This window comes from Pseudomonas sp. LAIL14HWK12:I10, assembly GCF_900184205.1.
GTDB lineage: Bacteria > Pseudomonadota > Gammaproteobacteria > Pseudomonadales > Pseudomonadaceae > Aquipseudomonas > Aquipseudomonas kermanshahensis.
Map to the genome: position 1 here is coordinate 113,226 of NZ_FXWU01000005.1, position 57,491 is coordinate 170,716.

The following is a 57,491-nucleotide window of genomic DNA, read 5'->3' on the forward strand; positions in this document are numbered from 1 at the left end:
ATCACGGCCGTGGGCATGGTCGAGCAGTTGTCGATCATGATGATCGCGGTGATCTTCTCGATCGGCATCATGATTGTCGCCAGCAAGCCGCTGACCCGCTTCGTCAACGCCCACCCGACGGTGATCATGCTGTGCCTGGGCTTCCTGATGATGATCGGTTTCAGCCTGACCGCCGAAGGCCTGGGCTTCCATATCCCGAAAGGCTACCTGTATGCGGCCATCGGCTTCTCTATCCTTATCGAGGTGTTTAATCAGCTGGCCCGTGCGCGCCGCAAGCGCAGCCTGCAGCAGCACAAGCCACTGCGTGAGCGCACGGCCCATGCGGTATTGCGCCTGTTGGGCGGCCGTCGGGTCGAGGCTGACGAGGTCGGGGAAGAAATCGCCGACCTGGTCGAGGGCGGTGGCGAAGAGGTGCTGTTCGACCGCCGTGAGCGGGTGATGATCAGCGGTGTGCTGAACCTTGCTGAGCGGCCGATCCGCACGGTGATGACCGCGCGCACCGAGGTCGATGTGATTGACCTGGCGCTGCCGGCCGCAGCCATTACCGAAGCCTTGGCCAATTCGCCGTACTCGCGCCTGCCGCTGATCCGCGACGGCCGCATCGATGAACCACTGGGCTTCGTGCACAAGAAGGAGCTGCTCAAGGAACTGCTGTCAGGCAGCCAGCCAGACCTGGAGCGCATGGCCCGGGCGCCGTTGAACCTGCTGGAAAGCTTCAGCATCCTCAACGCCCTTGAGCAGATGCGCGGTCAATCGACCCATATTGCCTTCGTGGTCAACGAATTCGGTGACTTCACCGGCCTGCTGACCATGACCGATATTCTCGAGTCGATCGCCGGTGAGCTGCCGGATGCGAGTGAGGTAGAAGGGCCGGGTATCGTCGAAGAAGGGGATGGCTTTGTCGTCAGCGGCGCCCTCAACCTCAGCCAGGTGCAGGCGCGTACCGGTTTCAGCGCGCGTGCCACCGAGGACTACCAGACCCTCGCGGGCCTGGTGATGAGCTTGCTGGACCGCCTGCCGATGGTCGGGGATCGCCTGGCCTGGAATGGCTGGACGCTGACCGTGGAGGCGGTCGAGGAGCGACGCGTGCGCCAGGTGCGGCTTATACCGAGCGGCGACGCTGACGCAGCAGGTGCTTGAAGCCTTCGAGCACCAGCACCAGCACTGCGGCCCAGATCGGCAGGTAGGTTAGCCACTGATCTGGGCCGATGCTCTCACCCAGCAGCAGGGCCACGCCCACCAGCAATACCGGCTCGACGTAGCTGAGCAAGCCGAACAGGCTGAACGGCAACAGACGGCTGGCCAACACGTAGGCGATCAGGGCCGAGGCGCTGATCGCCCCCAGCACCGGGATCAAGGCGTAAAGGCCGGGGTGCGCCTGCAGGTCCGCAGGTGACAACGGCCCCTGGATCACGAAGTACAGGGCCCACGGCAACAGCAGGCACATGTCGCACCACAAACCGCCCAGGTGGTCGGTGCGGCAGCGTCGGCGCAGCACGAAGTAGATCGGGTAACCGATCATCACCACCAAGGTTTCCCAGGCGAAGCTGCCATGTTGGTACAGCTCGTGCCCGACACCCAGCGCAGCGCAGCACACGGCGATTTTCTGCAAGTGCGACAGGCGCTCGCCGTAGACCAGGCGCCCGGTCAAGACCATGGTCAGTGGCAGCAGGAAGTAGCCCATCGACACCTCCAGGCTACGCCCGTGCAACGGCGCCCAGAGGAACAGCCACAGTTGCACCCCCATCAGCCAGGACGTACCGACCATCCCCAGCAGCAGCACCGGGGTACGCCTTACCCGCCCCAGCAGCTCACCAACACGCTGCCAGTCCTTGGAAACCAGCATGAAGAGCGTCAGGCAAGGCAGCGTCAGCAGCGTACGCCAGCCAAAGATTTCCTCACCATCGAGCGGCGTGAGCAGGGAGGTATAGAAGTACATCACGGCGAACAAGCACGACGCCATGACTGATGAAAGGATGCCTTTTGACACGAATGCCTCGAATGGGAGAGTTGGGCGGCTGGATCAGCCGCGCATGATCTCAGGGGGCGCGTCCTGCGGCAACCGCGAGACGCCTTGGCGAGCGGCCAGCGCTTCGAGGAACGCCTCGGCCGGCATGGGCTTGGCGAACAGGTAGCCTTGCTGGAAGTCGACGTTATGCCGGGCCAGGTAGTCGCGCTGGGTCTCGGTTTCGACGCCTTCGGCGACGATCCCCAGGCCCAGCTTGCCCGACAGCTCGATAATGGTGTCGAGGATATGCAACGACAATGCGTCACCCCCGACCATGGCTACGAAGCTTTGGTCGATTTTCAGGTAATCGACCTTGAACTGGCGCAGGTAGTTGAGGCTCGACTGGCCCGTGCCGAAATCGTCCAACGCAATCATCACGCCCATTTCATGCAGCTTCTCGAACAGGTTCAGGGTCACCGGCGTGGCTTCGATCAGCTTGCGCTCGGTCAGTTCCAGGGTCAGCGCCACACGGCCTGGCGGGAAGTGCTGAAGAAAGGTCCGGCAATCGTCGAGCAGGCTCAGGTCGCGGCAATGGTCAGCGGTGATGTTGATGCCAATGTGGAAGCCATCCTCCAGCAGCGCGGCATACGGTGCCAGGCTCTGCGCAGTGTGCAGCATCAATGCGCGGGTCATGGCGACGATCTGGCCGGTGTGCTCGGCGTAGGGGATGAACAGGTCGGGGCGCACCAGGCCTTCGCGGGGGTGGTTCCAGCGCATCAGCACTTCGGCACCGGCCCACTGGTAATCACCCTTGCGTACCACCGGCTGGAAGTACGGCAGAAACTCGTCGGCCTCCAGGGCGCGCTGCAGTTCGGCACGCGGCGAAGTGGCGCGGCGGACCTGCCAGTGGCACACCGCCCCGGCCACCGCACCGAGTATCAGCAGCAGGCTGAGCAAGGCGGGGTAGTGGCTGAGCAGCAGTTGGCCTTGCTTGTCGGCGCCATAGCCGCCGTACACGCTGAACGGGTAGCGGGTCGAGCTCAACGTCACCGCGGCAGTCGCTGCCGTGGGCGGCGAGCCTTCGTGAACAGCACCGTCCTTGCCCATCCAATCGTTACCGACGCGGATCTGCAGCGCTTCGTCCGGGCCGATCAGGCGCAGTGCCGTGAGCAAGTGGTCGCCATCGACGGTAGTGATCGCGCCGCGGTCGCCGTCGCTGGCCCGATACACCAGCAGCGCGTGGCCCGGCGTTACCGAGTTGCCATTCATCAACCACAGCGTGCCGTTGGCGTAGTCGCCAGCGTCGACGGCCTCATCGAACTCACCGAACAGCGAGGAACAATACAGCGTGTTGTGCTGGAACAGGTTGGTGGAGCGCACAAAGGCGTTACGCGTGACCTGCCCGCGCAGGGCCAGTTGCACCTGCGCGCACGGGTCGCCTGCCAACGGCAGCAGCGCTTGTGCCGTACTGGACGCCGTGTCGAGAATACGCTCGACATGGTCAATCACCTGAGCGGCAGTAGCATGGCTGTTGGCATGCAGTTCACGGTCGATCTGCCAGTTCATCACCCCCAGGCCGCAGGCCACCGGGAGCACGCCGATCGCCCAAGGCAGCAGGGTGCGCCAACTCCAGCCGGCGCGGCGTTTACGGGTGAGGGGCATACTGGCCTAATCTGTTGAAGAGAACGTGCAGAGGATAGCCGTTTGTCGGGGGCGCGGGCGAACTAAAGCGCGACAAACCGATTTACGCACTGTAGAATCCAGTTACGAATACAACAATAAGGTTCTCCACATTCGGGAGAATCAAGCCCGCCGAGAATGGGTCCATATGACAAACCATGGGTTCAAACTGATCATTGGTGGCTTCCTCGCTCGCAGCGTGCGTGGCATCCCGTGCTCACCGCCTGTTCTGTTCTACATCCCCGGAAATCACTAATTTTTCGCTGTAGATGAGGACAAGAACATGGCTGATATTTTCGAAAATCCAATGGGCTTGATGGGCTTCGAGTTCATCGAGCTGGCATCGCCGACCCCAGGTGTGCTCGAGCCGGTTTTCCAGATACTCGGTTTCACCAAGGTCGCCACCCACCGCTCCAAAGACGTGCACCTGTACCGTCAGGGCGGCATCAACCTTATTCTGAACAACGAACCCAAGAGCATCGCTTCGTACTTCGCCGCCGAACACGGCCCGTCGGTCTGTGGCATGGCGTTCCGCGTTCGCAATGCTCACGAAGCCTATGCCCGCGCGCTTGAACTTGGCGCTCAGCCAGTCGAAATCGAAACCGGCCCGATGGAGCTGCGCCTGCCCGCAATCAAGGGCATCGGTGGCGCGCCGCTGTACCTGATCGACCGCTTTGAAGAAGGCAGCTCGATCTACGACATCGACTTCAACTTCATCGAAGGCGTAGACCGCAACCCGGTGGGCGCAGGCTTGAAGATCATCGATCACCTGACCCATAACGTTTACCGTGGGCGCATGGCCTACTGGGCCGGGTTCTACGAGAAGCTGTTCAACTTCCGCGAGATCCGCTACTTCGATATCAAGGGCGAGTACACCGGCCTGACCTCGCGTGCCATGACCGCACCCGATGGCATGATCCGCATTCCGCTCAACGAAGAATCGTCCAAGGGCGCCGGGCAGATCGAAGAGTTCCTGATGCAGTTCAACGGCGAAGGCATTCAGCACGTGGCCTTCCTGACCGACGACCTGCTCAAGACCTGGGATGCCCTGAAGGGCATCGGCATGCGCTTCATGACCCCGCCGCCGCAGACCTACTACGAGATGCTCGAAGAGCGCCTGCCAGGTCACGGTGAACCTGTCGACCAACTGCAAGCGCGCGGCATCCTGCTCGACGGCGCTGCAGAGCAGGGCGACAAGCGTTTGCTGCTGCAAATCTTCTCGGAGACCTTGCTAGGGCCGGTATTCTTCGAGTTCATCCAGCGCAAGGGTGATGATGGCTTTGGCGAAGGTAACTTCAAGGCCCTGTTCGAATCCATCGAACGGGACCAGGTTCGCCGCGGTGTATTGAGCACCGATTGATAGGTGCTGGTACCGCCGTCATGCCGCTTCGGCGGCGGTACCACGCTTGTTGCGACGCGCCCTGAACAAGCCCCAGTAGACGATCGAGCCGGTCACGATGCCTACCAGTACCAGGGAAGGCAGGACCTGCAACATCGATTGGCGGATTTCTTGCGCCGTATAGCCTCTGGCATAACCGCCCCTCACCGCATACCCATACTTCTCGGAGATTGCCCTTTGGGCATACTCGGGCTGCGAAGGCCGATGCGGGTCGCGGCTGTCTCCATGGCTCCAGATGTATTGGTCGCCGAACTCCAGAAGCAGTGTCAGGCCATCCTGAAAGGCCCGCAGCTCGTTGCGCAGTTCAGTGGCATAGCCTGTCACGATCACGCTCGGGTTGTTGCCCGGCTCCTGAAAGTGGGTCACCAGCGTAGTGGGTAATGCTGGCGAGTCGAGCGCGAGTTCAACCTGTTGCCCGGACTGGGCGAAGGCCGAAAGATGGTCGAGGGAGTCCGAGTGGGTGCTGCAATACGCTTCCTGGTCACGCACCAAGGTCAACGCGCGTAGCAAGGGGTCACGGGCTACCTGATCCTGCAGGGTGCTGTGGACTTCGGCGCACGCCTTGCCTGCAACAGGCTGGGCGAGGATAACGGTGCTTTGCATGCGGTCCAGCACTTTATCGATGGTGAATACCGCTTCCTGGACGGAGATCTGTGCGTTTTCCTCCAGCTTTTTCTCCAGCTGAAACACCATGACCAACAACCCGGACACCACCGGCACCAGCCCGATGGCCATGATAAGCAGCAATTCCAGCAAACTGCGCCCGGCATGCATGATTTTCGACATAGCCTATTGTTCTCCAGTCTGATACTGCCCGTGGTGGGCAGGTAGTCTGGGAGCCTATGTAATCAATTGCGTGTCGGATGTAGTCCGCGTGCGGCCCGCGCTTCGAGAAACGATGTAATCAGGCGTAAGCCGTCACTATGCCTCGAGTTTTGCGAGTACCTTTTCAGCCAACAATGTAGTGGATTTTGGGTTTTGCCCAGTAATCAGCCGATCGTCGTCAACCACGAAAGGTGCCCACGGGTCATCGTGCTTGCTGTACATACCGCCCCGAGCAACCAGTTCGTTTTCGGTGAGAAAAGGCACAACCTTGTCCAGTTCCACCAGTTGTTCCTCGATGTTGGAAAAACCGGTGACCTTACGGTCTTTCAGCAGCAGGCTGTTGTCACTGAGCTTGATGTTCAAAAGGCCGACAACGCCGTGGCAAACGGCCGCCACAATGCCTTTATTCTCATAGATTTTGCGCGCGATCTCTTGCAGCGGCTGGTTATTGGCAAAGTCGTACATCACCCCGTGCCCACCGGTGTAATAGATGACGCTGTAGTCGTCAGCCTTGACCAGCCCCGGGCTGAGTGTGGCACCCAGACGTGTCATGAAGTCCTTGTCGTCGTACCACGCCCAGTCCAGATCGGGTGCCATTTGCAGGCTGTGCGGGTCGATCGGCACGTAGCCGCCGCTGGGGCTGACATAGTCGACGCTGTAGCCTGCGTTCTGGACCTCTTCGACAAAATGCACAGCCTCGCCCAACCACAGCCCGGTTGCCCGTTTGAGGGTCGGGTACTTGGCCGTATTGGTCAGCACTACCAGCATCTTCTTCTTGCTCATGACCACACTCCCATCGGCAACCTAAAGGGACCGCTATTCCATGGCTCAGTGGAAAACCTAATCAGCATAGCTGCCACCTGCCGGTACGCCATAAATGCAGCGCATGCTGTGCTAACGTGAACAACGTCGCCACCCATCAGCCATTGGAGTCATGAGATTGGTCGCAAACGGTACCCCGCGCGAAGTTGAGCCGCAGGTCACCCTGCTGGCGTCCAACCCGGCATCAGCTGATCCCATGGGTGAACGCATTGCCCAATTTGATTGGGGCCGTACGTCGCTAGGGCCGCTGCCACGCTGGCCGGCCTCGCTGCGCATTGCCGTCGACATGATGCAAGGCTCGCCATTCCCGTGTGCGGTGGTGTGGGGGGCGGACCTGAGCGTGGTTCATAATGACGCCTATCGGATGATCCGGGGCGGTGGCCAGGATGCATTGGGGCAGGCGTTCGACGTGCTCTGGAACGATGCCTGGCAGGGCATGGGGCCTTGGGTGTTCAAGGCCCTCGAAGGCCGTTCAAGTTTCGTCGAAGACCCGCCGCTACGTATCGAGCGTGGCAACGTCAACGACCCCTTGTGGTGTGCCTTCGGCTACTCGCCAATTCGGGACGAGCAGGGTGGCATTGCGGGTTTTCTGCATACGGTCATCGAAACCAAGGCCAGTGCCGAGGCGCACCATCATTGGCGCGAGCAGGCGACGGCCTTTGAACAACAGCTCGAACGCTACATGGCCGATCGGGAGCAGATCTGGCAATTGTCCCGCGATGCCACGATGATTGTTACCCGTGAGCTGAAGCTGCACTCCGCCAACCCCGCCTGGCATCGCATCCTGGGCTGGCGTGAGGCGTTGGTACAGAACATGTCGATACTGGAGCTGATCCACCCAGCGGACCGCGCTGAAGTGCAGGTGGCGGTCTCCAGCTTTGTGCAGGGTCAGGAGGCTGAACAGATCGATATCCGCCTGCGCCACCAGGACGGCCACTACCGCTGGTTTAGCTGGTCCGCTAAATTCGATGGCAACTTACTGACCGCCGTCGGCCGCGACATCACCGCAGACCGCGAAGAAGCCACACGCCAGTCCGAGGCCTTGTTGCGCAACAGCGAGCGCCTGGAGGTGGTTGGCCAGCTGGCAGGGGGCATGGCCCATGAAATGAACAACTTGCTGTCCGGCATCGGTGGCAGCCTCGAGCTGTTGCAACGCCGCTTGCTGCAAGGGCGCCTGGAGCGTATCGAGACCTATGTGGAACTGGCGCGAGACTCGGTGCAACGGGCCATGAACCTCACCCACCGGCTGTTGGCGTTTTCCAGTAACCAGCCGCTGGAGGCCAGGCCACTGAATGTCAACCGACAGCTGTCTCTGATCGAGCCCTTGTTGCAGCAGGCGCTGGGCGCGGAAATGAGCCTGCAGTGGCAGTTGGACGTCACCCCCTGGGCTGTCAGCGTCGATGTCACCCAGTTTGAAAATGCCTTGATCAACCTGTGCGCGAACGCCCGTGAAGCGTGCCTTGAGCGCGGCACCGTCACGATCAGGACGGTCAACGAACGCTTGGCGACGCATTTCCCGGATGAGAACGGGCTGCCGCCAGGCGACTATGTGGCCTTGCATGTTGAGGATGACGGCCACGGGATGTCGGCCGCAGAGGTCGCCAAGGCCTTTGAACCGTTCTTCACGACCAAGCCCCTGGGACGGGGATCGGGGCTTGGCCTGCCGATGGTCTATGGCTTTGTCGGGCAGTCGGGGGGCTATGTGTGGATAGAGTCGACCCAAGGCCAAGGGACGAAAGTCTCCATGCTGTTTCCGCGTAGCCTGGCGCCGGTTCCGGAGGAGCAACCGGTATGCCTGCCAAGCGTTAAACGTGCACAAGGCCAGCGTGTATTGTTGGTTGATGACGAACTCAACCTGCGTGCACTGATGCGCGAATTTCTCACCGAGCGCGGGTTTGCCATCTGTGACGTTCAAGATGCCAATTCAGCGCTGGACCGCTTCCGCCATGACGGGCCTTTTGACCTGGTAATCACGGATATCGGCTTGCCGGGTGGGTTCAGTGGGCGGCAAGTGGCCAAGGCAATCCGCATGATCGTGCCGTCGCAGAAGATTCTGTTCATCACCGGCTACACCGACCAGCCGATCGAAGCCCAGTTGCTCGATCAGCCGGGCACCGCATTGATGCTCAAGCCGTTTGCGCTGGAGCACTTGGCGAACCAGGCCTTGCACATGCTAGGCGGTTGAACCGGTGCAGGGCTTGCCGAGAATCTGCGTCACCTGCGCCTGCAACTGCTTGAGCTCGAATGGTTTGCATATGAGGTGCATGCCAGCGCCGAGGAAGCCTTCGCGAGCCATGGCCGTTTCCGCGTATCCGGTAATGAACAGCACCGGCAGGCGTGGCCGCAGGGTACGTGCGATCTCCGCCAGTTGCCGTCCATTCATGCCCGGCAGGCCAACATCGCTGACCAACAGGTCGATCCGTTGTGACGACCGCAGGATCTGCAGGGCTTCATTGGCGTTGGCGGCGGTTTGGCAGGGGAAGCCGTCTTCGCTCAGTGCCTGACACAGTAATTGGCGCACATGCGGGTCGTCTTCGACCACCAGCACATGGTGGCCCGTGCTGTCAGGCGCAGGTGCGAGGGCTGGGCGTTTGGGCATTGCCTCGCCGACGTGCCGCGGCAAGTACAGGTCGACCTGGGTGCCATGGCCGATCTTGCTCTGCAGGGTGACATGCCCATGCGACTGCTTGCTGAAGCCATACACCATAGAAAGGCCAAGGCCGATGCCCTGGCCGACGGGTTTGGTGCTGAAAAACGGCTCGAAAGCGTGTTCCAACGTGCTCTGCGACATACCCTGGCCGTTGTCGATGATGCGCAGGCGCAGGTAATCACCGCTGTTCAGGGCGCCGTCGGCGAACTGCTTGGCCTCAATCTGCTGGTTGCTGGCCTCGATACGCAGCAGGCCGCCGGTGGGCATGGCTTCGCAGGCATTGAACAGCAGGTTGTCGAGGGCTTCGCGCAGTTGCCCATCATCGGCCTCCACGGCCCACAGGTCGTTGGGCACGTGCAGTTGCAGGGTCACCGAGTGGGTCAGGCCAGCGTTCAGGCGCTTCGCCTCCAGCAATGCATGCAGGTCGACCCGCTGGCTGTGCAACGATTGCCGGCTGGAAAAGGCCAGCAGCCGATGGGTCAATTTTCCTGCGCGTGACACGGCCTCCTGGCCCATGCGCAAAATGCCTTCCAGGCTGTCGCTTCGGCCTTTGCTCAAGCGTCGCTCGATCAGCTCGAAGCTACCGCCGATACTGGTCAGCAGGTTGTTGAAATCATGAGCAATGCCACCGGCCAACTGGCCGACAGCTTCCATCTTGCGAATTTGTGTGCGGGCAAGCTCGCTGCTGTGCTGTTCCTGGCTGCGGGCGTCCATCCGCTGTTGCAGTGCAGACAGTTGATCCCGCGCCAGGTATTGATGGCGGCGGTTGCGCTGGGCGATACGCGCCAGCTGCAGCACTTGCCCGTCATCAAGCGGGCAGAGCAACTGCATCAGGTTACCGTCCGGCGGGTGAGAAGGCCGGGTGGCAGTGGCGGCCAAGTCCATGATCAACAAGATGGGCAGGTCGGACCAGCTGGGCTGTTGGTCGATAAACCCCTGCAACGGTACGCTGGGGCCATTGCTGAAATGTTGTTCGGCGATGATGACCAAGGCTGCGCCTTCAATCAGGCAGGCGTGCAGGTTGGCGATGTCGAGGGTGCACTGGCTCTCGATGCCAGCGGACGCCAGTAGACGCGCGGTATCCGCGGCAAGTTGCGGGGGTGCCAGGATCAAGGCACGTTCGTCCAGCGCCAACGAACTGGCCAAAGCGACGCTCCTGTGACAGTGGGCAGGGCCGAGGTTGGCCTGCCGCCAGTGGTTCGATACTCACTGGACCACGGGCTGCCGCTTAGGGTTCAACGAATTAGGGGCGGGGCCTACAGGCCTTGTTGCAGCACCGGATCGTCAGGGTTCTGGCGCTCTAGTTCGGCCAGTAGCACCTGGACGTTCTGCAGTTGGCCGGTCTCTTTCCAGTACTGGATCAGCAACAGCCGGGCCCGGCGATTGGCCGGTTGCCGATTGAGCACGGTTTCCAGCTGCTTTTGCGCAGCGTCGACCTGGTCGAGCTCATGCAAGGTCATTGCCAGCGAGTAGCGGTAGTCGGCGTTGTCCGGGTCCAGCTCCACCGCACGCGATAAGGCCAGCAAGGCGTACTCACGCTGTTCGTGGCGATTGAGCCAGAGCCCGAGCTCATATTGCAGAAAGGCTGAGTCGGGGCTCAGCAGCAAAGCCTTGGCCAGCACTTGGCGGGAGGCGTCGTGATGGCCCTGGCGCTCCAGCAGGCGTACCTGGGTTGCCAGCGCGTCCAGATTGCCTGGTGCAACCTGCAGGGCGCGTTGCAAGGCCGTAGCTGCCTGGGTGTAGTCGTTTTCGTGCAGGTACAGGCGCGCCAAGTGCACCTGCGCGTCGGCGTCTTCGGGCTGCAGCTCCAGCGCCTGCTGATACTGCTCAAGGGCGGCCTGCAAGGGGCCGAAGTACAGGCCTATGGCGTCCGGGTCGAGGCCCAGCAGGGCGTCCACGGCAGCGAAACGTACACTTTGATCCGCATCATCCAGCAACGGGCCCAGCACCAGGCTGCGTTGCGCGGCGGGGAGCAGGCGGCGGATACCGGCGATGGCGGCTCGGCGTACCAGCGGGTCGGCATGCTCCAGGTCCAGGCGCGCGAGTTTCAGCGCCTGTGGGGAGGGGTAGTTGGGCAGCTCGGCATACAGGGCCGCACGGCGGATGGGGGCCAGGTCGTTACGTTGCAACTGCTGGTACAGCACCCGCGCTGCCCCCGGCAAGCCTTCATGGGCCTGGCGCAAGGCCTTGGCGTAGCTGTGCGCGGGCAGCGTAGGCGGCGCCGGCTGTTCGTCTCGCGGCAGGTAGCTGATCATGGCCGACACCAGAATCAGCAGCAGCAAGGCGATCAGGTAGCGGTTGCGTCTGGGCATCGGACGGTCCGTGGCGGCAGGAAGGGCAGAGCTTGGGGCAGCTAGGGGGCAAATGCAACCGCTGAAGGCTTGGCGGTGCCACGGCCGTCACAGCCCGTACAAGGCATCAAAAAAAGCCCCGCAGGCCGAGGCCAGCGGGGCAAACGGTTGGGGGAGGAACCAACCAAAGGAGTCGATAAAGCGGGTGAAATCAGCGCGTGCTGGCCACCGTTTCAGGTTGCCAGCCACCGCCCAAGGCTTTGTAGATCGAGACGATACCCCGGTACAGCTCGACCTCACCCTGGGCCTGGGCATCTTCAGCGCTGAGGCGTTCACGTTCAGCGTCGAGCAACACCAGGTAGTCCACCGTACCTTCGCGATAACGGATCGACGCCAGCTCCGCAGCCTTGCGGCTGGCGTCACTCTGGCGCATCAGCGACAGCAGGCGCTGCTGTGTCTTGTCGTAATCGCTGAAGGCATTGGCCGACTCTTCCAGGGCCAGCAGCACCTGCTGCTCATAGTTGGCCAGGGCGCCTTCGGCGTCTGCCTTGGCACCGCGCAGGCGGGCCCGTACGCTGCCCAGGTCGAAGGCCGCCCAGGTGATGCTAGGGCCAAGGCCCCAGGCATTGGCTGCCGAAGACCCAATCTGCGAGCCGCGTGCGGCGGTAAAGCCGAGGAAGCCACTGAGGCTGACCCGCGGGAACAGGTCAGCGGTGGCGACACCGACGTTGGCCGTAGCGGCCGCCAGCTGGCGTTCGGCACTGCGGATATCCGGGCGGCGCCGCAGCAACTCGCCAGGGTCGCCCACCGGCAGCGCTTTGGCGATCGCCGGCAGGGCCTTGGGCGACAGGTCGACGCTCAGTGCATCCGGGCGTTGACCAAGCAGGGTGGCGATGCGATGGCGGGCACGCGCCTGTTCGGCCTGTAGCTGCGGCACGGTGGCCTCGACGCCGGCCAGGCGCGCATCGGCCCGGACCACGTCGAGTTCGTTGCCGACCCCGGCATCGCGCAGGGTTTCGGTGATGCTGCGCGATTCTTGCTGAGTCTTGAGGTTGGCCAGGGCGATGTTCTCGCGCAACTGCGCGCCACGCAGTTGGCCGTAGGCGTCGACCAGTTCGGCGATCAGGCTGACCTGCAACTGCTGCAAGTCGGCTGCGGCAGCGGCTTCCTGGGCTTCGCTGGCTTCGATCTGGCGCTGGATACGGCCGAACAGGTCAAGCTCCCAAGCCATGTCCAGGCCCAGGTCGTAGCGTTCGCTGTTAACCCGCTGCTCAGTCTGGCCGGGGACCTGGCCCTTGCCGATTTCGCTGCTGGCACGGCTGGTGACCACCGGCAACTGGTCGTTCGAGGCGTCCTCACGGATCGCACGGGCCGACTTCAGCCGGGCGAAGGCCACCCGAAGGTCACGGTTGCCGTCGAGCGAGGCCTGCACCAGTTGGTTCAGCACCGGGTCGTCGAACTGCTTCCACCAGATGCTTTCGAAGCGGCTGCGGTCGTAGGCCTTGGCCTGCATTTCAGTGTCGAAATGGGCAGGCTCGGTGGTCGGCGTCTTGTAGTCCGGGCCCACCGCACAGGCCGCCAGGGCCAAGGCCAACAGGCTCGGGGTCAGGGGCTTGAGCATATTCATGCGTGGCTCTCCAGCGATTGAACGCGTTCGGCCTTGCGGGCCTGGCGGCGTTCGACGAAACGGCGGATCAGGAAGAAGAACACAGGCGTCAGGAACAGCCCGAATACAGTGACGCCGATCATCCCCGAGAACACCGCGACACCCATGGCGTGGCGCATTTCCGAGCCGGCACCGGAGGAGAACACCAGCGGTACCACGCCCATGATGAAGGCGATCGAGGTCATCAGGATCGGCCGCAGGCGCAGGCGGCAGGCTTCCAGTACCGCAGCCAGCGGGTCGAGGCCCTTGGCCTGTTCATCCTTGGCGAACTCGACGATCAGGATCGCGTTCTTGCACGCCAGGCCCACCAGTACGATCAAGCCGATCTGGGTGAAGATGTTGTTGTCGCCACCCGAGATGATCACCCCGGTAATGGCCGACAGCAGGGTCATCGGCACGATCAGGATCACCGCCAGCGGCAGGCTCCAGCTTTCGTACTGGGCGGCCAGCACCAGGAAGGCCAGCAGCACGCAGAGCGGGAAGACGAACAGCGCGGTGTTGCCTGAGAGGATCTGCTGGTAGGTCAGGTCGGTCCACTCGAAGGTCATGCCGTTGGGCAGCTCTTCCTTAAGCAGTTTTTCAATGGCTGCCTCGGCCTGGCCAGAGCTGTAGCCCGGTGCCGCCGCGCCGTTGATCTCGGCAGTGATGAAGCCGTTGTAGTGCATGACGCGGTCAGGCCCGGAGGTGTCGCTGACCTTGAGGAAGGTCGCCAGCGGGATCATCTCGCCCAGGTTGTTGCGCACCTTCAACTGGCCGATCTGCTCGGCGTCGAGACGGAACTGCTGTTCTGCCTGAACGTTGACCTGGTAGGTACGGCCAAAGCGGTTGAAGTCGTTGGTGTACAGCGAGCCCAGGTAGACCTGCAGGGTGTCGAAGATGTCATTGATCGCCACGCCGTGGGTCTTGGCCTTTTCGCGGTCGATGGCTGCATCGACCTGTGGCACGTTGACCTGGTAGCTGGTGAACACGCCAGCCAGCTCCGGCACGTTGTGGCTCTTGGCGATGATGTTCTGGGTTTCTTTGTACAGCGCTTCGTAGCCCAGGTTGCCGCGGTCCTCGATCTGCAGGCGGAAGCCGCCGATGGTGCCCAAACCTTGAACCGGCGGAGGCGGGAAGATCGCGATGTAGGCGTCTTGGATGTCGGCGAACTGGGCATTCAGCGCGGCGGCGATGGCGGCTGCCGACTGGCTCGGGTCTTTACGCTCGTCAAATGGCTTGAGCGGGGTGAACACGATGCCGCTGTTCGGGCTGTTGGTGAAACCGTTGATCGACAGGCCTGGGAAGGCCACCGAGTCGGCAACACCCGGTTGCTTCAGGGCGATTTCGCTCATGCGCTTGATCACCGCCTCGGTGCGGTCGAGGCTGGCGGCGTCTGGCAGTTGGGCGAAGGCGACCAGGTACTGCTTGTCCTGGGCCGGTACGAAACCGGTCGGGGTGGACGAGAAGCCCAGGTAGGTCAGGCCCATCAGGCCAGCGTAGACGAACAGGGCGATGCCGCTGGAGCGGATGACCCGGCGCACGCCGCCAACATAGCTGTGGCTGGCACGGTCGAAGAACCGGTTGAACGGCGCGAACAGCCAACTGCCCAGCAGCTTTTCCAGCAACCGCGAGAAACGGTCCTTGGGCGCGTGGTGGTCTTTGAGCAGCACAGCCGCCAAGGCCGGCGACAAGGTCAGCGAGTTGAATGCCGAGATCACGGTCGAGATGGCGATGGTCAGGGCAAATTGCTTGTAGAACTGGCCGGTAAGCCCGGAAATGAACGCCGCAGGTACGAACACGGCGCACAGCACCAAGGCGGTGGCGATGATCGGCCCGGTCACTTCGCTCATGGCCTTTTGCGTGGCTTCCAGCGGTTTCAGGCCAAGCCCGATATTACGCTCGACGTTCTCCACCACGACGATGGCGTCGTCCACCACGATACCGATGGCCAATACCAGCCCGAACAGCGACAAGGCATTGAGTGAGAAGCCGAACAGGTGCATCACGGCAAAGGTACCGATCAGCGACACCGGCACGGCCAGCAGCGGAATGATCGAGGCGCGCCAGGTCTGCAGGAACAGGATCACGACCAGGACGACCAGGATCAGCGCTTCGAACAGCGTGTGCACTACCGCTTCGATCGAACCACGGACGAACACAGTCGGGTCATAGACGATGCTGTAGTCCATCCCCTCAGGGAAGTCCTTCTTCAGCTCGGCCATTTTCGCCCGCACTTCGTCGGAGATGTCGATGGCATTGGAGCCTGGGCGCTGGAAGATCGGGATCGCCACCGCCGGCTGGTTGTTCAGCAGCGAGCGCAGGGCGTACTGGCTGGAGCCCAGCTCGACCCGGGCGATGTCTTTCAGGCGGGTGATTTCGCCATCGGCCCCGGCACGGATGATGATGTTCTCGAACTCTTCCTCATTGACCAACCGGCCTTGGGTGTTGATTGACAGCTGGAAGCTGGTGGAGCCGGGGGCGGGCGGGGCGCCCAATTGGCCGGCCGCAACCTGGCGGTTCTGCTCACGGATGGCCGCAACGACGTCGCTGGCAGTCAGGTTGCGCGAAGCGGTCTTGTTAGGGTCGAGCCACACGCGCAGCGAGTAGTCGCCCATGCCGAACAGCTGCACATCACCCACGCCGCCCAGGCGCGCCAACTCGTCCTTGATGTTGAGGATGGCGTAGTTGGACAGGTAGAGCATGTCGTAGCGGTTGTCCGGCGACGTCAGGTGCACGACCATGGTCAGGTCGGGCGAGGCCTTGTCGACGGTGATACCAATGCGCGTCACTTCTTCCGGCAGCTTGGGCTGGGTACGGGTGACACGGTTCTGGACCTGCACCTGCGCGTTGTCCAGGTCAGTGCCCAGGGCGAAGGTGATGGTCAGTGTCAGCTTGCCATCGGCGGTGGACTGGGAGGACATGTACAGCATGTTCTCCACGCCGGTGATGGCCTGCTCCAGCGGCGCGGCGACCGTTTCACCGATCACCTTGGGGTTGGCGCCCGGGAAGTTGGCACGCACCACCACTGTAGGCGGCACTACCTCGGGGTATTCGCTGATCGGTAACTGGAACAGCGAGATCGACCCTGCGATCAGCAGTACCAGCGACAGTACCGCCGCGAAGATCGGCCGGGTGATGAAGAATTTCGAGAAGTTCATCGATGTGGTCCCTTAACCGCGTGGCGCTTGGGCGCTGGCGACTTTTACAGTGGCGCCCGCTACCTTCGGCGCCGGGTTGCTGGCCTCCAGGGCCTGGCGCTGTTGGGCGAGGGCGGCGAGGGTCTGCTCGCTGGCCATCGGGGTGTCTTCCGGGGTTACCGTGGAGCCTGGGCGCACACGCTGCAGGCCCCTGACCACGATGCGGTCGTCCTTGGCCAGGCCGCTGCGCACGATGCGCAGGCCTTCTAGCTTCGGTCCCAGCTCTACCGCGCGGTAGGCGGCTTTGTTGTCCTTGTCCATCACCAGCACGAACTTCTTGCCAAGGTCGGTGCCGACGGCTTCGTCGTTGATCAGCACGGCGTCGTACTGGGCGCTGCCGACCAGCTTCAGGCGGGCATACAGGCCAGGGGTGAACTGGCCGTCGCGGTTGTCGAACACGGCGCGGCCACGGATGGTGCCAGTGCGCGGGTTGACCTGGTTGTCGACGAAGTTCATCTGGCCCAGGTGCGGGTTGCCGGTTTCGTTGGTCAGGCCGAGGTACACCGGGGTGGCCTGGCCGCGCTGGCCTTCACGCGCCAGCTGGGTGTACTTGAGGTACACGCGCTCGTCGGCGTCGAAATAGGCGTAGACCTTGTCGGTGGAGACCACGCTGGTCAGCGGGGTGACGTCGGCGGTGACGATGTTGCCGGCCGTGAACTGGGCACGGCTGACCCGGCCGCTGATGGGCGCGGTCACGCGGGTGAAGCTCAGGTTCAGGCGGGCCAGGTCGAGTTGGGCCTGGATCGCATCGACCCCGGCGCGGGCTTCGGCGGCGGCGCTGCTGCGCGACTCGGCAAGCTCGGCGGAGATCGCGTTGCTGTCACGCAGGCGCTCGCCGCGGCGGGCTTCGTTGGCGCTGCGAATGGCTGTAGCCTTGGCTTGTTGCAGTTGGGCTTCGAGGCGGCGGACCTCTGCCTGGAACGGGCGTGGGTCGATCTGGAACAGCAGGTCGCCTTTCTTGACCTGCGCGCCCTCGGTGAAACCAACCAGGTCGATCTGGCCCGAGACCCGTGGCCGCACTTCGACGGTTTCCGGGGCTTCGAGGCGGCCGGTGAACTCGTCCCATTCGTTGATCGGCTGCTCGATCACCTTGGCCACGCTGACCTTGGGCGCGGCGGGCGCCTGCACGGCGTCGGGGGTTCGACCGCAAGCGCTGAGCACTACGACTGCCAGGGCAGCGAGTGGAAAGCGCAAGGGTTTGAGTGATTGTTCCATGGAGAACTCCGCCAATGTATTAGTAGTGGGCGGAGTGTGAGTGTCTTGCGCGTGAGGCACGAATCGAACGGGGCGAAGGTTATTATCACGCTGAATGATATGTCGGGATATTTCATCGGTGGTGGGCATGGTAGGGTGCCTGTGCTGGCCCTTTCGCGGGGCAGACACCCTCGTATGTGACTCAAGGCCTCGTAGTGAAAAGCACCCCCCAATTCCCCAGGCCCCTCGGCATCGTCTGCCTGGGCATCCTGCAAATCCTGGTCTGGGGCGGTTCGTTCTTCCTCATGGCCGTGATGGCCGACCCGATCAGCCGTGACACTGGCTGGCCCAGCCAGTGGGTGTACGGCGCGTTGTCGCTGAGCCTGATGGTCTCGGCGCTGTGCGCCCCGTTGTCCAGCCGCCTGGTCGCCCGCTACGGCGGCCGCCCGCAAATGGCGGCCAGTGGTGCGGTGGTTGCAGTGGGCCTGCTGATCATGGCTGCCAGCCACAGCCTGTTGGTGTTCCTGCTGGCTTGGGCGGTGATCGGTGTGGGCATGGCCATGGGGCTGTACGAGGCCTTGTTCTCGACCCTGGGCGGCCTGTATGGCGAGGGCGCTGGCAAGGCTATCACTGGCATCACCCTGATTGCCGGCTTTGCCTCGACCCTGTCGTGGCCGACCGTAGCGTTGGCCATCGAGCACCTGGGCTGGCGCATGACTTGCGTGTGCTATGCGGTCGTGCTGCTACTGGTGGTAGCTCCGTTGTATTGGCGTGTATTGCCGCAAGGCGGGCAGGTCGAGGTGCGCAAGGTACAGCAGAACAGCGCTGCAGTCGGGGTAGATCGCCAGCTCTACCTGCTGTTGACCGGCATGTTCGCCATTGGCGCGATCATCATGACGGCGATTGCCGTGCAGTTGGTCGCCGTGCTCCAGGGCCTTGGGCATTCGCTGCCGGTGGCGATCGGCCTGGCGGCGATGCTCGGCCCCAGCCAGGTGGCCTCGCGGGTGCTGCAGATTCTGGCGGGCAAGCGCCACCCAATCTGGACGGCGCTGGCCTGGGTAAGCCTGGTGCTGGTGGGCTTGCTGCTGGTGACGCTGGTGCCGGCGGCCACGGCCGTGGGCCTCCTGGTATTCGGTTGCGGTAACGGCTTGCGGGCGATCGTGCGCGGGCTATTGCCGCTGGCAATGATGCCGCCCGCGCAGTATGTGCTGCTGATGGGGCGCATGTCGCGGCCTTCGCTGATCGGCCAGGCCTTGACGCCGCTGGTGGGTGGTTATCTGTTTGAGCACTTTGGCTCAATGGGGGTATTGGTGACCTTGTGCCTGCTGGCACTGGTCAATGTGGTGCTGGTGGGCTTGGTGATGCGGCGGGTACGTGCCGGCGCTTGAAAGGGCTGAGTCCCTTTGAGATCAAGCGCCAGCAGCATTTCCCTAATGGCGCTGCCAGACTTCGCCTCGCTCGCTGACGACCCAAGGCGCTTGCTCAGCGTCGATAAGTACACCGCCAACCCAGCGCGGGGGAGGCGCCTGATCCAGCCAATTGGCCTGCCCGTCGAGAACGCTTTCGCCCAGTGCAGTCAGCCTCAAGGGCCGTTGCGCCCAGCCCTCTCCTGAGCCTTCCAGCAACAGCGGGTGCGGTGCATGGATCAGCGGTTGCAGCAGCACGTGGAACATCAGGTCGCCCAGGTAAGGCAGCGGTTCATCGTGCATCATCAGCTGTGCAAACACTCGGCCGGCTGGGAGCTCACCCTTTTGCGCGAGGATGCGTAACAGCAAGCGCTCTGTGAGGCTCAGGCCATCCTTTGCCCCTGGCAACTCCTGCAACTGGCGCGCAAGTGCTGCGCTTAATTGGGGTAAACACGGGTGTTCCTGAGCCGCAAGGGCAGCCCAAGCGCGTGGGGCTGGTGCGGTATAGGCAGCCCAAGCCTGCTTCGCTAACGCTAGGGCGTCTGGGCCCAAAGGCCGCCGTTGTGGCCAAAGCCAGGCAAGCAGGTCGGGGGCGAGTTGGCCGATGCCGATGAAGCGCTCGACGCCGGGCACCTCGGTAATTTCGATCAGCTCGAGCCGCCGCGGCAGGCAGGGCAGGCTTGCCAGAATCCGGATCAGAAATAGCTGATCGTAAGCATCCCCTTCGCACCAGAGCACAACTTCACTATCAGCGTTCAACTGTGCCAGTGCTGCGCGCTGCCTAGCCTGGCGCTGCTCGACGTCCTGCGCGCCAAGGTTGAACGCCTGTTGCGTATACGCGGCACGCACGGGCCAGTACTCATCTTCTGGCAGTGCCGGCACCGGCCCCATGACCATCGGGTCGTCGAACATGTGAAACGCGCCGTTAAAGCCCACTGTGCGCAAGCTATGGGCGATGTCATTGCCGCAGCGCCAGTGCTGCACGGTAGACTCGCCATCGGCGGTGAAGCTTGGGTGGCGCGCTGCAAAGGCGACAGCGTCCGCATGCGCCTTGAGCTTTGGCCAACTGGCAAAACCCGCTTCGCGGGCCAGCAGCCACTGGGTGTCAGCGAGCCTGTAATGCGGGCCAGTCAGGCCGAGTAGGCGCAGTTGGGCGCGCGCGTCCTCGGCCTCGCCGTTGTTTAGCGCTTTCAGCAAGCGTTTGGCGCGTGTGCGCAGGTCGGCCAGATCGAGCAGGCCGTGATGACGGGAAGCATGGATGGCGGGCATGCCAACTCCTTTGGGGCTCGGTCCGCCGACAAGCCGGGAGCTGGAATGAAAATGAGATGAAGCGTGGCTTGGGCACCCCTTCGCGCGGACCGCAGGCGCAGCGAACGCCCTAGGGCGGACTCTAGCGGCTAGTGGGCGGTGAAGCAATGGCCTGGCGGTTGATGGGAACTTCGATGGCATGTTCAGGTCGATAGCGTCTTCTTTCGAACCAGGCCCACCTGGACCCGTCGAGTGCGTTCCTCATGTCAAGCAAGCGTATGCTGTCGGCCTTAACCCTGTTGTTCAGTATCACTGCGTGCGATTTCATCACCGCCGGCGAGCGCACAGCGCCTGCAAGCAGTAACACAGCCTCGACCCTGCTGATCGAAACAGCCTCCAGGCAATACGCAGAAGGCAAACTGGACCAGGCTGCCGCCTCGCTGGAGCGGGCGCTGCAAATCCAGCCGAACAACCCCGCCACGCTGCACTACCTGGGTGTGCTGCGCCTGCAGCAGGGGCAATACGAACAGGCTGAAGTGCTGGCGGCGCGCTCCAACCTGCGGGTTGGACGCAACGTGGCCTTGCGCAATCGCAATCTGCAATTGATCGAGGCGGCGAACCAAGCCCGGATTTCGGGTACGCCGCCGGGTGCTGTAAAGGCGTCGGCCGTTCAAGTAATACCCGCAGAGGCCAGCCCGGAGCCCGCGCGATCAGTCTCCCTGGCTGCTGCCCAGCAACGCCAGGGCGTTGCCGGTCAGCAGCGCGTGGGCATGCCTGAATACCTCATGGACGAAACTGCCTTCGAGGTACCGCGGGGCCACAGGCCGCCGCCAGGCAAATGCCGAATCTGGTACCCCGATCGCCCACCTGGGCACCAACCCCCGCCGGGCAAATGTAAGAAGCTGCAAAAGCATGTTCCAGCGGGTGCCTACCTACTGCGTCACTGATGACCGGGGCGCACGTTAACGGACAACATGAAACCCATGGGTACCGTCGCGCTCCAGTTGGGCGATCAGGCCGAACTCCCAGTCCAGATACCCTTGCATGGCTTCACGCGGGTTGTCGGTGCCTTCATAAGGCCGGCGATAGCGGTCGCTGCGCGCCACTGCCAGGTGCGTTTCGCCACTTTCCAGCGGTAAGCCCGCAGCAATCCAGCGCGCAGTGCCGCCCTCCAGCACATACACCGGTGTGTGTGTCAGGGCCTGCAAATCGACCGCCGCAAAGCGCGCCAGCAAGCTGCTGCCGCAGGTGAGCACGTAGCGTTCGGCAACCGGCAGTTGCTCCAGCACCTGCGGCAACTGCGCTCGGATCGCCCAATGGGCACCCGGGATGTGGCGTTTGACGTAGTTGGCGCTGGTGGTGAAGTCCAGCAGCACCGTGCCTGTCGCTTGCAGCCAGTCATGCAATTGGTCAACGCCGATATCGCTCACCTGGGGCTGTTCTGGCAACGGCGCCTGCCAATCGCCGGGCTCGCTGAAATCCGCTGCCGACAGGCCGTCCAGCACGGCGACCTGCCAGCCCATCTGGGCCAGCCACGAGGCACTCATGTTGGCCCGCACACCGTCGTCATCCACCAGCACGATGCGAGCGCCGCGCACGCTGGCGACATGGTCGGTCTCTTGCACCAGTTGCCCGCCGGGGACCGAGCGGCTGGCCGGTAGATGGCCCTGGGCAAACTCTTCAGGGGTACGCACATCGAACAGGTAGGTGGTGCGGTAGGGCTCTGCCTGCCAGGCCGCCAGGCCTTCGCGAGTCAGCCGCGCGACTACGGCACGGTCGGCCACGGCGCGGGCACGGTCGGCGGCGCTGGCGCGGGTGGTGTCGCTAACGGGGGAAAAGCTGCGTTGCTGGCCGTGAGCCAGTTGCTGGCCTGCAAGCGTCCAGCCGATGGTGCCATTGCGCAGTGCCGCCACCGGGTTGGGGATGCCGGCGTTGACCAGTGATTGGGTGCCGATGATGCTGCGGGTACGCCCCGCGCAGTTGACGATTACCTGGGTGGCGGGGTTCGGCGCAAGCTCGGCCACGCGCAATACCAGTTCGGCCCCCGGCACACTGATGCCGCCGGGGATGCTCATGGTCTGGTACTCGTCGAAACGACGGGCGTCGAGCACCACCACATCGGCTTTGGCATCGAGCAATGCCTGCACCTGCTCGGCCGCCAACGACGGCGTGTGCCGCTCGCTTTCAACCAGCTCGCCAAAGGCCTTGCTTGGCACGTTGACGTCACGGAACAACTCGCCGCCAGCCGCGCGCCAGCCAGCCAGGCCGCCCTCGAGCAGTGCCACATCGCTGTAACCCAACGCCGACAGGCGCGCGGCAGCCAGCGTAGCCAGCCCTTCACCGTCGTCATACAGGGTGATGGCGGTGTCACGCCGCGGTACCCGGGCGAAGACTTCCAGCTCCAGCTTCGACAGCGGGATGTTGGCGGCAAACAGCGGGTGTTCCTGGGCGAACGGGTCTTCCTCGCGAACATCGATCAACGCCAGCTCTTCATGGGCCAGCAAGGCCCGGCGAATGTCATGGAAGGAACGGGTGGCGACAGTACTCATGGGGCTGGATTCTCTTTGGACAGGTCCCAGATGTTGGGCAGGAGGGTATTGGAGTAGCCGGAGATGAAGGGTTTTTCAGTGCCGTCGGCCAGGTACACCGCCCGGCTGACCGCGCCGATGTTGGCGCCGTAGACGTGGATGCTGATCGACACCTGGTCGTCGAAGGCGTTACTGACCTGGTGAATGTCGCCGATACGCGGCGAAACCGCTTCGACATGGCCAGGGTCGATCCGCACCGGCGCACCGGCCGGCAGCAACGCACCGTGCTCGCTGCGGGCGAAACCTTGCGAATATTCAGCGCCGCGCAGCATGCCGATCAGCCCCCAGACCCGGTGATCGTGAATCGGTGTCTGCTGCCCTGGCCCCCAGACGAAGCTGACGACAGAGAAGCGTTGGCGCGAGTCGCAATGCAGCAGGTATTGCTGGTAGCGGCTTGGGTCCGGTTGGGCGAGGGCTTCGGGTAACCAGTCGTCATGGGCGACCAGGCTGCGCAGCAGGCCTTGGCCTTGGTCGAGGAGGGTGGCTTCGTCGGGGGCTCGGTCAAGCAGCTCCGAAAGCGCACCGATGAAGTGTCGCAGGCGCTCCAGGCGCAGGGGTTGGCTCATGGTTCAGGCTCGGCTGACGGTTTCGGTTAACCCTAGCAAAGTCGCTGAATATTCACCAAAGTAAAATTAATCATAAGCTAATATGCAAAATATGCATTTACAGGCTCGCCTATCTGTTTTGAAATAGGCCACCGTCGGAGGCATTAGGTTATGCCTACAACGAATTTCCCACAGGCTTTATACATCGATAACTTATAAGCAAGGCGCTGGTTAGATTCAAAGCGCATACCACTGTCATTTATCAAAGCGAGACCGCACGGGCGGATCGACTACCTAGTTGCGCCTTTATTGGCCCTGGAGACGAACGTGCGATACCTCAAGCAACTGGCCGCCGGTGTGCTGGCCACCTCACTGAGCCTGGCCGCCGCCGCGCAGACCCTGGTGGTCGGCGATCAAAGCTTTAATGCCCGTGCGGTGATGGAAGCCGCCGGCGTGCTCGATGACGTGCCCTATACCCTGGAATGGAAGCAGTTCACTGCAGGCTCCCCGGTGGCTGAAGCCTTGAATGTCGGCAGCCTCGACATTGGCCTGCTGGGCGATGCGCCGCCGCTGTTCCTCGGTGCCTTGGGGGCACCGATCAAGGTGATTGCGGTGAGCCGGCAGAACCTCGACGGGGTCGCCATCCTGGCGCGCAAGGATTCGAACATTCACAGCCTTGAAGACCTGCGCGGCAAACGCGCGGCCCTGTGGAAAGGCTCGTGGAGCCAGCAACTGCTGTTCAGCGCCCTGGACAAGGCCGGCGTGCCCCGCGATGCACTGGAACTGCGCTACCTCAGCGCGCTGGATGCCTCGCACGCCCTGGATGGCGGTTCGGTGGACGTGATCGCGACCTGGGAGCCCTATGTCACCCAACAGGAGCGCCAAGGCGCCAGGGTGCTGGCCACAGCCGAAGGCTTGATTCCGGCCCAGAGCTTTGTGGTGGCCAATGCCAAGGCCGTCGACGCCAAGCGTGCGCAGATCACTGATTTTCTGCAGCGTTTGAAGAAGGCCCGTGATTGGACCTTGAACAACCCAGCCAACACCGAGGCCTATGCCGACGCCTGGGCCAAGCGCACCCGCGCCGACCGCGACATTGCCCGGGCCTGGTTCGCCCGCGCGCGCACCGACGTGGCGCCACTCAACCCCCAGGTGATTGTCGATGCGCAGAAGACCGTGGACTTCTTTGCCGGGCTTGGGCTGATCAAGGCCTACCCGGCAGCGAGCCTGTTCGATACCTCGTTTGCAGCGGCGCTGGCCAACGACCATTGAGTTTGGCTGTGCCGGCCTCTTCGCGGGCAAGCCCGCTCCCACAGGGACCGCGTCGACGCTGAAGATGGCGCTTTTCCTGTGGGAGCGGGCTTGCCCGCGAAGAGGCCGGTACAGCCCCATCACTTCAGAGGACTCCCCATGACCACCCGCAAAATCAAACTCGGCGCCCTGACCATGGGCTGCGGCGGCCCTGGCCGCCATAACCTCTGGCTCGACCCCGAGCTGCCGGCCGATGCCAGTGTCAACATCGACTGGTACATCGACATCGCCCGCCAGGCCGAGGCTGCGCTATTCGACCTGATATTCATCGTCGACAGCCAATACATCACCCCCGGCTCACCCTCGCATTACCTCAACCGCCTGGAGCCGCTGACCCTGCTCTCGGCCCTGGCCGTCACCACCCGGCATATCGGGCTGGTCGGTACCCTGACCACCTCCTACAACGAGCCCTATAACGTTGCCCGTCGCCTTGCTTCGCTGGACCTGATCAGCAAAGGCCGCGCTGGCTGGAACGTGGTGACCAGCGGCGATGCCGGCACCGCGGGTAACTATGGCCGTGACGAGCATTACGACTACGACACCCGCTACGCCCGCGCCGAGGAACACGTGCAAGTGGTGCAGGGCTTGTGGCATTCCTATGAAAACGGTGCCTTCCCGCGTGATCGCGCCACGGGCCAGTTCCTCGACCCCTCGAAGCTGCATGCGCTCAACCACAAGGGCGAACACTTCTCGGTGGTGGGGCCCTTGAACATCCAGCGTTCGCCCCAGGGCCAACCGGTAATCTTCCAAGCTGGCGACTCGCAGCAGGGCCGCGACCTGGGCGCCGCCACCGCTGATGTGATCTTCACCCACGCGGCCAGCATCGAGCAGGGCCAGGCCTTCTATCGTGACGTCAAGGAACGTGCCGCGCGCCTGGGGCGAGACCCGGAGCAGTTGCTGGTACTGCCAGGTGCAGAAATCTATGTGGGCGACACCGATGCCCACGCCCGTGAGATCGAGCGCCACTACCACCAGCAGGACCACAGCTTCGAACTGGCACTCAAGGAGTTCGGGCGCAATTTCGGGTGGCACGATTTCACCCAGTACGACCTCGATGCGCCGTTCCCTCAGGAGAGCCTGGAGCATGCCCGCAGCAGCTTCTTCACCAATGCCAAGCGTATTGCCGACCAGGCGCGGGCGCAGGGCTTCAGCTTGCGCCAGGCGGTGGAGTTCGGCCGCCAGTTACGTCCGGGGGCATTCGTCGGCTCCGCCGAAACGGTGGCGGCAAAAATGACCGAGTGGTTCGAGGCGCGGGCGCTGGATGGCTTCAATATCTACATTGGCCATCCAGGCCAGTTCCGCCGTTTCACCGAAGAAGTGGTGCCATTGCTGCAGGCACGTGGCGTCTACCGCACCGCGTATGAAGGCACGACATTGCGCGAAAGCCTCGGCCTTAGCCTTCAGTGAATGCTCGAGGCCAATTCGAAGATCGGCATGTACATCAGGATCACGATAAAGCCGATCAACAGGCCAATGAACGTCATCAGCAGCGGCTCGAACAGCTTCACGAACCATTCCACCCAGCGGCCAATCTCCTGGTCGTGAAAGTCGGCGCAACGCTCAAGCATTTCGCCAAGGTTGCCCGACTGCTCACCGGCGCGCAGCAGCCGCAGCGACACAGGCGTCACCAGCTGCCCAACTTCCAGCGCATCGGACAGCGGCAACCCCTCGGCCACGCGCTGGCTGGCCTGTTCAAGACCCTGCGCGGCGGCGCTACCCAGCAGCCCGCGGGCCATGCCCATGGCCGTGAGGATAGGAATACCGCCTTGCAGGAGGATGCCCAGCGAGCGGTAGAAGCGCGCCAGTTCGTACATCATCAGCCGCTGGTGCAGCGCTGGCATGCGCCTGAGCTGGCGCGCTGCCCAGCGTCGTACCAGCGGGTGGCGGCGCAGCAGCACCAGGGCGGTGATGCTCGCCACGCTGCCCAGCGCCAGCGGCAGTTGCTGGGCATGCAAGAACAACCCAATCTGCATCAGCAGGCGTGACAGCCACGGCAGCTCGGTGCCCATGCCTTCGAACACCTGGCTGAAGCGCGGCACCACGTAGCCGAGCAAAAACAGCACCACGCCACCACCGACCAGCAACAACAGCAGTGGGTAAACCGACGCCCCCACCAGTTTCTGCCGCACCAGGTCCAGGCGTTGCCGGTAGGCGATATAGCGGCCGAGGGCGTCGCCGAGGGCGCCAGTGCGCTCGCTGGACTGCACCAGCGCCACGTACAGGGCCGGGAATATCCTGGGCTGGCGGCCCAGCGCCTGAGACAGCGAGTGCCCCTCGTACAGCTGGCGCACCAGTTCGCCGAGCACCTTGCGCGAGGCCGCAGCGGGGGCTTTTTCCGCCAGGCTTTCCAGGGCATCGATCAATGGCAAGCCAGCGTTGAGCAGGGTCGACAGCTCCTGGCTGAACAACACCAGGTCAAAGCTCGCTTCGCGGCGCCAGGCCATGCCGCGCAAGGCGCTGCCCTGGCCCTTCACGCTGACCACCCGCAAGCCTTGATCCTCGACCTGGCGGCGCGCCTGGTCGGCATCTTCGGCATCGATCTGCAATTGCACCACGCCCTGTCTGCCCAGGGCCTTGAGGCTGTAGCGCATGGCCGAGCTCCTTATTGCCAGCTGGTGATTTCGGCGTTCTCACCGTCGCCACCGGGCTGGCCGTCCTTGCCCATCGACAGCAGGTCGTACTCGCCGCCGTTCTCACCGGGTTGCCGGTAGATGTAGGCGCGGCCCCACGGGTCCTGCGGCACGGCCTTCTGCAGGTACGGGCCGGTCCAGCGGGCCTCGCCGCTTGGGGCGATGACCAGTGCCTGTAAGCCTTGTTCACTGTTGGGGTAATGCCCGACTTCCAGGCGATAGAGGTCCAGGGCTTTGCTCAAACCCTCGATCTGCGCCCGCGCCACCTTGACCTCCGAGCGGCCAAGCTGGCTGAAGTACTTGGGCGCGACGATGCCGGCCAGCAGGCCGAGCACAACCAGCACCACGAGGAGTTCGAGCAGGGTGAAGCCACGTTGGGGGTTGGATCTGCGCTGCATGGTGATGCCCTCCGCTGCGTAGGAACATGCTGTGGCAGGCACCATGCAACAGCCGTGCACGTCTGCCTCGGGGCCTTGCGCCATGCGGTGCAGGAAGCGGCACAGTGCTTGCGTCGTGGTCTGCAACCTCGGGTTTTCCGGGGCATTTCCCCCACATCGGGGGCCACGACGAAGAGGCGACCGACATGCGTGGACTTATCCTGGGTTTGATCTGGCTGGCGGCGGGTGCCGCCCAGGCCGATGTGTACATCTCCATCGATGCCAAGGGCGGCTACGTACTGACCAACGTCCATCGGCCCGGGCGCCAGTATCAGCGGGTGATCAGCGAACCGCTGGCCCAGGCGGGCGCTGCCGGTGCGCAAATGATCACCGGGCGGCCCTATGCCGAGCTGGTGGCCGCTGCAGCGTTGGCCCACAACGTGCCGCAAGCACTGCTGCATGCGCTGATCAAGGCTGAGTCGGGCTACAACCCCAAGGCCCGCTCGCCGGCGGGCGCGGTGGGGCTGATGCAGCTGATGCCCGATACCGCGCGTGAGATGGGCGTGGAGAACGCCCTGGATCCTGAGGACAATGTACAGGGTGGGGCACGCTACCTGAAACGCATGCTGACCCTGTTCGACAATGACATCACCCTGGCTGTGGCCGCCTATAACGCCGGCCCCGACGCGGTGCTGCGCCGTGGGGCAGTGCCACCGTACGCCGAAACCCGCCGCTACGTGCCCAACGTGCTGCGCGATTACCGCAAGCTGCAAGGGCTGGCGGACGACTCGCCGCTGTAGGAAAACCACGTGGCCGAGCAGCGCGGCGGCCACCCTTCGGCGGATGACATCAATTTAGAACCATGGTTCCCCCAACTCTGGGCTATAACCTTCAAAGGTGCCCAGCTGTGGAGTCCGCCATGGACATCGCCCCCCGTTCCGACGTCCTTGGAGTGCCTGCCGGTACCGAGGCGACAGCCCCACGCAAGCCGTTCAACCTGCTGCGCTGGTATGCCTGGGTCAGCCTGGCCATCATTCTCTCGGTGGCGGTCGGGTTGGGGCTGATTTCCAGCCGTTTCATCATCGATGAAAGCGTCGAGCGCGATGCGCTGTTGTCCGCTCAGTTCATCACCTCTATCGCTGATGCTGAAGTGCGCCATGTGTCGATCCCCAATGTGCGCACCATGGGCGAATTGCTGGACCCGCGCACCGATCGCACGGCGCTGCCGGATGTCGACCCCGATGCCCGGCGCAAGGCTAGGGGCGAGTTCCTCGACCACATCGCCCACCTGCCGGACATGCTGCTGGCCAATATCTATGCGCCGGACCGCACGGTGATCTGGTCGACCAACCCGGCGCTGATCGGCAAGTTGATCGAAGGCGACGACGACCTGGACCGCGCCTTCGAGTACAAGATGCGGGTCTCGGCCAGCTACCACGACTTTGAGCGGGCACGCGAAGAGCAAAAGTTCGTGACCCCGCCTGAGCAGCTGTTCATCGAAAACTACATTCCGTTGTTCGACGCCGATGGCGAGCACGTCACGGCCATGGTGGAGATCTACAAGGAACCGCATGACCTGATCGTGCGCATCGAACATGGCCTGATCCTCATCTGGCTGGCGATCACCGTCGGCGCCGGGCTGGTCTATATCGGCCTGTACGGCATCATGCGCCGGGCAGCCAAGCTGCTGGCGGTGCAACAGAAACGGCTGATCAACAATGAAACCTACGTGGCCCTGGGCGAGGTGTCTTCGGCGGTGGCACACAGCTTGCGCAACCCGCTGGCGAGCATCCGCTCCAGTGCCGAGCTTGCGCAGGCGTTCGACGAGGGCCCAGCGCAAAGGAACATCAACGACATCATCAGCCAAGTCGACCGCATGTCGCAGTGGATCCGCCAGCTGTTGCAGTCACTGCGCCCGCTCAATGACGAAGCGGTGGCGGTGGACCTGCCGCAGGCGCTGCAGGAAAGCCTGCAGACCTTTGCCGTGCCGCTGGCGCGCAGTGGCGTCACCCTCGACCTGCAACCGTTACCGGCGGTTCAGGTGTTGGGGCACCCGGCGTTACTGCGGCAGATTTTCAGCAGTTTGATTGCCAACGCATTGGAGTCGATGGAGCAGGGCGGGAAGTTGCGTGTCGAGGTGGTGCGCCACGACCGGCGCGGCTTGACGCTGCGCCTGTCCGATAGCGGCAAGGGCATGACCGAGCAACAGCAGCGCATGGCCTTCAGGCCGTTCTTCACCACCAAGCAGGGCGGGCTGGGCGTTGGCCTGGTTTTGGTCAAACGCATCATGGAGCGCTTTGGTGGTGCGGTGAGGTTGAGTAGCAGCCTAGGGCATGGCACCCGGGTTTCGCTGAATTTCAGGTTGGCCAAGTCTTCTTAGTGGGCTTTAGGTTCATATCGTAACTACATGATTTATAACAAATAGTTTTTTTGGGTAATTGTTACCCAAAAGTGGGGACTGAAGCTTGACCGGATTTTAATAAGTTCTTTCAAGTGACTGAAAAATATGAATATGTCTTTTCGTTCGTCGACTGGCTGATTTTTTGCAACGTGAGCATGGCAACAACGGGTCGCCTTGGCGACCTGGGTGAAGTGCCATTAAATTGCTACTAATCGTGGCAAGGGTGCGCTTCAGAACGGACGCCCAGCGCGGGAACCCCTCAATGCAGATGCTGGAAAACGAAGTGCCCGACAAAGCGTCTGCGGCCACCAGTGGTTTTGCGGCGCCGTTGCGCGAGTTCAACCTGTTGCGTTGGTTTTCGATCATCAGCCTGTTGATCATCGCCTCGGTGGCCGGTGGCTTGGGCTATGTGTCGACGCGCTTCGTGGTGCGCGACAGCGTGGAGCGCGATGCCATGCTCACCGCCCAATTCATCCAGGCCATGGCCCAGGCCGAGGTCCGCCATTCGCAACTGCCGCCGGGCACCACCATGGGCGAACTGCTCGATCCGCGCCTGGACCTGCAGCACCTGCAGTTCACCCCGGCGTTGGCCGAATCGACCCGTGTCGAATTCCTCGACCACGTCGAACACCTGCCCGATACCCTGTTGGCCAACGTCTACGCCCGCGACCGGACCATTGTCTGGTCCACCAACCCTCAGTTGATTGGCGAGCGGATCGAGGAGGATGGCGACCTGGAGCGCGCGTTCCGTTCGCGCAAAGCGGTGTCTGCCAGCTACCACCAGGCCGAGGACGACCGTGAAGAACAGAAGTTTCTGCGCGAACCCAAGTACCTGTTCATCGAGAACTACATCCCGCTGTTCGATAGCCAAGGCGAGCAGGTGCTGTCGATGGTGGAAATCTACAAGGAGCCGCAGGACCTGATCCGGCGTATCCAGCGCGGTTATGTACTGATCTGGGCCTCGACCCTGGTGGGTGGCGCGCTGATTTACTTTGGCCTGTTCTGGATCGTGCGCCGGGCGGCGCTGATGCTCAACCAGCAACAAGACCGCCTGGTAGCCAGTGAAACCTACGTGGCACTGGGCGAAATGTCCTCTGCGGTGGCCCACAGCCTGCGCAACCCGTTGGCCAACATCCGCTCCAGCGCCGAACTGGCCCAGGAGATCGCCAACCCCACCGCACAAAAGAACATCACCGACATCATCAGCCAGGTCGACCGCATGTCACGTTGGGTGCGCGACTTGCTGGTGTCGTTGCGCCCGACCAGTGACGAGCCCGAGGCCGTGGACCTGGTCGCGTCCATCGAGGACACCCACCTGGCCTTCGCCCAGCAGATGGCGCGCAACGGCGTGCAGTTCTGCTACGAGGGCCCCGACGTGCAGTGTGTGGCCAGCCAACCGCTGCAGCTGACGCAAATCCTCAACAGCTTGTTTTCCAATGCCCTTGAAGCCATGCCGGCAGGTGGTGTACTGCGCGCCCAGGTGAACGTGCAGGACGGCCAACGCGCCGTGCTGCTGCTCAGCGATACCGGCAAGGGCATGAGCCAACAGCAGGAACGGATGGTGTTCAAGCCGTTCTTCACCACCAAGCAGGGCGGCCTCGGTGTAGGCCTGGCCCTGGTGCAACGCATCATGGAGCGTTTTGGCGGCTCGGTCAGCCTGAGCAGCCGCGAAGAGGAAGGAACCCGCGTAAGCCTTACTTTCAATATCGCAGCGGGAGGGGACCATGGAACACAGCATCCTGGTAGTCGAGGATGATGAAATCCTTGCTGACAACATTCGCACCTACCTGAGCCTCAAGGGTTACGAGGTGACGGTCTGCCACAGCGCGGAGCTTGCGCTGGAGCAGATCAAGCAGGCCCAGCCCGATGCGGTGCTGACCGACAACTCGTTGCCAGGCATGAGTGGGCATGACCTGTTGCGCGTGCTGGTGGCGCAGGCGCCCGCGCTCAAGGTCATCATGATGACCGGCTACGGCAATGTCGAAGACGCGGTGCAGGCCATGAAGGAGGGCGCCTTTCATTATCTGACCAAGCCGGTGGTGCTGGCCGAGCTTAAACTGACCCTGGACAAGGCCCTGGCGGCTGAAAGGATGGAGCGCACCTTGTCGTTCTACCAGGAGCGCGAGGCGCAGAAGTCCGGGCTGCAGGCACTGATTGGCGAGTCGCCGGTGATGCACAGCCTCAAGCACACCCTGCGCCAGGTGTTGGACGCCGAGCGGCGCATGGCCAGCGACGACCTGCCGCCGGTGTTGGTAGAGGGTGAGACCGGTACTGGTAAGGAACTGGTGGCCCGGGCCCTGCATTTTGATGGCTCGCGCAGCAAGGGCCCATTCATCGAATTCAACTGCGCATCGATCCCGGCCAACTTGCTGGAGGCGGAGTTGTTTGGCCATGAAAAAGGCGCGTTCACCGATGCCAAGGAGCGCCGCGTAGGCCTGGTCGAGGCCGCTGATGGCGGCACGCTGTTCCTCGATGAAATCGGCGAGATGGACCTTGTGCTGCAGGCCAAGCTGCTCAAACTGCTGGAGGATCGCAGCATCCGCCGCATTGGCGCGGTCAAGGAGCGCAAGGTCGACTTGCGGGTGATCAGCGCTACCAACTGCAACCTCGAACAGATGGTGCAGCAAGGCAAGTTCCGCCGCGACCTGTTCTTCCGGCTACGCATCATCGCCTTGAAGGTACCGCGGCTGTATGCCCGGGGGCAGGATATCCTGCTGTTGGCCAGGCATTTTTTAGCGCACCACGGGCGGCGCTATGGCAAGCCGAACCTGCGTTTTTCCGCCGAGGCAGAGGCCCTGATGCTGAGCTACAGCTGGCCTGGCAACGTGCGCGAACTGCGCAACATGCTGGAGCAGACGGTGTTGCTGGCACCCAATGAGGTGGTGCAATCGCATCAGTTGAACCTGTGCATGACGCTGATCGACGAGCCGTTGATACAGCAGCAGGCGCCTGCAGTATTTGAGATGCCACGGCATGAGCCAGAGCCGGGTACCAGCCTGCCGGACATGGAGCGGGATTTGGTGTGCAAGACGTTGGACCGCACTGACTGGAATGTGACCAAGTCGGCGCGGATGCTGGGGTTGTCGCGGGATATGCTGCGTTACCGGATCGAAAAGCTGGGGTTGACCAGGCCAGACAAGCGGCAGTGGTGAGCATTGCCCCCTTTTCTTAGGCCAAGCGCGCGCTCTGGGTAGGAGCAGCCTTGTGCTGCGAAGAGGCCGGCAACTACACAGTGAATCTTCGCTGCTGGCGCCGGCCTCTTCGCAGCACAAGGCTGCTCCTACAGGGGCTCAAGGGTTGCCCGTGCTCGTGCCTTGGCGCCCAGTACCTTCCGAGCCACTGCCATCCATCCCTGGCAAATCCCGTCCATCATCCTGGGTGGCTGGCGGGCTTTCGGGGTCATTGCCCTCGATCCGCGGGTCGGTGTCGCGTGGCATCGGCTTTTCAATCGGGTTGAGCGTGCTGTCTACACCCGGTGTCGGCGCTGGGTTGTGCGGGTCGTCGGGGTAGGTGGGCCCAGTGCCGACCGCTAGGGCCAGCGGTGAAACCAGTACGGCTGCAAGCAGGAAGGGGCGGATCATGGGGCAGGCTCCTTTGCATCGGGATGGGGGCAAGGCTTCTATTTCGATTGGGCCATCAAGCCCGCACCTGGTGCCCCCACCCCGATCAACGGTCACACCACCATCGACAGCAACATGATGAAGATGATGCCGACCACCGAAAGGATGGTCTCCATCATGCTCCAGGTCTTGAAGGTCTCGGCCACGGTCATGTTGAAGTACTGTTTCACCAGCCAGAACCCGGCATCGTTGACGTGTGACAGGATCAGCGAGCCGGCGCCAGTGGCCAGCACCAGCAGCTCACGGTTGACCCCAGGCACCAGGTCGATCACCGGTGCCACGATGCCCGCGCCCGTGATGGTCGCGACCGTCGCCGAACCCGTGGCGATGCGGATCACCGCCGCCACCAGCCAGGCCAGCATGATCGGCGAGATTTCGGCCTGCACGGCCATTTGCCCGATCACGTTGCCGACACCGGTATCCACCAGCATCTGCTTGAAGCCGCCGCCGGCACCGACGATCAGCACGATGGCGGCGGTGGGCGCCAGGCTCTGGTCGAGCATCTTCATGATCTGCTGGCGGTTGAAGCCACGCGCCGCGCCGAAGGTGTAGAAGGCCAGCAGCAACGCAGCGAGCAGGGCGGTGATGGGGTGGCCGATCAGGTCCATCCATTGGCGCACGATGTGCTCGGCCGGCAGGACCACGTCGGCGAAGGTCTTGAGCAGCATCAACGCCACTGGCAGCAGTACCGTGACCAACGTGATGGTGAAGCTCGGCAGGTTGCCCTGGTCGGACTCCTTGGCGATCTGGTCCATCAGCTCCTGGGACGGGTTGCCCGGGATATAGCGTGAAATGAAGTTACCGAACAGCGGGCCAGCAATGATCGCGGTGGGCAGCGCGACGATCAGGCCGTAGAAAATGGTCTTGCCGATGTCGGCATGGAAGATGCCAATCGCCAGCAACGGCCCCGGGTGCGGCGGCACCAGGCCGTGAACCACGGACAGGCCGGCCAGCAGCGGTATGCCGATTTTTACCAGCGAAACGCCGGAGCGCCGGGCGACGATGAACACCAACGGGATCAGCAACACGAAGCCGATCTCGAAGAACAGCGGAATACCAACCAGGAAGGCGGCGAACATCATGGCCCAGTGCACGTTCTTCTTGCCGAAGGCGCGGATCAGGGTCTGGGCGATCTGGTCGGCGCCGCCGGAGTCGGCCATCAGCTTGCCGAGCATGGTGCCCAGCGCGAGGACGATACCGACGAAGCCCAGTACGCCGCCGAAACCGTCCTGGAACGATTTCATCACCTTGGCCACCGGCATGCCGGAGGTGAGGCCGAGGAAGCCGGCCGCGAGGGTGAGGGCGACGAAGGGGTGCACTTTGAAATGGGTGATCAGCAGGATCAGCCCGACGATGGTGACCAGCGCGTCGAGCAGCAGGAAGGTATCAGTAGCCAGTCCGAACATGGTTTTAATGCCTCGGTCTTATCGTTGTTTTGGGCGTAACGTTATGGAACTTTCAGGCGCTTTCATTGGTCGAGACAGCGCTGTCTTGGGTGAGCCGGATAAACCGCCAGGTTCAGGCGGTTTGCGCCAGGTCCCGCTCACCGCAAGGCTTTAGCCAGGTGTCTACCGTATTAGCCAAGGCATCGATGGCCTGGGTGGCGTCCAGTGACAAGGTCCGTGGCTCGCCACGCGGCGATTCGAGGGCCGCAAACTGGCTGTCGATGAGGCTCGCCGGCATGAAATGCCCAGGGCGCGCCAAGACCCGCTTTTCGGCTTCGGCAGGGGTCAGCTCGAGGAACACGAACGCGAGGCCCGGCATGGACGCGCGCAACGTTTCGCGGTAACGGCGCTTGAGTGCCGAGCAGGTCAGGATCGGGCGTTCACCCGACTGCACTGTGGCTTGCAGCTCCTGACCCAGGCGCACCAGCCAGCCGGCTCGGTCGTTATCGTCCAGGGGGATGCCAGCGCTCATCTTGCGGATGTTTTCGGCAGGGTGGAATGCGTCGCCTTCGATCAGGCGGCCGCCGCTTCTGGCGGCAATGGCAGCGCCGACGCAGCTTTTGCCGCAGCCAGCCACGCCCATCACCACAATGGCGGACAGGGGAGAATTCATCAGTACCTCCTGCGGGGTGAGATAGCGCTGTCTCGTCGCTGACGAACAGCCACCTCCCCGGTGTTATTGGTCTTGTCCTTACGCAGTATGGACGCTTGGCACAGTGCACGTGGAACCGCTACCAAAGATTACATTGCCTGCGTCCTGAGACAGCGCTACCTTAGTGGCCGTTCCCCTCCCTTGGCAAGTAGTAAAATTACAACATCCATGTCCCGCACAGGCTCTCGCACCACCGGTCGTCCTACCCTGGCAGAAGTCGCCAGGCTTTCCGGGGTTTCCCCGATTACCGCATCCCGCGCCTTGCGCGGCGTCAGCACGGTTGCCCCGGCGCTGGTGGAAAAGGTTGCCGCTGCTGCGGCCAGCCTGGGCTATGTCGCCAACCCGGCAGCCCGCGCACTGGCTTCGGCACGCAGCCAGTCGGTGGTGGTGCTGATCCCGTCGTTGTCCAACCAATTGTTCATCGACACCCTCGAAGCCATTCACGAGGTGATGCGCCCGCGAGGGCTTGAGGTGTTGATCGGTAACTATCACTACGACATTGCCGAAGAAGAAAACCTGATCCGCAACTACTTGGCCTACCAGCCTTGCGGCATGCTGCTGACCGGTTTCGAGCGCAGTGACGCCGCGCGGCAGATGCTGGCGGCCAGTGGCGTGCCCTGCGTGCATATGATGGAGCTGGGCGGCGAGGCGGGAGCGTTGTCGGTGGGCTTCTCGCAGCAACAGGCCGGGCGCGCTGCGGCCAGGCACTTGATCGAGCGTGGGCGGCGCCGGCTGGCGTTCATTGCCGCGCAACTCGACCCACGGGTGATGCAGCGTGCCGAAGGCTTCCGCCAGGCCCTCGCCGAGGCAGGCCTGCAGTCGACGGAGCTGGAAATACTTGCACCGGAGCCTTCCTCGATCGCGCTGGGCAGTGCGTTGTTCAGCCAGCTGATGCAACAGGCGCCGGATGTCGACGGTATCTTCTTCTGCAACGACGACCTGGCCCAGGGTGCGGTCCTGCAGGCACTGCGCCAGGGCGTGGAAGTACCTCGCGAGGTGGCGATGGTCGGCTTCAACGACTTGCCCGCTTCAGCCCACATGGTCCCGCGGCTGACCTCGATTCGCACCCCAAGGGCTGCCGTTGGTCGGGGCGCCGCGCAGGCCCTGCTGGCGTTGCTTGACGGCAAACGGGTGGCCACTGAGCAGCAAGACCTTGGTTTCGAGTTGATGGTGCGCGAAAGCTCGTGATCCGCCCGCTGGGGTGTTGACCAAGGTGTTAATTACTAAGTGATATCAATGTGCTTGCACGGCGCAGTTGCCCATCTATGCTCAGGACACCCCGCGCATAAAGGAGCCCGGCGTCATGTTCGATTTCCATCGCAAGTCCGACTTGGTCGAGATTCAGCGTAGTCACCAGGCACTGGCCAGCGCGCAAGCGAAACTGGCGGCAATCAGCCGTTCCATGGCGATGATCGAGTTCGCGCCCGACGGCACCATTCTCGACGCCAACGAGCGTTTCTGCCAGGCCATGGGTTACAGCGTCGAAGAGCTACGCGGCAAGCACCATCGGTTGTTTTGCGACCCGGCCTACGTCAAGACGGCCGAGTATCAGCAGCTTTGGCATGAATTGGGGCAGGGCAAGGCCATCAGCGGGACCTTCGAGCGCGTCGACAAGGCAGGGCGGGAGGTTTGGCTCGAAGCCAGCTACATGCCGGTGCTGGATGAGCAGCGCCAGGTCACCAGCGTGATCAAGGTGGCGTCGGACATCAGCCAGCGCGTTATGCAAGAGCACGAGAGCGAGAGCCTGCTCAAGGCCATCGGCCGCTCCATGGCGGTGATCGAGTTCACCCCTGCCGGGCGGGTGATCAAGGCCAACCAGAACTTTCTCACCACCATGGGCTACCGCCTGGAAGAGGTGGTCGGGCGCCACCACGGGCTGTTCTGCCTGCCCCAGGAGCGGGAGTCGTCGGCGTACCGTGAGTTCTGGGCCTCGCTCAACCGCGGGGAATACCATTCGCACCGCTTCGAGCGCATCAACAAGCAAGGCCAGACGGTCTTTCTCGAAGCCTCCTACAACCCGATCTTCGACAGCAAGGGCCGGCTGTACAAGGTGGTGAAGTTCGCCAGCGACATCACCAGCCAGGTCTGCACTCAGCAAAGTGCCGCCGATGCCGCCCACGCCAGCTCCATGCAAACCGATGCCTGCGCCCGCAAGGGCACCGAGGTGGTACAGCAGGCGGTGCAGGTAATCGAACAGATTTCCCAGGAACTCAATGACGCCGCACGCAGTATCGATGCAGTCAGCAAGCAGTCGGACGTGATCGGGCAGATCGTGTTGACCATTCGCGGCATCGCCGACCAGACCAACCTGCTGGCATTGAATGCGGCCATCGAGGCGGCGCGCGCTGGCGAACATGGGCGCGGTTTTGCCGTGGTCGCCGATGAAGTGCGCAACCTGGCGGCGCGTACCAGCAAAGCCACCTTGGAGATCGTCGATGTGGTGCGGCAAAACCATGACCTGTCGCTGTTGGCGGTGGCGAGCATGCAGTCGAGCCTGACGCGTACCGGCCATGGCGTGGCCCTGGCCAACGAGGCCGGCACGGTGATCATGGAAATCCAGCAAGGGTCACGCCACGTGGTCGATGCGATCAGCCAGATCAACTCGACGTTGCAATTGCACTGAGGGCGGCACTGAGTTCGTGCAACAGGGCCTGCATGCTGGCTTGCAGTTGCTGGCGCAGTTCAGCCGTTGGCAGCCCTTGGGCCTGCGCCTGTTCGATGGCTTCGCAGTGCTTGACCAGCGTGCGCATCTTGAGCATTTTTGCCCCACCCTTGATGCGGTGGGCCAAGGCGCGCACGGCGTCGCTATCCGCCTCTGGCCCGAGTGCACACAGAGCGGCCAAGTCTTCACTGGCGCTTTGTGACAGCTGCTCGAGCAGGTGCCGGGTGAGCTGTTCGTCGTCCTGAGTCAGGTGGCGCAACTCGCTCAGGTTGAAACCGCTGCCTTGGGCCTGCACAGGCGGTGTGTGCGTGCTGGCCTGGGGCAGGTGGTTTTTCAGGGTTTGCAGGCCAATCGGCTTGAACAGGCATTCGTCCATGCCACTGGCCAGGCAGCGGGCACGTTCCTCGGCCTGCGCGTTGGCGGTGACGCCGAGGATCTTACAGGCCATCAACTCGCCCTCGTGTTCCAGCTTGCGTATGCGGCGGGTCAGTTCGTGGCCGTCCATGATCGGCATGCTGCAGTCGGTAATCACCAAGTCGAAGCGCGCAGCCTGCCACCGGGCCAGCGCGATTTCGCCGTTTTCAGCCAGGGTAACGCGATGCCCTAATGTGTGCAGTTGCCGCTCCAGTAACAGCAGGTTGGCGGGGTAGTCGTCGACCACCAGAATGTTCAGTGGCCCGCTGCTGGCTTCCAGCACTGGGGCGCGTTGTTCGGCAGGCGTGGGGGCTTGGCTGGCGGGCAACTGCAGGCAGACTTGCACCTTGCTGCCCACGCCTTCGACGCTGTGCAGGCTCAGCGTGCCGCCCATCAATTCGGCCAGGGTGCGGCTGATCACCAGACCCAGCCCGGCGCCCTGGCGTGCCCGCGGGCCATCCGCCTGGGCGAAGGCATTGAACAGCCGGGCCTGGTCTTTCGGGCTGATCCCAATGCCGGTGTCGCGTACGCAGAGTTCGACCTGCAGGTCGCTATTTGCGTCGGCGGGCGACAGAATAAGGCTGACGTGCACTTCGCCGCGCTCGGTGAACTTGATGGCGTTGCTGATCAGGTTGGACAGTACCTGCTTGAGCCGCAAAGGGTCTGCCATGACCCAGCCAGGTGAGTTAGGCAGCGCGCTGTGCAGGTGCAGGCCTTTGATCCGCGCATTGCCTTCGAATACCCGCAGCGTGTTGCGCACCAGTTCGACCAGGTTGGTCGGCACCGGTTGCAGGGTCATGTGCCCGGACTCGATGCGCGAGATGTCGAGGATGTCGCCGATCAACTCCAGCAGGCCAATGGCCGAGTCGTGGGCTGTCTGCAGGGTCTGGGTATCACAGCGGCCGGCGCGGCTGTCTTCCAGGGCCAGCTCGAGCAGGCCGATCACGGCATTCATCGGTGTGCGGATTTCATGGCTCATGGTGGCCAGGAAGGTGCTTTTGGTCTGGCTGGCCTGTTCGGCATCGTCCTTGGCCTGGCGCAGTTGTTCGAGCAGGCCGCGGCTCAAGGCTAGCTGGGCTTGCAGGGCGTGCTGGGCGTCGGTGCGTTGGTGGATCAATTTGCGCAGGTAGGTATTCCAGAACACCACCCCGGCCAACAGCAGGGCGGACAGCACCAGCACTTGCAGCGCCAGCGTGCGGTAGTCGCGCCATGGGCTGTCACTGACCAGCGTGCTGGTGCGCCAGCGGTTGATCAGTTGGTCCAGTTCTTCGGGGGGGATGCTCAGCAGCGCCTTGTCGAGTATGGCCTGCAACTGAGGTTGGTCCGGGGCCACGGCAAATGCCGCGATGGCTGGGCTGTCGTCCAGCACGCTGGCAATGCGCAATTGGTCCTTGAACACATGGTTGATGTAGTAGGTGGCGTTGATGTAGTTGCTCAGGGCCACGTCGGCGGCGCCACTGGCCACCGCCTCCATCAGGCCGAGGGGGTTGTCCACTTCGACCACCTTGGCGCGTGGGAAGCGGCGCTGCAGTTCTGCGCGCTGTGGCGAGCCACGTACCAGGGCGACACGCTGGCCATCGAGGGCTTTGGCCTGCGCTGAGGAGGTGGCGTCGTTGCGGGTCACCAATACCCTGGGGCTGACCAGGTACGGGCGGGTGAAGCGCAGCTGTTTGGCACGCTCGGTGCCGTAGCCCAGCGCACCGATCATCTGCGCGTCGCCGCGCGCCAGGCGCTCGATCATCGCCTGCGCCGACTGGCTCTCGATCGGTTTGAAGTGCAGGCCCGTGCGCAGGGAAATCTGCTTGAGCAGCTCCAAGGTGATGCCGTTGGTACGGTGCTGCGCATCGTTGAACGTCAGCGGTGCCAGTGAGGTGTTGACCAGTACCTTGACGGTCGGGTTGTGGGCGATCCAAACGGCCTCTTCGGCGGTAAAGGCGGTCAGGTGGCGCTCCAGCAGCAGGCTGGTGTTACCGCTGGTCCAGCGGCGGAGGATGGTCAGGCGCTCGCTCTCGGTTATTCTGGCCAAGGCCTTGTTGACCAACCCGCGCAAACGGGGGTTGTCGTCAGCCATGGCAAACGCAAAGGCACCCGGGGCCACCTGGCAGAAATGGTCGATCTTCAAGGTGCCCTGGTAACTCTTGCCAATAAAGAAGTCGGTGCTGATGGCATCGCCCAGGTAGGCGTCGGCCTCACCCAGATCGACCGCGGCAAGGCCAGCCAGGGTCGAGCGGTACAGGCTCAATTGCGCTTTGGGGTACAGCGAGCGCACGGCGCTGGCGGGCAGGTAGTGGTCGACCATGGCCAGGCGCAGGCCGTCCAGGTCGAGGGCGTTTTTCAGGGTGCGGCCTTCGCGGGTGACGATGACCGGCAGGTCGTCGGCGTAGGGCGAACTGAGGCCCAAATGGGCATCCGCCGCCTCGAAGGCGTTGGAGCTGCCGAGCAGGTCGATGCGGCCCTCGCGCAGCGCGGCGATGGCTGCGTGGCGGTTGTCGAAGCGTCGTACTACGATCGGGATCCCCAACTGCTCGGCGATGATGCCTGCATAGTCGGCGCTCAGGCCTTCGTAATCACGTTCGCTGATGTTGATTTCGAACGGCGGGTAGTCAGGCCGGGAGCTGCCCAGTACCAGCTGGCCGCGCTGCTGCAGCCAGTGGCGGTCCTGGTCGCTCAGTTGCAGGGGCGGCGCGGCGCTGATCGAGCGCGCTAGCAGTTGCCGTGGTTCGCTGTCGGCGAACAACCCAGGGGAACTGGCCATGCCAATGGCCAACAGGATGCTCGCCAGCAGGCGCGTCATGGCGGCTGGGCTCAGTAAACGCTGTTGCGTTTGGCCAGATCGACCATTTCTACCAACGATTCTGTCTTGAGCTTTTCCATGATGCGGCCCCGGTAGGTGCTGATGGTTTTGGCACTGAGGTTCATGCAGGTGCCTATATTCTTGTTGTTTTCACCGCGCGCCAGGCGCCGCAACACTTCCATTTCGCGGTTGGACAAGCTGGCCAGGCGTGTCGGTTCACTCTCCAGCGAATTGCTGTTGACCGACATCTGCGGGAAGGTCGAATAACCTTTTACCAAGGCCTTGAGCGCGAACAGCAGGGCCTCGTGGTCTTCGTCCTTGGTGACGAAGGCCCCGATGCCGGCATCCAGGCAACGCCTCACGTACAGGTCGGTGGCCTGCCCGGTCAGCACCATGATTTTGGGCACTGGCTCCAGGCACTGAAGCCGTTTGATGACCTCCATGCCGTCCAGACCGGGCAAACCGATGTCCAGCAGCACCACGTCCGGCCGCAATTCGCGTGCTGCCTGAGCCACTTCGCTGCCATTGGCAACTTCACCCACGACGTGAAAGCGCTCCCGCTCGAGCAGCAGGCGCAGGGAGAGCCGGACAATAGGGTGGTCGTCGACGATCAGGACGGTAGTCATGAAGAAAACTCCTGTAGGGCTGTGGTCCGCTTCCTGGAACACTCAGGAATACGTCTGCAAGGGGGTTTATCGGAAGCGCTGCAAGATACGGCCATTCCCTACGTTTGGTAATGCCGAGTATAGAGTTGTTGAATAACCCTGTAGGTGTTGTTGAAAATTCCTACAAAAACAGGGATAGGCACCGCCCGCGTGGCGTGGCGATGCCTAATTGCACAAGGCCGTTAGGCGCAAGCGGTGTGAGGTTTGCGCACGCGCTGGGTCGAGGCGGGGTTGTTGGCCAGTGCTTGGCCGACCCGTGGCGGGCGTGCCAGCAACTGGCCGGAGCAGTTGGGGCAGCGGCCGTGCAGGCGGGTGTCGGCGCAGGCACGGCAGAAGGTGCATTCGAAGGAGCAGATCAAGGCGTCTGGGCTATCACCCGGCAGGTCAGCGTCGCAGCACTCGCAATTGGGTCGTAATTCCAGCATTGGCGTAGCTCCAGGTGGCAGGGGGAACCTTGAGTCTGCTACGCCTGCGCTAACGCTGGCAATGCTCAGTCGCCAGGGCGATAGAGGTGCGCGTGCCCGGCACGGTACAAGGCCGACTCGGCGAAAGGCGTGTCACCCAGCACATGGCCGACAAGAATCAGCGCCGTGCGGCGAAAATCCTTAAGCGCCACGCGCTCGACGATGTCGTCAAGGGTGCCCAGCACCCAGTCCTGGTCCGGCCAGGTGGCGCGATGGACCACGGCAACTGGGCATTGCGGGCCGTAGTGCGGCAACAGTTCGCTGACAATACGCGGCAAGTTTTTTACGCCCAGGTGGATGGCCAAGGTGCTGCCATGGCGCGCCAGGTCGGCCAGTTGCTCGCCGGGCGGCATCGGCGAAGTGTCGCCAAAGCGCGTGAGAATCACCGTTTGCGACACCTGTGGCAGGGTCAGCTCGCAGCCCAGTAGGGCCGCACTGGCGGCAGTGGCGGTGACGCCTGGGATGATCTGGTAGTCGATGCCCAGCTCACGCAGGTGGCGGATCTGCTCGCCAATTGCGCCATACAGGCTCGGGTCACCGCTGTGCACGCGGGCCACGTCCTGGCCGTGCGCGTGTGCCGTGCGCATGGCACTGATGATCTGTTCCAAGTGCAGCTCGGCGCTGTTGATCACGGTCACGGCCTGGTGGCCTTCGAGCACAGCCGCGGGTACCAGCGAGCCGGCATAGATGATCACTGGGCACTGGCGGATCAGGCGCTGGCCCTTGACCGTGATCAGTTCCGGGTCGCCGGGGCCGGCGCCAATGAAGTAGACCGTCATGGAAAGTCCTTGCAATGAAAGGGATGCTGCGATTATCGCCCGCAGGCCAGGGCGAGAGTAGCCGGCCCGAGCACTTGGCGTGTGACCCGCAGCCGGGCCGTGCCGAGGTGCTGGCTGGCCATGGCCAGCGCCGCGCTTTCTGCGACGCCCCAACAACCGCTGTGCGCATGGGCGATGGCCGAGCGATAGCTGAGGAGGGGTTCGTAGGGCTGAAGTTGCCCAGCATCGTACAGCAGCAAGGGCAGGCCAAGGCGTTTGGCCAGTTGCTGCAGGCCAGGTTCGTCGGCCTTGAGGGCGATGCTGGCGATACCGCGCAGTCCTGACAGCGCCAAGCCATGGTCAGCCAAGGCTTGGCGCAGCAGGTTTTCGAGGGTGTCCGCCGGGCAACCCCGGCGGCAGCCAAAGCCGGCGTACAGCGCCGGCAGGGTAGCGTCTAAAACCATCAGGCCTGGCTGGAGCGGCGGTACAGCCACGCGCTGAGCAGGCCCAGGGCCAGCCAAAAGGCGGCGTTGGTCAGCCAGCTGGCGACCTTGAACTGGGCTTCCAGGGCTTCAGGCGCGAGGCTTTGATGCACCTCAGGTTGCGGTGCACCGATGACATGCGGCAGTACCAGCAGCACGGCGCCTAGCGCTTTAACCAGCCAGTGGCGGGCAAATACCAACAGGGCCAGGCCCAGTGCGGTAGCGCTTGCGGTGCCGATCCACCAGGCCTGGCGTTGCCCCAGGTCAGCGGCAGCGGTGCCCGGCAGCTCTGGCGGCAGGCCCAGGGTAGGGGCCAGGCAGAACACGGCGAACCCCGCCAGGCCCCACAGGGCGCCGGTGCCCGCGCGCTTCGGTTCACGCAGGCTGTACAGGGCGACCAGTATCAGCGCGAAGCCTACCGCCACCACCAGGTTGCCCCCGGTGGTGGACAGCACGCGTTGCCAGCCGTCTTCAGGCGACCAGGCTTCTGCGCTGTGTTCATGGGCCGCGGCCCCTTCGGCGCCGTGTTCGTGATGCTCGGCAACAGGGGCTGCGGATTCGTAGGTTTCCGCTTCAAGGATCAACGGGGCAACCCAAAAGCTTTGCAGCAGGGTCAGCAGCAAGGCCGCAAGCAGCCCGCTGAAGCCCGCGGTACGGGCAATGCGCATGATCATGGGGCGTACTCAGTGGCAGGGGAAGGCGGCGCTGTGGCGGGTGTCGTGCGCCGCGTTGTGCACGGCTTCGATGTGCGAGAAGCCGGCAAAGTACACCAGGCACAGGCCCAGCAGGCTGGCGCCGACGGCGATGACGACACGCTGACTGAGGGTGACGGGGGTGGCAATGCTGTGTTTGGCGCTGGTGACGGGCATGACGCGTTCCTCTGCTTTTTGTGGGCAACGGGCAAGCGCGGCAGCCCCGAACGTGATCCGCCCAGGGGAATGCGACAGCGCCCGCCCACCGCGGGGTGTTCATGAACGTCAGGCCGGTCTCCGGGCTCACGAGGAGGAGCAGGGCTCCTGAAAAGCGCCCCTTCCCATGCCCGATGACGCGGCACAGTGGTCTAGACGCTTCGCTCGCTTACCGTTGCGGGGGCAGCACCGGCTTGGTCGGGCCCTGGTCGAGGGCTTGCGACGCACCGGTTTCCCGTTTCACCCCCTGAGGGGCACCTGAACGCGAGGCATTAGGAGACCACGAGGCAGGTTTTCCGTCAATTGCACAGCGGTGTGCGCGTGAAAAGTATTTCAGAAGTTGTAGGTGACGCGCCCGAAGTAGTAACCGCCGGTGAAGCCGTACGGCGAATAAGCCCCGTAGCCCTTGACCATGGTCTTGCTGCTGGGGGCTTGGCGTTCGGGATATACGTCGAACAGGTTGCGCGCGCCGATGGCCAATTCAAGGTCTTTGGTCAATTGGTAGCCCAGGTCAAGGTCGGTGATCCAGCGAGCCTTGTATTCTCGGTCCAGCGAGCGATCGTTGGCGGCATTCACCTCACGCCACGAGCCGTAACGAGTCAGCCCCAGGTTGACGCGATAGCGGTCCCAGCGCCAGTTGGCACCGAGTATCAGCTTGGTGTGCGGCTGAACGTCGGTGAGGAAGTTGCGCGCCTCCCGGTTCATCAGTTCATAGGGCGTGCCCAGGATGTTCACGCTCTGCTTGTAGTCGAGGATCTCAGTGTCGTTCCAGTTGAACGCGGCCGTCCACTTCAGCGAGCCGGCGCCACCCAGGTCCTGGTCGTAACTGCCCACCACATCCAGCCCCTTGGTACGGGTGTCGGCGCCGTTGGTGAAGTAGCGGCCGCCAGAGGTCGAGTCGATGCCGCTGGCTAGCAGGGTATCCGTCACCTCTGGGCCGAGCAGGGTGCCGGTCAGGGTGATTCGGTCGCGCACGTTGATCAGGTAGGCATCGGCGGTGAACGCCAGCCGCTCGCTGGGCTGCCAGGTCAGGCCGAGGCTGTAGTTGGTCGATTTTTCCGGTTTGAGCGCTTCGGCCCCCAGCGCCTGAGCCGCTGCGCTGTCCACGGGTAGCACGCCGTAGTTGATCGACTGATACACCCCGTTCACCACACCGTAGGTAGTCGAGCGGGCACTGAACAGGCTGTTGGCCAAGGAAGGCGCACGGAAACCGTTGCTGACCGTGGCCCGCAGGGCCAGTTCGGGGGTGAATTCGTAGCGCGTGGTCAGCTTGCCACTGCGGGTGGCGCCGATGCCGCGGTCGTAGTGTTCGTAGCGCACGGCGGCGCCCCAGTACCACTGCGGCAGTGGGTGGAAGCCAACGTCCAGGTAGCCTGCATAGCTGTTGCGGCTGGCGCTGGTGGCCTCGGCTGGGGAGATACCATTGGTGACCTGCGCACCGGAGGCCGCGCAGTTGCCGGGGCTGGCGCAATAACCGCCATCGGCCCAACTGGCCCAGTCGCCAGCCTTGACCTGGTAGCTGTCGCGGCGCTGCTCCAGCCCCCAGGACACGTCCAGGGGCTTGCCGAGACCGATGTCGAAGGTGCGGTGCAAGTCGAGGTTGCTGGTCAGTTGCGAGGCGATCCACGTACCCGATTCGAAATGGTTCGGCGTGGCTTCGCCCAAGGACGGGTTCTGATTGTTCCAGGTGCCTTGTTCGGCCTCGTTTCGGCCATAGGTGCTGGACAAGTCCCAGTCCCACGCGCCGACCAGGCCCTTGGCGCCGAGGGCGGCCTGGTAGTCGTGTTCTTCGATGTACCAGGTGGGCGTATAGCCGGCCGGGTAGCCATTAGGGCCGGTGGTAATGGTGTTGACGATGGTCGGCAGGCGGAAGTTCTGGCCTTGCTCGGCCTTACGGTAGGACCAGGTGCTGAACGAGTACAGGCTGAGTTCGTCGTTGACCGGCAGTTCTGCGTTATAGCCCAAGGTCAGCAGGTTGATCTTGGGGGTACCGTAGCCGCCGTAGGTGACCTTGCCAGCACGGTCGAACGCTTCGGCCTGGCTGTAGCCATTGGCGCTGGCCTTGTTGTCGTCGTTCTGGCTGCGCGCATCCAGGGCAAGTTGCAAGATGCCGTCGCGGCCGAGTTCGAAGCCTTTGTTCAGGCTTTGTTGAACGGTTTGCTTCTTACCGTCGTAGCCTTGCCCTGCGGTGGTCACCGCTGTACCGCTGGCATCGGCTTTGAGGATCACGTTGATCACTCCGGCAATGGCGTCCGAGCCATACTGGGCGGCGGCTCCGTCACGCAGCACTTCAACGTGGTCGATTGCACTGATCGGAATCAGATCGAGGTCGCTGGGTGCGGCGCCGGCATTGATGCCGCTGATATTCAAGGTGGCACTGGTGTGGCGGCGCTTGCCGTTGACCAACACCAGCACCTGGGCCGCGTTGAGCCCACGCAAGCTCGGTGCGCGGGCCATGCCGCTGGCGTCCCAGCCGGTCTTTTCCGGCAGGGTCAGCGACGGCACGCTGGCACTCAGGGCTTCCATCAGGCCGGGCTTGCCGGTCTCTTGCAATTGTTTGGCGCTGATCACATCGATGGGCACGGGGCTGGAGGTGATGGTGCGTTTTTCCGCACCGCGGTTGCCGGTGACGATCACCGTGCCCAATGCTGAGGCGGCGGGTTCGCTGGCGAGGGCGGTGGCGCTGTTGAGCCCTGCGAGCAGGGCAACGGGGAGCAGCGAGGCGGTGGTCAAAGGTTGCTTCATGCACAAAATTCCTTAACTGACGGCATGGCGCACTCAGGGCGCCTTGGCCGCGATCGCTTCGATTTCCACCAGGGCACCAGGCAATGGCAGGGCCACGACCTGGATCGCGGTTCGGGTTGGTTTGCGCGGCTGTTCGGCAGTGGCGAAAAACTCGGTGTACGCCGCCTGCAGGCCATCGAAGTCAAGGTGGCCGCCTTTGTCGGGGTCGCCCACCAGAAACACCCGCAGTTGCACGATGTCGCCCAGGTCCAGCGCTTGGCTGCGCAGGGCCGTGCGTAGCTTGTTGAGTACCGAGCGTGTCTGGGTCTCGGTATTGCCGAAGGCGGCACTGCTGCCCTTGGTCGCGTTCGGGTCGGCGATGTCCGGCAGGGTGCCACTGACGAATGTCAGGTGGCTGCCAGCGGGCACGGTCACCAGTTGCGAGATGGGGAAGCTCGAGCCTGGCGGGTCGATGCGTTTGATGCCTTCGGCCTTGGCGTTGAGGGTCAGGGCCATGAGTACTCCGGCGAGCAGAAGAAGACGTGGCATGGTCTGGGTTCCTTGTGTGGTTCAGGCCGCAACGCCGTGAGAGGTTTGGCTGGCGTGATGGGCGATGAGGCCGACCACACGCCGCGCCGATTCGGCGGCGCTGTTCTGCCAGATGCCAACGCCGCCATGGGCCAGGGCATCACTGGCGAGCCAGGTGCGGCCTTGCGGTTGGTTGAGGATGTCGTAACCGGGCTGGGCGACTTCGTCGTGGACGATCCACGGGCTTTCGCTGAACGGGATCTTCGACCAGTTCACCGCCAGCGGGCGCCTGAGTTTGTGGCTGTGGCCAGGGTGCAGTGACTCGACTGCCTGGCGCGAGGAGGCGATCTGCGCCTGCAAGCCTTTGCCGGCGAACTGTTGCGCGACCTCGCCCGTGTTGTAGGTGGCGACCAGTACGCCCTGTTCGCTGTTAAGCCGGTCGCTGGGGTACCACAGGGTGCGAGCCTCGTGGTTGATGTAGGAGAGGCCGCCGTAAATCTGGAAGTCAGTCTCCCAGAAGCGCGGCGATTGCCAGGCCACCTTGTTGGCCTTGTCACCCTCGGCCAGGCCGATGGCCTTGCGGAAGTCGGCGCTGAAGTTGGTGTCCAGACGCGCGAGCAGCGGCAAGGGCAGGGTGACGATGGCGTAGTCGGCAGTTTCGACGTGTTGCCGGCCGTTCTTGCGGTCGCGCCAAACCACACGGCTGCCTTGCTCGCCGGTCTGCACGCTAAGTACTTCGGCGCCCAGTTGCACGCTGTCCTTGACCTTGCGATAGAACGCCTTGGGGATCTGGTCCATGCCACCGACCGGCTGGAACATGGTGGAAGAGAATTCGGGGATTTCGTCGAACACCAGGGGCAACAGCAGGTTGCTGTCCAACAGTTGGTCCAGGGGCAGCGGCTGGCGCTGTATGGGCGTCTGGTCGCCGGCACCGGCGAAGCGGGTGTAGCCCGAGCGTACCGAGCCCCGGTACTGCTGCTGGGGGTCCAGGTCGCCATAGACCTTCAGAAAGTCCAGCAGTGCCTTGCGCTGAGGGGCGCTGAGGTCCTGGTCGAGACTGTTGCGGCTGACACTGCGGGCCAGCAGCTCGCTGAAGTGGCCGCGGGTGTCGTTGACGGCCTGGCGCAACAGCAGCGGTGGTCGGTTGAGGTCTGGTTGGGCGAGTGCGTTGCGGCTGCTGTTGACCAGCACCTGCAGTTCGACGCCCAGTTCGCGGCAATAGCCGAGGATGGTCAGGTGGTGGCTGGGCAGGCGTGCAGCACCGGCGTTGAAGAACAGGCCCGTGTCGAATTCAACGGTTTGGCGGGAACCGTCGTTGTGCTCGATCGAGTCGCCATTACGCAGCGTCCATACCCGGCCACCGACGCGCTCGCGGGCCTCCAGGACTTTCACGTTGAAACCGGCCTTGCGCAGCTCATAGGCCGATACCAGGCCGGAAATACCGGCGCCGACAATGACCACGGTTTTGCCATTACCGCCGTTGGTGGCCAGTTGCAGGGGCTGGAAGGTGCTTGCGAGGGCGTTTTGCCCGAGCATACCCAGGGTTGCCGAATAGCCGCCGAGGGCGGCGAGGCGGGTGATCAGGTCTCTGCGGGACAATCCCATGTCACGGTCTCCGAAAGGGCGATTCGGATGTGTGCAGCAGGTCAGTCGGGCCCATGACGCAGCCCGACGGTTTGCACAAATCCATTTGTGGTGCATGTCTGAGGTGTTGCAGGGCCGGTGAGATCGGCGACGCTCGGTCTCACCGGCATTAGAGGCATCAAGGTGTACTAAGCCGTCCGCGCGCTACGCCCAGCCTCCCGCTGCGCCACCAAACCGCGAATCCGCGGAATCAGTTCCTGGCCATACTCCACCGCATCGCGCAACTGATCGAACCCGCGGAACAGGAAGGTGCTAACCCCCAGTTCGTAGTACGCCAGCGCGGCCTCAGCCACCTGGTCCGCCGTCCCTACCAGCGACGTCGAGTTGCCCGCACCGCCGCCCAACGCGGCAATCTCGGTCCACAGCCGGGTGTCATGCACCTTGCGCTGGCTGGCCAACTGCACCAGGCGCTCTGAGCCGGCGTTGCTCTTGCCGAAGTTCTTTTCGCGGCGGTTGCCCTGGCGGATGCCGATGCGCGTCTGGGCATCGGCCAGAATGCGCTCGGCACGGTCCCAGGCTTGCTCCTCGGTAGCCCCCAGGATCGGCCGCAGCGACAGGCTGAAGCGGATGTGCTTTTCACGCCCATAACGGGCTGCAGCCTTGCGCACCTTGGCAATACGCTCGCGCACCTGCTCCAGCGGTTCGCCCCACATCATGTACACATCGGCATGCTTGGCGGCCACTTCGACGGCTGCATCCGAAGCACCGGAGAAGTAGATGGGCAGCTGCTGCACGGGCTTGACCAGGGTCAGGTTGTCTTCGACCCGGTAGTGCGTGCCGTTATGGTCGAACGGTTCGGTGCGGGTCCAGGTATCGCGCAGCACCTGCAGGTACTCGTCGGTACGGGCATAGCGGGCGTCCTTGTCGAGGAAGTCGCCGTCGCGCTGCAGGTCGCCGCTGTCGCCGCCGGTGATGACGTTGATCGAGGCGCGACCACGGCTCAACTGGTCAAGGGTGGCGAACTGGCGAGCGGCGAAGGTCGGGGCCTGAAAGCCCGGGCGGTGTGCGACCAGCAGGCCGATGCGCTCGGTCAGTGCGGCGACGTAGCTGGCCAGGATCAGCGAGTCGGGTGCGCTGGTGTTGACCGCCAGCAGCGCCTTGTCGAAGCCGCCGTACTCCTGGGCTTGGGAAAATGCCTTGATGAAGTCAAGGTCGACCAGCGGGCCGCGTGGTGCCTGTGATTCGCTACCTTCCTGGGGGCCGATGAGGCCAATGAATTCGAGGCTCATGGAACAGAACTCCTTGTTGGGTTGGGCTCAGGCAACGGCCGGCTGGGTGCGGCGCTGGGTGTTGCGGTTTTCCGGCACGCTGAGGCCGAAGTTGTCACGCAGGGTGGTGCCGGTGTACGCGCTGCGCACCAGGCCACGGGCCTGCAGCAGCGGCACCACCTGCTCGGTGAAGGACTGCAGGCCGTCGGGGAGCAGCGCGTTGATGATGAAACCGTCGGCGGCGCCCTGTTCGAACCAGTGCTGCAGGGCATCGGCCACCTGTGCCGGGGTGCCGACGAAGTCGCGGCGGGGGCGCGAGAAGCGCAGCGCCAATTCGCGCAGGGTCAGGCCTTCGTCGCGGGCCAGTTGTTTGAGCTGGTCCGAGGTGCCCTTGTGGCTGTCGTTGCCTAAAGTGCCGAGGTCGGGGAAGGGCGCGTCCAGGTCATGCTGGCTGAAGTCGTAATCGTTGAACGGGCGGCCAAGGGCAACCAGTGCGTCCTCGATGCTCACCAGGTCCACGGCCTGCTGGTAGCGCTGCTCGACTTCCTCGGCGTCACGGCCAACGATAGGGCGGATGCCGGGCAGGATGAACAGCGCGTCGGGGTTGCGACCATGGCGTGAGGCGCGTTGCTTGAGGTCTTGGTAATAGGCATGGGCGTCGTCGAACGACTCGGGGCTGACGAAGAGGGCGTCGGCGTTCTGTGCCGCGAAATTGCGACCTTCTTCTGACACGCCCGCCTGGAAGATCAGTGGTTGGCCCTGCGGTGAACGTTGGATGTTCAGCGGGCCCTTGACCTTGAAGAACTCGCCCTGGTGGCCCAAGGTGTGCAGCTTGGCCGGGTCGAAGAATTGCCCGCTTTGTTTGTCACGGGTGAAGGCGTCGTCTTCCCACGAGTCCCACAGCCCCTTGACCACATCCACGTGCTCGCGAGCGATTCTGTAGCGCACAGCATGGGGCGGGTGTTCGGCCTTGCCGAAATTGTCGGCTGTACCGGAAAGCCACGAAGTGACCACGTTCCAGCCGGCACGCCCGCCGCTGATCAGGTCCAGCGAGGCGAACTGGCGCGCTACCTGGAACGGCTCGGTGTAGCTGACGGTGACCGTGGCCACCAGGCCGATGTGCTCGGTCACTGCAGCCAATGCCGAGAGGATGGTCAGCGGCTCGAAACGGTTGAGGTAGTGAGGGCTGGAGCGGGCGTGGATGTGCAGGCTGTCGGCGATGAAGGCGAAGTCGAACTTCGCTGCCTCGGCCAACTTCGCCTGCTGTTTGTAGAAACCAAAATTGACGCTGGCATCGGCAAGCGCCTGAGGGTGGCGCCATTCGCCCCAGCCGTGGCCGACGCCATGGATCATGGCGCCCAGGCGGATCTGTCGTTTGCTCATGGGAATACCTGTGGGTTGTGCTGCAAATGGAATCGATACCGCCATGCGTCACCGCGCGCGGGGGCGCCGGTGAAGCAGGGTGGGTGATAGGGACGGGTCATGCGTGCAAGGCTCCTGGCGAGGTCGTGATGGACGGCCTCCGCCAGGAATGGGGTCGGTCTGGAGTGACCTTAGCGGGTATGGGGTGAGGTTGTGAAAGGCTTTGTGGTTCTATGCTAATTATGTTTTTAGGGTATTTATTGATCTTATTTAAATGCAAATAAATAATATTGTGTCATGACTTATGCGGCGGCTTTGTGCCCAGGGATGGCCGCGATCAGTTCACGGGTATAGTCACTCGTTGGCCGATCGAACACCGCGTCTACCGTACCTTGCTCCACCACCTGCCCTTGGCGCAGCACCAGTACGTGGTCCGCCATGCTCGCCACCACTGCCAGGTCATGGGACACCAGCACATAGGCGATCCCCAATTCGCGTTGCAATTCATCCAGCAGCGCCAGGATCTGCGCCTGCACCGAGACATCCAGTGCACTGACCGGCTCGTCGAGCAACAGCAGATCGGGTTGCAGGGCCAATGCCCGGGCAATGGCCACGCGCTGGCGCTGGCCACCGGACAGCTCGCGGGGCAGGCGGTCCAGGTAGCTGACGGGCAGGTGCACGCGTTCGATCAGCTCACGGGCCGCCTGTTCCAGCGCGGGGCCTTTGAGCAGGCCGAACGACACCAGGGGCTCGACGATGCTGTCGAACACCGTGAAACGGGGGTCAAGGGCCGCGAACGGGTTTTGCTGGACCAACTGCATGCGCCGGCGCAAGGGCCGAAACGCACGCCAGCCAAGGCCGGTAACGTCCACTTGGTCGAACAGAATGCGGCCTTGGCTGGGCGCCTCCAGGCCGAGCGCGATGCGCAGGGCGGTGCTCTTGCCAGAGCCGGACTCGCCGACGATGGCCAAGGTCTGGCCTGGGTGCACCTGCAGGCTGAGGCCCTGCAGGGCGACGAAGCGGTTGTGCCGGCCCTTTGTCTTCGGCAACTCGAATGTCTTGCCGATACCCTCCAGGCTCAGGATCGGTTGCGTACCTGGCGTCAATGGCCGTGGTCGGCGGCGATGGCTAAAGGCGGGCGCTGCAGCAAGCAAGTCACGCGTGTAGGGGTGCTGTGGTGCCTGAACGACGAGGCGAGGCGGGCCTTGCTCGACCAGTTCACCCTGTTTCATCACCAGCAAGCGGTCGGCGCGGTCGGTGGCCACGCCCAGGTCATGGGTGATGATCAGCAGCGAGATGCCCCGTTCGGCCACCAGCCGTTGCAGGTGATCGAGGATCTTGCGTTGCACCGTCACGTCCAGCGCGCTGGTGGGTTCGTCAGCGATGATCAGGCGCGGGTTGCCGGCCAGGGCAATGGCGATCAGTACCCGTTGGCGCATGCCGCCCGACAGTTCGTGCGGGTATTGGCGGGCGCGCAGGGCCGGCTGGTCCAGGCCGACCTGGCCCAGCAGCGCCAGCACATCGGCGTCGAGGCTGCGGTAACGGCGGCCGTGGGCCAGGGCCAGTGCTTCGCCGATCTGCTGGCCAACGCGCAGTGTCGGGTTGAGGCTGACCATCGGGTCCTGGGGTACCAGGCCGAGGGTACGGCCGCGCAGGTGGCGCTTCTGCCGTTCGCTGGCGTGCGCCACGTCGATGCCATCGACCCACAGTTGGCCGCCATCGACGCGGGCAGTGCCCGGCAGCAAGCCAAGCAGCGCGTTGGCCAAGGTCGACTTGCCCGAACCGGACTCACCGACGATGGCCACGGTCTCGCCCTGGGCCATGGAGAACGACAGGTGTTTGACTGCCTGGGTGGTATGGCCGCCAGCGTGGTAGCTGACGCTGAGGTCGCGCACGGCGATCAGGGGGTGTTGGCTCATCGATGGTGCTCCTCGAAGGTACGGGCGAGATGGTTGAGGCTGAACACCACGGCGACCACGAACAGGCCCGGTAGCAGCGACACCCACGGGGCAGTGATGAGGAAGTGGCGGCCGTTGGCGATCAGCGTGCCCCATTCTGCTGCCGGGGGCGCCGCGCCAAAGCCGAGGAAGCTCAGGCCGGCGGTGGCCAGGATCGCGGCGCCGAAGTCCAACGTGGCAAGCACCGCGACCGGCCCCCAGGCGTTGGGCAGGATGTGCCGCAGCAAGGTGCGGCACCAACTGGCGCCCCCCAGGCGCGCGGCTTCGACATAGGGCAAGGTCTTGACCCGCAGCACCTCGGCGCGGGTGGTGCGGGCAAAGCCCGGGATGATGCCCACGCCGACGGCGATCGCCACAGGCACCGTACCGAAGCCGATGGCGGTGACAATCGCCAGAGCCAGCAGCAGACCAGGCAGGGCCAGCAGCACATCGATCACACGCATCAGCGCCGCGTCGACTCGCCCTCCGGCAAACCCCGCCAACACACCCAAACCAAGGCCACCGGCCAGGGCGATGCCCACCGCCAGCAGTGCTGCTTGCACCGACAGGCTGGCGCCGTATACCACGCGGGTATACAAGTCGCGGCCCAGTTCGTCGGTACCGAACCAGTGCGCGGCACCGGGCGCGGTCAGCTTGGCCGCAGGCGAGGTGGCATAGGGGTCGAAATGGGTCAGCCACTGCGGCACCACGGCGGCGGCCAGCGCATACAGCACCACCAGTAGCGCCAGGGCGAAACCGGGGCGCGATAACAAAGGCGCCACTGCCCGGCCCAAGCGCTGCACGCGGGTGCGGCGCTTCCAGGGCGTGGCGGGTGCGGCGGCGCGGAACGGGCGGGTATCGGTGGTCATGGTCAGGTCACCTTCGTGGCATGCGTGATGCGGGGGTCAAGGTAGGGGTAGAGCAGGTCGACGATCAGGTTGACCAGCACGAAGGCCGCTGCCGATACCGCGACGATCGCCAGCACCACCGGGATGTCCTGGCGCAACACCGCTTCCTGGGCCAGCCGACCGACACCGTTGCGCGAGAAGATGGTCTCGACCAGCACGGCGCCGGACACGGTATTGCCCACTTGCAGGCCCACCAGGGTAAGAATCGGCAGGGCCGCGTTGCGCAGCGCGTGCCGGGCCTGCACCTGGGCACGGCTCAGCCCCTTGGCGAACGCCGTGGCGATGTAGGGCTCGTGCCACACGCCTTGGAAACCGCGTTGCAGCACCTGGGCATAGACTGCGGCGCTGGGGATGGCCAGGGTCACGGCTGGCAGCACCAGGCTGGCGAAGCCTTGGCTGCCGGTGGCCGGGAACCAGCCCAGGCCGAAGGCGAAGACCTGAATCAGCAGCAGCCCCATCCAGAACACCGGCACTGAGAACCCCAGTGAAGGCACGCGCGACAGCGCCACCTTCAGCGGCCGCCATTGCAGGTACGCGGTAAGGTAGGCCAGGCCAATACCCGCCAGCAACGACAGCACGATGGCCAGGCCGGCCAGTGACAAGGTCTGCGGCAGGCGCTCGGCCAGCAGCTCGGTCACCGGCCTGTTCAGCGACAGCGAACGGCCCAGGTCGCCTTGCAGCGCGCGCCACAGCAAGTCGAAGTACTGCTCGAAAATCCCCTGGTCCAGCCCGTAGTAGGCGCGCGCCTTGGCCAGGTCTTCGGGTGACAGGCCGTCGGCCTCCATGCCCGAGGCGCTGAGCATGATCGCCAAGGTGTCCCCTGGCAGCAGGTAGAGGATGAAGTAGGTAATGGTGTAGGCCCCCCACAGCACCAGCAGCGCCTGGCCGATGCGCCCGATCAGGTAGCGGTTCATGGCTGGGCGACCTGGATATCGCTGAGGAACGCAAAGCCCTCGGCGGTCCAACGGAAGTCCTTGACCCTGGGCGCGGTGGCGGCCTGCCAGACACGCTCGTACAACGGGAACGCCGAGGCCTGGTCGATGAGCAGGTCCTGCAGTTGGCCGTAGGCCTGGGCACGCTGAGCGTCGTGGGTGGCGGTAATGCCATCGTCGAACAGCGCCTGGGCCTGGGTCAGGGTCTGGGGCTCGTAGGTATTGGTGGCGAGGGTGGCACTGTTGGCGGCGCGCGGGTCGAGGATGGTCTGGAGGATGATCGGGTCGGCGCGGGTCATGTAGGTGGAGGTGAGGTCGTAGTTACCCGAGGCATTGCCAGCGACCCATTCGGCGCGGGTCAGCACATTGAGCTTGAGGTCGATGCCCACCTTGCGCAGTTGGTCCTGGATCAGCACGTCGCCAGCGCTTTCGGCCGGCGTTAGGTTGTAGCGCAAGGTCAGGCGCTTGCCATCCTTGTGCCGATAGCCATCATCGCCCTTGCTCCAGCCGGCGGCGTCGAGCAAGCGCTCTGCGCCTTGTGGGTCGTAGGCGAGCTTGTCGGCCTGGGCCTTGAAATACGGGGTGGTGATGTCATAAACCCCGGACACCACCGGGAACTCGGCGTTGTAGACGGTGTGGGCGTAGCTGGTACGGTCGATGGCTTTCTGCAAGGCCAGGCGTACCTGGCGATCACCCAGCAGCCGGTCGTTGCGGGTGTTGGGGTAAAGGTTCAGCGCCGGGCCTGGCAGCGAGCGGCTCTGAATGGTCGCACCCTTGGCCTGGAACAGCTTCAGGTCGACTTCGGAGAAGGGGTTGCGCGGCCAGAGGATGTCGGCCTTGCCCTGCAGGAACAGGCCGTTGCGCACGCTTTCTTCGGGGATATAGCTGATGTCCACGGCATCCAGGTGGGCCGCGCCGGGGTTTTTCACGTTGGCCGAGGCCCAGGCGTAGTCAGGGCGTTTCACCAGGCGTGCGCCGACTTCCGGGGTGTAGTGCTCAAGTACGAATGGGCCAGTGCCGATGATCTTGCCCAGCGAACGCTCTTGGGCGCTGAGTGCGTAGGACGCGGGCGCCAGGATGGCCAGGTTGGTGGTCGAGGTGGCCTGCAGGAAACCGGCATTGGGGCGGGCAAGCACCAGGCGCACGGTGAAGTCGTCGACCACGTCGGCGTGGTCGTAGCCCGCGAGGTAGGTCGCGCCGAAGGTGGCGGGCAACTGCGTGGCGAAGGCT

Annotated in this window: 45 protein-coding genes, 2 pseudogenes and 1 riboswitch (2 of these 48 cut by a window edge); of the genes and pseudogenes, 14 read left to right on the forward strand and 33 right to left on the reverse strand. The window is 63.5% G+C overall.

Annotation, left to right across the window (positions count from 1 at the left end):
• On the forward strand, positions 1-1,140 hold the 3' portion of the coding sequence (locus tag QOS90_RS13090) for a TerC family protein (protein WP_027593426.1). It extends 432 nt beyond the left edge of the window; the window shows 1,140 of its 1,572 coding nt (coding positions 433-1,572); its start codon lies beyond the left edge, outside the window; it ends in the stop codon at positions 1,138-1,140.
• Here QOS90_RS13090 and rarD read toward each other — a convergent pair.
• On the reverse strand, positions 1,103-1,990 hold the full coding sequence (rarD, locus tag QOS90_RS13095; RefSeq protein WP_027593425.1) for an EamA family transporter RarD: 888 nt from the start codon (positions 1,988-1,990) through the stop codon (positions 1,103-1,105). The two genes, QOS90_RS13090 and rarD, sit on opposite strands and share 38 nt — an antisense overlap.
• A gap of 33 nt (positions 1,991-2,023) precedes the next feature.
• The gene (locus QOS90_RS13100) at positions 2,024-3,610 is read right to left on the reverse strand and encodes an EAL domain-containing protein (protein WP_085272937.1); all 1,587 of its coding nucleotides are present in this window, start codon (positions 3,608-3,610) and stop codon (positions 2,024-2,026) included.
• 301 nt (positions 3,611-3,911) lie between these two features.
• Here QOS90_RS13100 and hppD point away from each other — a divergent pair, with 301 nt between their 5' ends.
• A complete protein-coding gene (gene hppD / locus QOS90_RS13105) occupies positions 3,912-4,988 on the forward strand; it encodes a 4-hydroxyphenylpyruvate dioxygenase (protein ID WP_027593423.1) in 1,077 nt (358 codons plus the stop codon).
• A gap of 18 nt (positions 4,989-5,006) precedes the next feature.
• Here hppD and QOS90_RS13110 read toward each other — a convergent pair whose 3' ends face one another.
• Complete coding sequence (locus QOS90_RS13110) at positions 5,007-5,813, reverse strand: CSS-motif domain-containing protein (RefSeq protein WP_027593422.1); 807 nt, start codon at positions 5,811-5,813, stop codon at positions 5,007-5,009.
• Positions 5,814-5,948: 135 nt separating this feature from the next.
• The gene (locus QOS90_RS13115) at positions 5,949-6,635 is read right to left on the reverse strand and encodes a type 1 glutamine amidotransferase domain-containing protein (protein WP_085272936.1); all 687 of its coding nucleotides are present in this window, start codon (positions 6,633-6,635) and stop codon (positions 5,949-5,951) included.
• 151 nt (positions 6,636-6,786) lie between these two features.
• Between QOS90_RS13115 and QOS90_RS13120 the strand changes: the two genes are divergently transcribed.
• Positions 6,787-8,859, forward strand: a complete 2,073-nt coding sequence (locus tag QOS90_RS13120; protein ID WP_085272935.1) for a hybrid sensor histidine kinase/response regulator — start codon at positions 6,787-6,789, stop codon at positions 8,857-8,859.
• On the opposite strand, the gene QOS90_RS13125 is transcribed toward QOS90_RS13120, so the two are convergent.
• From QOS90_RS13125 to mexE, 5 genes are all read right to left on the reverse strand, one after another.
• The gene (locus QOS90_RS13125) at positions 8,848-10,470 is read right to left on the reverse strand and encodes a response regulator (protein ID WP_027593419.1); all 1,623 of its coding nucleotides are present in this window, start codon (positions 10,468-10,470) and stop codon (positions 8,848-8,850) included. The genes QOS90_RS13120 and QOS90_RS13125 overlap by 12 nt on opposite strands.
• Before the next feature lie 110 nt (positions 10,471-10,580).
• The gene (locus tag QOS90_RS13130; protein ID WP_027593418.1) at positions 10,581-11,636 is read right to left on the reverse strand and encodes a tetratricopeptide repeat protein; all 1,056 of its coding nucleotides are present in this window, start codon (positions 11,634-11,636) and stop codon (positions 10,581-10,583) included.
• A gap of 190 nt (positions 11,637-11,826) precedes the next feature.
• Complete coding sequence (locus QOS90_RS13135; protein ID WP_027593417.1) at positions 11,827-13,242, reverse strand: efflux transporter outer membrane subunit; 1,416 nt, start codon at positions 13,240-13,242, stop codon at positions 11,827-11,829.
• On the reverse strand, positions 13,239-16,418 hold the full coding sequence (locus QOS90_RS13140; protein WP_085272934.1) for an efflux RND transporter permease subunit: 3,180 nt from the start codon (positions 16,416-16,418) through the stop codon (positions 13,239-13,241). The genes QOS90_RS13135 and QOS90_RS13140 overlap by 4 nt, the downstream gene beginning before the upstream one ends.
• Before the next feature lie 12 nt (positions 16,419-16,430).
• Positions 16,431-17,672 carry a multidrug efflux RND transporter periplasmic adaptor subunit MexE gene (gene mexE / locus QOS90_RS13145; protein ID WP_027593415.1) on the reverse strand — a complete coding sequence of 414 codons (1,242 nt, stop codon included), beginning with the start codon at positions 17,670-17,672 and terminating at the stop codon, positions 16,431-16,433.
• Positions 17,673-17,917: 245 nt separating this feature from the next.
• Between mexE and QOS90_RS13150 the strand changes: the two genes are divergently transcribed.
• Complete coding sequence (locus tag QOS90_RS13150) at positions 17,918-19,039, forward strand: MFS transporter (RefSeq protein WP_085272988.1); 1,122 nt, start codon at positions 17,918-17,920, stop codon at positions 19,037-19,039.
• A 42-nt stretch (positions 19,040-19,081) separates the two neighbouring features.
• Here QOS90_RS13150 and QOS90_RS13155 read toward each other — a convergent pair whose 3' ends face one another.
• Positions 19,082-20,326, reverse strand: coding sequence for a DUF1835 domain-containing protein (locus QOS90_RS13155; protein ID WP_085272933.1), 1,245 nt, complete (start codon positions 20,324-20,326; stop codon positions 19,082-19,084).
• Between the two features lie 242 nt (positions 20,327-20,568).
• Here QOS90_RS13155 and QOS90_RS13160 point away from each other — a divergent pair, with 242 nt between their 5' ends.
• Positions 20,569-21,252: a tetratricopeptide repeat protein gene (locus QOS90_RS13160; protein ID WP_085272932.1), complete on the forward strand. Its 684-nt coding sequence runs from the start codon at positions 20,569-20,571 to the stop codon at positions 21,250-21,252.
• A gap of 15 nt (positions 21,253-21,267) precedes the next feature.
• Here QOS90_RS13160 and QOS90_RS13165 read toward each other — a convergent pair whose 3' ends face one another.
• The gene (locus QOS90_RS13165) at positions 21,268-22,854 is read right to left on the reverse strand and encodes a rhodanese-related sulfurtransferase (RefSeq protein WP_085272931.1); all 1,587 of its coding nucleotides are present in this window, start codon (positions 22,852-22,854) and stop codon (positions 21,268-21,270) included.
• Complete coding sequence (locus QOS90_RS13170; RefSeq protein WP_085272930.1) at positions 22,851-23,459, reverse strand: cysteine dioxygenase family protein; 609 nt, start codon at positions 23,457-23,459, stop codon at positions 22,851-22,853. The genes QOS90_RS13165 and QOS90_RS13170 overlap by 4 nt, the downstream gene beginning before the upstream one ends.
• Positions 23,460-23,765: 306 nt before the next feature.
• On the opposite strand from QOS90_RS13170, the gene QOS90_RS13175 reads away from it, so the two are divergent.
• A complete protein-coding gene (locus tag QOS90_RS13175; RefSeq protein ID WP_085272929.1) occupies positions 23,766-24,707 on the forward strand; it encodes an ABC transporter substrate-binding protein in 942 nt (313 codons plus the stop codon).
• Positions 24,708-24,845: 138 nt separating this feature from the next.
• Entirely contained in the window at positions 24,846-26,153 is a 1,308-nt protein-coding gene (locus tag QOS90_RS13180; protein ID WP_085272928.1) for an LLM class flavin-dependent oxidoreductase, read from the forward strand.
• Here the strand turns inward: QOS90_RS13180 and QOS90_RS13185 are convergent.
• Positions 26,147-27,337: a type II secretion system F family protein gene (locus tag QOS90_RS13185; RefSeq protein WP_027593407.1), complete on the reverse strand. Its 1,191-nt coding sequence runs from the start codon at positions 27,335-27,337 to the stop codon at positions 26,147-26,149. The genes QOS90_RS13180 and QOS90_RS13185 overlap by 7 nt on opposite strands.
• Before the next feature lie 11 nt (positions 27,338-27,348).
• Complete coding sequence (gspG, locus tag QOS90_RS13190) at positions 27,349-27,774, reverse strand: type II secretion system major pseudopilin GspG (RefSeq protein WP_027593406.1); 426 nt, start codon at positions 27,772-27,774, stop codon at positions 27,349-27,351.
• A 185-nt stretch (positions 27,775-27,959) separates the two neighbouring features.
• Here gspG and QOS90_RS13195 point away from each other — a divergent pair, with 185 nt between their 5' ends.
• The 4 genes from QOS90_RS13195 (at position 27,960) to QOS90_RS13210 (ending at position 33,306) form a co-directional block, all read left to right on the forward strand.
• Entirely contained in the window at positions 27,960-28,553 is a 594-nt protein-coding gene (locus QOS90_RS13195; protein ID WP_027593405.1) for a transglycosylase SLT domain-containing protein, read from the forward strand.
• A gap of 119 nt (positions 28,554-28,672) precedes the next feature.
• On the forward strand, positions 28,673-30,133 hold the full coding sequence (locus QOS90_RS13200) for a sensor histidine kinase (RefSeq protein WP_085272927.1): 1,461 nt from the start codon (positions 28,673-28,675) through the stop codon (positions 30,131-30,133).
• Between the two features lie 283 nt (positions 30,134-30,416).
• Positions 30,417-31,910: a sensor histidine kinase gene (locus QOS90_RS13205; RefSeq protein ID WP_027593403.1), complete on the forward strand. Its 1,494-nt coding sequence runs from the start codon at positions 30,417-30,419 to the stop codon at positions 31,908-31,910.
• On the forward strand, positions 31,879-33,306 hold the full coding sequence (locus tag QOS90_RS13210) for a sigma-54-dependent transcriptional regulator (protein WP_027593402.1): 1,428 nt from the start codon (positions 31,879-31,881) through the stop codon (positions 33,304-33,306). The genes QOS90_RS13205 and QOS90_RS13210 overlap by 32 nt, the downstream gene beginning before the upstream one ends.
• Before the next feature lie 138 nt (positions 33,307-33,444).
• On the opposite strand, the gene QOS90_RS13215 is transcribed toward QOS90_RS13210, so the two are convergent.
• The 3 genes from QOS90_RS13215 to QOS90_RS13225 form a co-directional block, all read right to left on the reverse strand.
• Positions 33,445-33,735, reverse strand: coding sequence for a hypothetical protein (locus QOS90_RS13215; RefSeq protein WP_027593401.1), 291 nt, complete (start codon positions 33,733-33,735; stop codon positions 33,445-33,447).
• Positions 33,736-33,827: 92 nt separating this feature from the next.
• Positions 33,828-35,180: a GntP family permease gene (locus tag QOS90_RS13220; protein WP_027593400.1), complete on the reverse strand. Its 1,353-nt coding sequence runs from the start codon at positions 35,178-35,180 to the stop codon at positions 33,828-33,830.
• Between the two features lie 112 nt (positions 35,181-35,292).
• Positions 35,293-35,832: a gluconokinase gene (locus tag QOS90_RS13225; protein ID WP_027593399.1), complete on the reverse strand. Its 540-nt coding sequence runs from the start codon at positions 35,830-35,832 to the stop codon at positions 35,293-35,295.
• Between the two features lie 207 nt (positions 35,833-36,039).
• Here QOS90_RS13225 and gnuR point away from each other — a divergent pair, with 207 nt between their 5' ends.
• The 3 genes and pseudogenes from gnuR to QOS90_RS27610 all read left to right on the forward strand — a co-directional run.
• Positions 36,040-37,059, forward strand: coding sequence for a transcriptional regulator GnuR (gene gnuR / locus QOS90_RS13230; RefSeq protein WP_027593398.1), 1,020 nt, complete (start codon positions 36,040-36,042; stop codon positions 37,057-37,059).
• A gap of 115 nt (positions 37,060-37,174) precedes the next feature.
• Positions 37,175-37,957 (forward strand): annotated as a pseudogene (locus QOS90_RS27605) (PAS domain-containing protein); the annotation flags it as partial.
• A gap of 111 nt (positions 37,958-38,068) precedes the next feature.
• Positions 38,069-38,494 (forward strand): annotated as a pseudogene (locus QOS90_RS27610) (methyl-accepting chemotaxis protein); the annotation flags it as partial.
• On the opposite strand, the gene QOS90_RS13240 reads toward QOS90_RS27610, so the two are convergent.
• From QOS90_RS13240 to QOS90_RS13315, 16 genes are all read right to left on the reverse strand, one after another.
• Positions 38,469-41,741: a transporter substrate-binding domain-containing protein gene (locus QOS90_RS13240; RefSeq protein WP_085272926.1), complete on the reverse strand. Its 3,273-nt coding sequence runs from the start codon at positions 41,739-41,741 to the stop codon at positions 38,469-38,471. The pseudogene QOS90_RS27610 and the gene QOS90_RS13240 sit on opposite strands and share 26 nt — an antisense overlap.
• Before the next feature lie 11 nt (positions 41,742-41,752).
• A complete protein-coding gene (locus QOS90_RS13245; protein ID WP_027593395.1) occupies positions 41,753-42,367 on the reverse strand; it encodes a response regulator transcription factor in 615 nt (204 codons plus the stop codon).
• Between the two features lie 221 nt (positions 42,368-42,588).
• Positions 42,589-42,831 (reverse strand): DUF1272 domain-containing protein, encoded by a 243-nt coding sequence (locus QOS90_RS13250; protein WP_027593394.1) that lies wholly within the window; start codon positions 42,829-42,831, stop codon positions 42,589-42,591.
• Between the two features lie 65 nt (positions 42,832-42,896).
• Complete coding sequence (cobM, locus tag QOS90_RS13255) at positions 42,897-43,649, reverse strand: precorrin-4 C(11)-methyltransferase (RefSeq protein WP_027593393.1); 753 nt, start codon at positions 43,647-43,649, stop codon at positions 42,897-42,899.
• Between the two features lie 32 nt (positions 43,650-43,681).
• Positions 43,682-44,074, reverse strand: coding sequence for a cobalamin biosynthesis protein (locus QOS90_RS13260; protein WP_027593392.1), 393 nt, complete (start codon positions 44,072-44,074; stop codon positions 43,682-43,684).
• A gap of 17 nt (positions 44,075-44,091) precedes the next feature.
• Positions 44,092-44,784: a CbtA family protein gene (locus QOS90_RS13265; protein ID WP_027593391.1), complete on the reverse strand. Its 693-nt coding sequence runs from the start codon at positions 44,782-44,784 to the stop codon at positions 44,092-44,094.
• A 9-nt stretch (positions 44,785-44,793) separates the two neighbouring features.
• The gene (locus tag QOS90_RS13270) at positions 44,794-44,979 is read right to left on the reverse strand and encodes a CbtB domain-containing protein (RefSeq protein WP_027593390.1); all 186 of its coding nucleotides are present in this window, start codon (positions 44,977-44,979) and stop codon (positions 44,794-44,796) included.
• Between the two features lie 94 nt (positions 44,980-45,073).
• A riboswitch (cobalamin riboswitch) is annotated at positions 45,074-45,295 on the reverse strand.
• A gap of 56 nt (positions 45,296-45,351) precedes the next feature.
• A complete protein-coding gene (locus tag QOS90_RS13275; protein ID WP_027593389.1) occupies positions 45,352-47,763 on the reverse strand; it encodes a TonB-dependent receptor plug domain-containing protein in 2,412 nt (803 codons plus the stop codon).
• 33 nt (positions 47,764-47,796) lie between these two features.
• Positions 47,797-48,291 (reverse strand): RidA family protein, encoded by a 495-nt coding sequence (locus tag QOS90_RS13280; protein ID WP_027593388.1) that lies wholly within the window; start codon positions 48,289-48,291, stop codon positions 47,797-47,799.
• A 21-nt stretch (positions 48,292-48,312) separates the two neighbouring features.
• Complete coding sequence (locus QOS90_RS13285) at positions 48,313-49,875, reverse strand: flavin monoamine oxidase family protein (RefSeq protein WP_027593387.1); 1,563 nt, start codon at positions 49,873-49,875, stop codon at positions 48,313-48,315.
• 167 nt (positions 49,876-50,042) lie between these two features.
• Positions 50,043-51,143 (reverse strand): LLM class flavin-dependent oxidoreductase, encoded by a 1,101-nt coding sequence (locus tag QOS90_RS13290; RefSeq protein ID WP_027593386.1) that lies wholly within the window; start codon positions 51,141-51,143, stop codon positions 50,043-50,045.
• Positions 51,144-51,170: 27 nt separating this feature from the next.
• The gene (locus QOS90_RS13295) at positions 51,171-52,505 is read right to left on the reverse strand and encodes an LLM class flavin-dependent oxidoreductase (RefSeq protein ID WP_085272925.1); all 1,335 of its coding nucleotides are present in this window, start codon (positions 52,503-52,505) and stop codon (positions 51,171-51,173) included.
• A 281-nt stretch (positions 52,506-52,786) separates the two neighbouring features.
• Positions 52,787-54,403, reverse strand: coding sequence for a dipeptide ABC transporter ATP-binding protein (locus QOS90_RS13300; RefSeq protein WP_085272924.1), 1,617 nt, complete (start codon positions 54,401-54,403; stop codon positions 52,787-52,789).
• A complete protein-coding gene (locus QOS90_RS13305; RefSeq protein ID WP_085272923.1) occupies positions 54,400-55,290 on the reverse strand; it encodes an ABC transporter permease in 891 nt (296 codons plus the stop codon). The genes QOS90_RS13300 and QOS90_RS13305 overlap by 4 nt, the downstream gene beginning before the upstream one ends.
• Before the next feature lie 2 nt (positions 55,291-55,292).
• Positions 55,293-56,243: an ABC transporter permease gene (locus QOS90_RS13310; RefSeq protein ID WP_027593382.1), complete on the reverse strand. Its 951-nt coding sequence runs from the start codon at positions 56,241-56,243 to the stop codon at positions 55,293-55,295.
• Positions 56,240-57,491, reverse strand: partial view of an ABC transporter substrate-binding protein gene (locus tag QOS90_RS13315; RefSeq protein WP_085272922.1) — the 3' portion only. 374 nt of this gene lie beyond the right edge of the window; 1,252 of the gene's 1,626 nt are visible here — the last part of the coding sequence; the start codon falls outside the window, past its right edge; its stop codon occupies positions 56,240-56,242. Before QOS90_RS13315 ends, QOS90_RS13310 begins: the two co-directional genes overlap by 4 nt.

What these genes read in the sequence shown, in the direction of transcription:
- QOS90_RS13275 (WP_027593389.1), bottom strand. Translation starts at nt 47,763, where the DNA reads ATGAAGCAACCTTTGACCACCGCCTCGCTGCTCCCCGTTGCCCTGCTC.
- QOS90_RS13120 (WP_085272935.1), top strand. Translation starts at nt 6,787, where the DNA reads ATGAGATTGGTCGCAAACGGTACCCCGCGCGAAGTTGAGCCGCAGGTC.
- cobM (WP_027593393.1), bottom strand. Translation starts at nt 43,649, where the DNA reads ATGACGGTCTACTTCATTGGCGCCGGCCCCGGCGACCCGGAACTGATC.
- QOS90_RS13305 (WP_085272923.1), bottom strand. Translation starts at nt 55,290, where the DNA reads ATGACCACCGATACCCGCCCGTTCCGCGCCGCCGCACCCGCCACGCCC.
- QOS90_RS13135 (WP_027593417.1), bottom strand. Translation starts at nt 13,242, where the DNA reads ATGAATATGCTCAAGCCCCTGACCCCGAGCCTGTTGGCCTTGGCCCTG.
- QOS90_RS13110 (WP_027593422.1), bottom strand. Translation starts at nt 5,813, where the DNA reads ATGTCGAAAATCATGCATGCCGGGCGCAGTTTGCTGGAATTGCTGCTT.
- QOS90_RS13220 (WP_027593400.1), bottom strand. Translation starts at nt 35,180, where the DNA reads ATGTTCGGACTGGCTACTGATACCTTCCTGCTGCTCGACGCGCTGGTC.
- QOS90_RS13290 (WP_027593386.1), bottom strand. Translation starts at nt 51,143, where the DNA reads ATGAGCCTCGAATTCATTGGCCTCATCGGCCCCCAGGAAGGTAGCGAA.
- QOS90_RS13195 (WP_027593405.1), top strand. Translation starts at nt 27,960, where the DNA reads ATGCGTGGACTTATCCTGGGTTTGATCTGGCTGGCGGCGGGTGCCGCC.
- QOS90_RS13140 (WP_085272934.1), bottom strand. Translation starts at nt 16,418, where the DNA reads ATGAACTTCTCGAAATTCTTCATCACCCGGCCGATCTTCGCGGCGGTA.
- QOS90_RS13245 (WP_027593395.1), bottom strand. Translation starts at nt 42,367, where the DNA reads ATGACTACCGTCCTGATCGTCGACGACCACCCTATTGTCCGGCTCTCC.
- QOS90_RS13270 (WP_027593390.1), bottom strand. Translation starts at nt 44,979, where the DNA reads ATGCCCGTCACCAGCGCCAAACACAGCATTGCCACCCCCGTCACCCTC.
- QOS90_RS13225 (WP_027593399.1), bottom strand. Translation starts at nt 35,832, where the DNA reads ATGAATTCTCCCCTGTCCGCCATTGTGGTGATGGGCGTGGCTGGCTGC.
- gspG (WP_027593406.1), bottom strand. Translation starts at nt 27,774, where the DNA reads ATGCAGCGCAGATCCAACCCCCAACGTGGCTTCACCCTGCTCGAACTC.
- gnuR (WP_027593398.1), top strand. Translation starts at nt 36,040, where the DNA reads ATGTCCCGCACAGGCTCTCGCACCACCGGTCGTCCTACCCTGGCAGAA.
- QOS90_RS13165 (WP_085272931.1), bottom strand. Translation starts at nt 22,854, where the DNA reads ATGAGTACTGTCGCCACCCGTTCCTTCCATGACATTCGCCGGGCCTTG.
- QOS90_RS13185 (WP_027593407.1), bottom strand. Translation starts at nt 27,337, where the DNA reads ATGCGCTACAGCCTCAAGGCCCTGGGCAGACAGGGCGTGGTGCAATTG.
- QOS90_RS13280 (WP_027593388.1), bottom strand. Translation starts at nt 48,291, where the DNA reads ATGCCACGTCTTCTTCTGCTCGCCGGAGTACTCATGGCCCTGACCCTC.
- hppD (WP_027593423.1), top strand. Translation starts at nt 3,912, where the DNA reads ATGGCTGATATTTTCGAAAATCCAATGGGCTTGATGGGCTTCGAGTTC.
- mexE (WP_027593415.1), bottom strand. Translation starts at nt 17,672, where the DNA reads ATGGAACAATCACTCAAACCCTTGCGCTTTCCACTCGCTGCCCTGGCA.
- QOS90_RS13295 (WP_085272925.1), bottom strand. Translation starts at nt 52,505, where the DNA reads ATGAGCAAACGACAGATCCGCCTGGGCGCCATGATCCATGGCGTCGGC.
- QOS90_RS13130 (WP_027593418.1), bottom strand. Translation starts at nt 11,636, where the DNA reads ATGCCCAGACGCAACCGCTACCTGATCGCCTTGCTGCTGCTGATTCTG.
- QOS90_RS13205 (WP_027593403.1), top strand. Translation starts at nt 30,417, where the DNA reads ATGCAGATGCTGGAAAACGAAGTGCCCGACAAAGCGTCTGCGGCCACC.
- QOS90_RS13310 (WP_027593382.1), bottom strand. Translation starts at nt 56,243, where the DNA reads ATGAACCGCTACCTGATCGGGCGCATCGGCCAGGCGCTGCTGGTGCTG.
- QOS90_RS13210 (WP_027593402.1), top strand. Translation starts at nt 31,879, where the DNA reads ATGGAACACAGCATCCTGGTAGTCGAGGATGATGAAATCCTTGCTGAC.
- QOS90_RS13155 (WP_085272933.1), bottom strand. Translation starts at nt 20,326, where the DNA reads ATGCCCGCCATCCATGCTTCCCGTCATCACGGCCTGCTCGATCTGGCC.
- QOS90_RS13115 (WP_085272936.1), bottom strand. Translation starts at nt 6,635, where the DNA reads ATGAGCAAGAAGAAGATGCTGGTAGTGCTGACCAATACGGCCAAGTAC.
- QOS90_RS13265 (WP_027593391.1), bottom strand. Translation starts at nt 44,784, where the DNA reads ATGATCATGCGCATTGCCCGTACCGCGGGCTTCAGCGGGCTGCTTGCG.
- QOS90_RS13160 (WP_085272932.1), top strand. Translation starts at nt 20,569, where the DNA reads ATGTCAAGCAAGCGTATGCTGTCGGCCTTAACCCTGTTGTTCAGTATC.
- QOS90_RS13170 (WP_085272930.1), bottom strand. Translation starts at nt 23,459, where the DNA reads ATGAGCCAACCCCTGCGCCTGGAGCGCCTGCGACACTTCATCGGTGCG.
- QOS90_RS13200 (WP_085272927.1), top strand. Translation starts at nt 28,673, where the DNA reads ATGGACATCGCCCCCCGTTCCGACGTCCTTGGAGTGCCTGCCGGTACC.
- QOS90_RS13300 (WP_085272924.1), bottom strand. Translation starts at nt 54,403, where the DNA reads ATGAGCCAACACCCCCTGATCGCCGTGCGCGACCTCAGCGTCAGCTAC.
- QOS90_RS13250 (WP_027593394.1), bottom strand. Translation starts at nt 42,831, where the DNA reads ATGCTGGAATTACGACCCAATTGCGAGTGCTGCGACGCTGACCTGCCG.
- QOS90_RS13215 (WP_027593401.1), bottom strand. Translation starts at nt 33,735, where the DNA reads ATGATCCGCCCCTTCCTGCTTGCAGCCGTACTGGTTTCACCGCTGGCC.
- QOS90_RS13180 (WP_085272928.1), top strand. Translation starts at nt 24,846, where the DNA reads ATGACCACCCGCAAAATCAAACTCGGCGCCCTGACCATGGGCTGCGGC.
- QOS90_RS13285 (WP_027593387.1), bottom strand. Translation starts at nt 49,875, where the DNA reads ATGGGATTGTCCCGCAGAGACCTGATCACCCGCCTCGCCGCCCTCGGC.
- QOS90_RS13240 (WP_085272926.1), bottom strand. Translation starts at nt 41,741, where the DNA reads ATGACGCGCCTGCTGGCGAGCATCCTGTTGGCCATTGGCATGGCCAGT.
- QOS90_RS13100 (WP_085272937.1), bottom strand. Translation starts at nt 3,610, where the DNA reads ATGCCCCTCACCCGTAAACGCCGCGCCGGCTGGAGTTGGCGCACCCTG.